Annotated in this window: 51 protein-coding genes (2 of these 51 cut by a window edge); 34 read left to right on the top strand and 17 right to left on the bottom strand. The window is 63.6% G+C overall.

Features of this window, described 5'->3' with window-relative positions:
• Positions 1-90 carry the 5' end (the start) of an HlyD family efflux transporter periplasmic adaptor subunit gene (locus tag ACNJX9_RS10950; RefSeq protein ID WP_439408755.1) on the bottom strand. The gene continues 1,191 nt to the left of window position 1, outside the view, so only the first 90 of its 1,281 coding nucleotides appear in the window; its start codon is at positions 88-90; the stop codon falls past the left edge of the window.
• 256 nt (positions 91-346) lie between these two features.
• On the opposite strand from ACNJX9_RS10950, the gene ACNJX9_RS10945 reads away from it, so the two are divergent.
• Complete coding sequence (locus ACNJX9_RS10945) at positions 347-502, top strand: hypothetical protein (protein ID WP_439408754.1); 156 nt, start codon at positions 347-349, stop codon at positions 500-502.
• A gap of 56 nt (positions 503-558) precedes the next feature.
• Here ACNJX9_RS10945 and ACNJX9_RS10940 read toward each other — a convergent pair whose 3' ends face one another.
• Together ACNJX9_RS10940 and ACNJX9_RS10935 are read right to left on the bottom strand one after the other, a co-directional pair.
• Complete coding sequence (locus ACNJX9_RS10940) at positions 559-1,485, bottom strand: 2-hydroxyacid dehydrogenase (RefSeq protein ID WP_057743131.1); 927 nt, start codon at positions 1,483-1,485, stop codon at positions 559-561.
• A 9-nt stretch (positions 1,486-1,494) separates the two neighbouring features.
• The gene (locus ACNJX9_RS10935; RefSeq protein WP_439408753.1) at positions 1,495-2,823 is read right to left on the bottom strand and encodes an NAD(P)/FAD-dependent oxidoreductase; all 1,329 of its coding nucleotides are present in this window, start codon (positions 2,821-2,823) and stop codon (positions 1,495-1,497) included.
• A gap of 240 nt (positions 2,824-3,063) precedes the next feature.
• On the opposite strand from ACNJX9_RS10935, the gene ACNJX9_RS10930 reads away from it, so the two are divergent.
• Positions 3,064-4,911: an ATP-binding protein gene (locus ACNJX9_RS10930; RefSeq protein WP_439408752.1), complete on the top strand. Its 1,848-nt coding sequence runs from the start codon at positions 3,064-3,066 to the stop codon at positions 4,909-4,911.
• A gap of 6 nt (positions 4,912-4,917) precedes the next feature.
• Here the strand turns inward: ACNJX9_RS10930 and ACNJX9_RS10925 are convergent, their stop codons facing one another.
• The gene (locus ACNJX9_RS10925) at positions 4,918-5,943 is read right to left on the bottom strand and encodes an AraC family transcriptional regulator (RefSeq protein WP_439408751.1); all 1,026 of its coding nucleotides are present in this window, start codon (positions 5,941-5,943) and stop codon (positions 4,918-4,920) included.
• 187 nt (positions 5,944-6,130) lie between these two features.
• Between ACNJX9_RS10925 and ACNJX9_RS10920 the strand changes: the two genes are divergently transcribed.
• Together ACNJX9_RS10920 and ACNJX9_RS10915 are read left to right on the top strand one after the other, a co-directional pair.
• Entirely contained in the window at positions 6,131-6,580 is a 450-nt protein-coding gene (locus ACNJX9_RS10920; RefSeq protein ID WP_439408750.1) for a cupin domain-containing protein, read from the top strand.
• A 106-nt stretch (positions 6,581-6,686) separates the two neighbouring features.
• The gene (locus ACNJX9_RS10915; RefSeq protein WP_439408749.1) at positions 6,687-8,180 is read left to right on the top strand and encodes a flavin-containing monooxygenase; all 1,494 of its coding nucleotides are present in this window, start codon (positions 6,687-6,689) and stop codon (positions 8,178-8,180) included.
• Here the strand turns inward: ACNJX9_RS10915 and ACNJX9_RS10910 are convergent.
• The gene (locus ACNJX9_RS10910; RefSeq protein ID WP_245316737.1) at positions 8,177-9,724 is read right to left on the bottom strand and encodes a TadE/TadG family type IV pilus assembly protein; all 1,548 of its coding nucleotides are present in this window, start codon (positions 9,722-9,724) and stop codon (positions 8,177-8,179) included. The two genes, ACNJX9_RS10915 and ACNJX9_RS10910, sit on opposite strands and share 4 nt — an antisense overlap.
• Before the next feature lie 310 nt (positions 9,725-10,034).
• Between ACNJX9_RS10910 and ACNJX9_RS10905 the strand changes: the two genes are divergently transcribed.
• From ACNJX9_RS10905 to ACNJX9_RS10875, 7 genes are all read left to right on the top strand, one after another.
• A complete protein-coding gene (locus ACNJX9_RS10905) occupies positions 10,035-11,099 on the top strand; it encodes a hypothetical protein (RefSeq protein ID WP_439408748.1) in 1,065 nt (354 codons plus the stop codon).
• 47 nt (positions 11,100-11,146) lie between these two features.
• Complete coding sequence (locus tag ACNJX9_RS10900; RefSeq protein WP_439408747.1) at positions 11,147-11,788, top strand: glutathione S-transferase family protein; 642 nt, start codon at positions 11,147-11,149, stop codon at positions 11,786-11,788.
• 167 nt (positions 11,789-11,955) lie between these two features.
• Entirely contained in the window at positions 11,956-13,140 is a 1,185-nt protein-coding gene (locus tag ACNJX9_RS10895) for an efflux RND transporter periplasmic adaptor subunit (RefSeq protein ID WP_439408746.1), read from the top strand.
• A 13-nt stretch (positions 13,141-13,153) separates the two neighbouring features.
• The gene (locus ACNJX9_RS10890; RefSeq protein ID WP_439408745.1) at positions 13,154-16,309 is read left to right on the top strand and encodes an efflux RND transporter permease subunit; all 3,156 of its coding nucleotides are present in this window, start codon (positions 13,154-13,156) and stop codon (positions 16,307-16,309) included.
• A gap of 281 nt (positions 16,310-16,590) precedes the next feature.
• Positions 16,591-18,012, top strand: coding sequence for an OpgC domain-containing protein (locus ACNJX9_RS10885; protein ID WP_439408744.1), 1,422 nt, complete (start codon positions 16,591-16,593; stop codon positions 18,010-18,012).
• Between the two features lie 34 nt (positions 18,013-18,046).
• A complete protein-coding gene (locus tag ACNJX9_RS10880) occupies positions 18,047-19,258 on the top strand; it encodes an OpgC domain-containing protein (protein ID WP_439408743.1) in 1,212 nt (403 codons plus the stop codon).
• 58 nt (positions 19,259-19,316) lie between these two features.
• On the top strand, positions 19,317-21,131 hold the full coding sequence (locus ACNJX9_RS10875; RefSeq protein ID WP_439408742.1) for a hypothetical protein: 1,815 nt from the start codon (positions 19,317-19,319) through the stop codon (positions 21,129-21,131).
• Positions 21,132-21,181: 50 nt separating this feature from the next.
• On the opposite strand, the gene ACNJX9_RS10870 is transcribed toward ACNJX9_RS10875, so the two are convergent.
• Positions 21,182-21,313, bottom strand: coding sequence for a hypothetical protein (locus ACNJX9_RS10870; protein ID WP_439408741.1), 132 nt, complete (start codon positions 21,311-21,313; stop codon positions 21,182-21,184).
• 236 nt (positions 21,314-21,549) lie between these two features.
• Positions 21,550-22,875, bottom strand: a complete 1,326-nt coding sequence (locus tag ACNJX9_RS10865) for a dicarboxylate/amino acid:cation symporter (protein ID WP_439408740.1) — start codon at positions 22,873-22,875, stop codon at positions 21,550-21,552.
• A gap of 208 nt (positions 22,876-23,083) precedes the next feature.
• Here ACNJX9_RS10865 and ACNJX9_RS10860 point away from each other — a divergent pair, with 208 nt between their 5' ends.
• Together ACNJX9_RS10860 and ACNJX9_RS10855 are read left to right on the top strand one after the other, a co-directional pair.
• Complete coding sequence (locus ACNJX9_RS10860; protein ID WP_439408739.1) at positions 23,084-23,968, top strand: LysR family transcriptional regulator; 885 nt, start codon at positions 23,084-23,086, stop codon at positions 23,966-23,968.
• 79 nt (positions 23,969-24,047) lie between these two features.
• Positions 24,048-24,761 (top strand): aspartate/glutamate racemase family protein, encoded by a 714-nt coding sequence (locus ACNJX9_RS10855; protein ID WP_439408738.1) that lies wholly within the window; start codon positions 24,048-24,050, stop codon positions 24,759-24,761.
• Between the two features lie 2 nt (positions 24,762-24,763).
• On the opposite strand, the gene ACNJX9_RS10850 is transcribed toward ACNJX9_RS10855, so the two are convergent.
• Entirely contained in the window at positions 24,764-25,936 is a 1,173-nt protein-coding gene (locus tag ACNJX9_RS10850; RefSeq protein ID WP_057743101.1) for an MFS transporter, read from the bottom strand.
• Positions 25,937-26,038: 102 nt separating this feature from the next.
• On the opposite strand from ACNJX9_RS10850, the gene ACNJX9_RS10845 reads away from it, so the two are divergent.
• Complete coding sequence (locus tag ACNJX9_RS10845) at positions 26,039-26,830, top strand: AraC family transcriptional regulator (RefSeq protein ID WP_430648606.1); 792 nt, start codon at positions 26,039-26,041, stop codon at positions 26,828-26,830.
• A 251-nt stretch (positions 26,831-27,081) separates the two neighbouring features.
• The gene (locus ACNJX9_RS10840) at positions 27,082-28,434 is read left to right on the top strand and encodes a malonyl-CoA decarboxylase (RefSeq protein ID WP_439408737.1); all 1,353 of its coding nucleotides are present in this window, start codon (positions 27,082-27,084) and stop codon (positions 28,432-28,434) included.
• A 214-nt stretch (positions 28,435-28,648) separates the two neighbouring features.
• On the opposite strand, the gene tarD is transcribed toward ACNJX9_RS10840, so the two are convergent.
• The 5 genes from tarD to ACNJX9_RS10815 all read right to left on the bottom strand — a co-directional run bounded on the left by tarD (position 28,649) and on the right by ACNJX9_RS10815 (position 32,589).
• On the bottom strand, positions 28,649-29,818 hold the full coding sequence (tarD, locus tag ACNJX9_RS10835; protein WP_439408736.1) for a D(-)-tartrate dehydratase: 1,170 nt from the start codon (positions 29,816-29,818) through the stop codon (positions 28,649-28,651).
• A 165-nt stretch (positions 29,819-29,983) separates the two neighbouring features.
• Positions 29,984-30,241: a DUF3297 family protein gene (locus ACNJX9_RS10830; protein ID WP_083513977.1), complete on the bottom strand. Its 258-nt coding sequence runs from the start codon at positions 30,239-30,241 to the stop codon at positions 29,984-29,986.
• Positions 30,238-30,714, bottom strand: coding sequence for a glutathione peroxidase (locus ACNJX9_RS10825; RefSeq protein WP_439408735.1), 477 nt, complete (start codon positions 30,712-30,714; stop codon positions 30,238-30,240). Before ACNJX9_RS10825 ends, ACNJX9_RS10830 begins: the two co-directional genes overlap by 4 nt.
• A gap of 2 nt (positions 30,715-30,716) precedes the next feature.
• Positions 30,717-32,117: an amidase family protein gene (locus tag ACNJX9_RS10820; RefSeq protein ID WP_439408734.1), complete on the bottom strand. Its 1,401-nt coding sequence runs from the start codon at positions 32,115-32,117 to the stop codon at positions 30,717-30,719.
• A 214-nt stretch (positions 32,118-32,331) separates the two neighbouring features.
• Positions 32,332-32,589: a DUF6894 family protein gene (locus ACNJX9_RS10815; protein ID WP_220005848.1), complete on the bottom strand. Its 258-nt coding sequence runs from the start codon at positions 32,587-32,589 to the stop codon at positions 32,332-32,334.
• A 250-nt stretch (positions 32,590-32,839) separates the two neighbouring features.
• Between ACNJX9_RS10815 and pqqA the strand changes: the two genes are divergently transcribed.
• From pqqA to ACNJX9_RS10765, 10 genes are all read left to right on the top strand, one after another.
• Positions 32,840-32,920, top strand: coding sequence for a pyrroloquinoline quinone precursor peptide PqqA (pqqA, locus tag ACNJX9_RS10810; protein ID WP_007595659.1), 81 nt, complete (start codon positions 32,840-32,842; stop codon positions 32,918-32,920).
• A gap of 134 nt (positions 32,921-33,054) precedes the next feature.
• A complete protein-coding gene (pqqB, locus tag ACNJX9_RS10805) occupies positions 33,055-33,984 on the top strand; it encodes a pyrroloquinoline quinone biosynthesis protein PqqB (protein ID WP_057743087.1) in 930 nt (309 codons plus the stop codon).
• On the top strand, positions 33,981-34,760 hold the full coding sequence (gene pqqC, locus ACNJX9_RS10800; protein WP_057743084.1) for a pyrroloquinoline-quinone synthase PqqC: 780 nt from the start codon (positions 33,981-33,983) through the stop codon (positions 34,758-34,760). Before pqqB ends, pqqC begins: the two co-directional genes overlap by 4 nt.
• A gap of 9 nt (positions 34,761-34,769) precedes the next feature.
• Positions 34,770-35,081 (top strand): pyrroloquinoline quinone biosynthesis peptide chaperone PqqD, encoded by a 312-nt coding sequence (gene pqqD / locus ACNJX9_RS10795; protein WP_057743082.1) that lies wholly within the window; start codon positions 34,770-34,772, stop codon positions 35,079-35,081.
• Entirely contained in the window at positions 35,078-36,271 is a 1,194-nt protein-coding gene (pqqE, locus tag ACNJX9_RS10790) for a pyrroloquinoline quinone biosynthesis protein PqqE (protein WP_439408733.1), read from the top strand. Before pqqD ends, pqqE begins: the two co-directional genes overlap by 4 nt.
• Positions 36,261-37,247, top strand: coding sequence for a prolyl aminopeptidase (pip, locus tag ACNJX9_RS10785; protein WP_439408732.1), 987 nt, complete (start codon positions 36,261-36,263; stop codon positions 37,245-37,247). The genes pqqE and pip overlap by 11 nt, the downstream gene beginning before the upstream one ends.
• Before the next feature lie 26 nt (positions 37,248-37,273).
• Complete coding sequence (locus ACNJX9_RS10780) at positions 37,274-37,951, top strand: hypothetical protein (protein WP_439408731.1); 678 nt, start codon at positions 37,274-37,276, stop codon at positions 37,949-37,951.
• Between the two features lie 349 nt (positions 37,952-38,300).
• Positions 38,301-40,100, top strand: coding sequence for an FAD-dependent oxidoreductase (locus ACNJX9_RS10775; protein WP_439408730.1), 1,800 nt, complete (start codon positions 38,301-38,303; stop codon positions 40,098-40,100).
• Positions 40,070-41,917 (top strand): 2-oxoacid:acceptor oxidoreductase subunit alpha, encoded by a 1,848-nt coding sequence (locus ACNJX9_RS10770; RefSeq protein WP_439408729.1) that lies wholly within the window; start codon positions 40,070-40,072, stop codon positions 41,915-41,917. Before ACNJX9_RS10775 ends, ACNJX9_RS10770 begins: the two co-directional genes overlap by 31 nt.
• Positions 41,918-42,104: 187 nt before the next feature.
• Positions 42,105-43,160, top strand: coding sequence for a 2-oxoacid:ferredoxin oxidoreductase subunit beta (locus ACNJX9_RS10765; RefSeq protein WP_439408728.1), 1,056 nt, complete (start codon positions 42,105-42,107; stop codon positions 43,158-43,160).
• Positions 43,161-43,184: 24 nt separating this feature from the next.
• Here the strand turns inward: ACNJX9_RS10765 and ACNJX9_RS10760 are convergent, their stop codons facing one another.
• A complete protein-coding gene (locus ACNJX9_RS10760; RefSeq protein ID WP_057743068.1) occupies positions 43,185-43,751 on the bottom strand; it encodes an STM3941 family protein in 567 nt (188 codons plus the stop codon).
• Positions 43,752-43,942: 191 nt separating this feature from the next.
• Here ACNJX9_RS10760 and ACNJX9_RS10755 point away from each other — a divergent pair, with 191 nt between their 5' ends.
• The 6 genes from ACNJX9_RS10755 to ACNJX9_RS10730 all read left to right on the top strand — a co-directional run bounded on the left by ACNJX9_RS10755 (position 43,943) and on the right by ACNJX9_RS10730 (position 46,623).
• Positions 43,943-44,563, top strand: a complete 621-nt coding sequence (locus ACNJX9_RS10755) for a hypothetical protein (protein ID WP_057743066.1) — start codon at positions 43,943-43,945, stop codon at positions 44,561-44,563.
• Between the two features lie 41 nt (positions 44,564-44,604).
• Positions 44,605-45,060, top strand: a complete 456-nt coding sequence (locus tag ACNJX9_RS10750) for a DsrE family protein (RefSeq protein ID WP_439408727.1) — start codon at positions 44,605-44,607, stop codon at positions 45,058-45,060.
• Positions 45,061-45,194: 134 nt separating this feature from the next.
• The gene (locus ACNJX9_RS10745; protein WP_439408726.1) at positions 45,195-45,518 is read left to right on the top strand and encodes an ArsR/SmtB family transcription factor; all 324 of its coding nucleotides are present in this window, start codon (positions 45,195-45,197) and stop codon (positions 45,516-45,518) included.
• Complete coding sequence (locus ACNJX9_RS10740; RefSeq protein WP_220005862.1) at positions 45,515-45,946, top strand: SRPBCC family protein; 432 nt, start codon at positions 45,515-45,517, stop codon at positions 45,944-45,946. The genes ACNJX9_RS10745 and ACNJX9_RS10740 overlap by 4 nt, the downstream gene beginning before the upstream one ends.
• Positions 45,947-45,991: 45 nt before the next feature.
• A complete protein-coding gene (locus ACNJX9_RS10735) occupies positions 45,992-46,204 on the top strand; it encodes a hypothetical protein (RefSeq protein WP_439408725.1) in 213 nt (70 codons plus the stop codon).
• A complete protein-coding gene (locus ACNJX9_RS10730) occupies positions 46,201-46,623 on the top strand; it encodes a DUF1801 domain-containing protein (protein WP_439408724.1) in 423 nt (140 codons plus the stop codon). Before ACNJX9_RS10735 ends, ACNJX9_RS10730 begins: the two co-directional genes overlap by 4 nt.
• 106 nt (positions 46,624-46,729) lie before the next feature.
• Here the strand turns inward: ACNJX9_RS10730 and ACNJX9_RS10725 are convergent, their stop codons facing one another.
• The 3 genes from ACNJX9_RS10725 to ACNJX9_RS10715 are packed head-to-tail and all read right to left on the bottom strand — an operon-like array spanning position 46,730 to position 51,505.
• Entirely contained in the window at positions 46,730-48,268 is a 1,539-nt protein-coding gene (locus ACNJX9_RS10725) for a SpoVR family protein (RefSeq protein WP_057743052.1), read from the bottom strand.
• Positions 48,265-49,542 (bottom strand): YeaH/YhbH family protein, encoded by a 1,278-nt coding sequence (locus ACNJX9_RS10720; protein WP_205668201.1) that lies wholly within the window; start codon positions 49,540-49,542, stop codon positions 48,265-48,267. The genes ACNJX9_RS10725 and ACNJX9_RS10720 overlap by 4 nt, the downstream gene beginning before the upstream one ends.
• A 19-nt stretch (positions 49,543-49,561) precedes the next feature.
• Positions 49,562-51,505: a PrkA family serine protein kinase gene (locus tag ACNJX9_RS10715; protein ID WP_057743046.1), complete on the bottom strand. Its 1,944-nt coding sequence runs from the start codon at positions 51,503-51,505 to the stop codon at positions 49,562-49,564.
• 893 nt (positions 51,506-52,398) lie between these two features.
• On the opposite strand from ACNJX9_RS10715, the gene ACNJX9_RS10710 reads away from it, so the two are divergent.
• The 3 genes in view from ACNJX9_RS10710 to zwf are tightly spaced (at most 29 nt apart) and all read left to right on the top strand, a layout consistent with a single transcriptional unit that may run on beyond the window.
• Positions 52,399-55,248: a bifunctional transaldolase/phosoglucose isomerase gene (locus ACNJX9_RS10710; protein ID WP_439408723.1), complete on the top strand. Its 2,850-nt coding sequence runs from the start codon at positions 52,399-52,401 to the stop codon at positions 55,246-55,248.
• Between the two features lie 13 nt (positions 55,249-55,261).
• Positions 55,262-56,260, top strand: coding sequence for a phosphogluconate dehydrogenase (NAD(+)-dependent, decarboxylating) (gene gnd, locus ACNJX9_RS10705; RefSeq protein ID WP_439408722.1), 999 nt, complete (start codon positions 55,262-55,264; stop codon positions 56,258-56,260).
• Positions 56,261-56,289: 29 nt separating this feature from the next.
• Positions 56,290-57,016, top strand: the 5' end (the start) of a protein-coding gene (gene zwf, locus ACNJX9_RS10700; RefSeq protein WP_439408721.1) for a glucose-6-phosphate dehydrogenase. Its footprint extends 785 nt past the window's final position; the window shows 727 of its 1,512 coding nt (coding positions 1-727); it begins with the start codon at positions 56,290-56,292; the stop codon falls past the right edge of the window.

Here is a 57,016-nt window from a genome sequence, read left to right as displayed (position 1 = left end):
GGCCCATCCGCTGAGAGCGATAATCCCAAGCGCCAGGGATCGGCGAACGATCCGGCTGCGAATGAAACGTTCGACATGCAAGCGAACCACGACTGGATCTCCAATGAGCTTTGGTCGCTCCGACTGCCGCTGCGAAGGCGACAATCGCCGCATGGCCTGGGCGTTGGCATGAAGCCGGCGCCTTGAGGCAAGGAGCAATCCGACAACATTTGCCGCTGGCCGAAATCAGAATTCGCCGAAGCAGCAGACTCGCCCTCGCAACCACGAGAAGCATATCTAGGTTTCACCACAATAGGTTAATACGTGTCAAAACCGGAGAACTACGGCACCCGAAGCGAAGAACAAGATGCCGACCTATTCCGGCTTGAAGTCGGCGCGGCGCTTGTACCGACCGAATGGCGGCCGTGCGAGGGCGATCATCCCTCGCGCCCGGCGACGCACGACCAAGGTCAACGACTTCGCCAAGAGCAAGCCGATCGAATGGTTCGAGCGTGCCGCTTGATATGGCACTCGAGATTCATCGAGATCCGCGCCGATGTTCGCATCACCACCGCACCCTCAGTAACCGCGACGACGATCGACCAAGCCCGGCAGGGCTTCGCCGCGACGGTGACGGGCGATGGTGTCGAGCACGTAGTCGACGGCCGTTTCCGGCTTCGTCGTGCTGGCGATGTGCGGCGTCAGCAGAATGCGCGGATGGCTCCAGAAGGGATGGCCCGCAGGCAGCGGCTCCGGCTCTGCGACATCGAGCACGGCGGCCGACAACGCCCCGCTGTCGAGCGCCGCGATGAGATCGGCCTCGACCAGATGGCCGCCCCGGCCGACATTGAGCAGGCGTGCACCACGCGGCAGACGCGCAAACAGATTTGCGTCGAGGATGCCGCGCGTCTCCGATGTCAGCGGCAGCAGGCAGACCAGAATGTCGGTCTGCCCGACGAAATCCGCCAAGGCGTCCGCGCCCGCATAACAGGTGACGCCGTCGATGCTGCGCGGTGAACGGTTCCAGCCGGCGAGCGGGAAGCCGAACGATTTGAGCCGGTCGAGCACGGCCTGACCAAGCAGACCGAGCCCCATCACACCGACACGCCGCTCGCTCGCGTAGATCGCGGGGAGCTCACGCCAGACCTGCTCGCGCTGCTGGCCGATAAACTGCACGAGGTCCCGGTGCAACGCGAGCACCGACATGCAGGCATATTCGACCATGCGGTCGGTGATGCCCGGCTCCATCATGCGAACCAGCGGCACATGCGGCGGCAGTTTTGTGAAGTCGAACTGGTCGACGCCGGCGCCAACCGAGAACACCAGCTCGAGATTCGGAAAGCTCCGTGCGATATCGTCCGGCGGCACCCAGGCCACGAGATAGCGCACATCGGCCGGATCGCCGATGTCGGGCCAGAGCCGGAACGGCACGTCGGGCGCGCGCTGCGCGAACAAGCGTGCCCACTCCGCGCCGCGCACCAGATTGGCCTTGTAGAGAACCGTCATGCCGCGCCTTTAGAACGGGCTGACCGGCGCGAGCCGCCGGCCGTCGATCATGCGCTTGTGGCTATAGGCGGCGGGATCAACCAGCGGCGTCGCACCTGTGACGAGGTCGGCGGCGAGCTTGCCGGCGGCGGGGCCGATGCCGAAGCCGTGGCCGGAGAAGCCGGTGGCGAGGAAGAAGCCCGGCAGCGCATCAACCGGCGAGATCACCGGGATCGTATCCGGCGTGCAGTCGATGGTGCCACCCCAGGCCTCAGCGATCTCGATGTCTTTCAGCTCGGGGTTCGCCTTGATCAGCGAGGCCAATGCCGCGCTAACCAGCGACATGTCAGGCGCGGGATCGCGCACGCGCTCGGTCTCGAACGGCGACGGCTTGTCAAAGCTCCAGCTGGTGCCGCGCATGATCTGGTCGAAGAACGACTTGCCGAATGACAGCTTCAGTCCGCCCTTGCGATGCTGATAGGTCGGCCAGAAAGTGCGCGCGTAGCGGAATAAATCGGGCGACAGCTCGACCGTGCCGCGGTTGCGCAGCGCCAGCGTGAAGCCGCCGTCGAGGCGGCGGCGGATGCAGTAAAGATCGGTGCCGAGCGCGCCCGAGGTGATCTCCGGCGCCGGCGTGGTCCGGCACGCCGTGGCATTGACGAGACCGATCGGAAGCTCGATGCCATGGCGGCGGCAGAACAGCGACGACCATGCGCCGCCCGACAGCAGCGCGGCCTGGGTGCGAATGGTGCCCTTCTCGGTGACGACGGCGCTGACGCGCCCGCCTGTCGTCTCCAGCCCGCGCGCGGCACAGCCTTGATGGATGGTGACGCCGTGCTTGCGCGCAGCCGTCGCAAGCGCCGGCACCGCCATCGATGGCTCGGCGCGTCCGTCGCTCGGCGTGTGCAGGCCGCCGACCCATGTGTCGGTATTTCCCGGCATGCGCTCGGCAACCTCGGCCGGCGTCAGCACGGTCGAGTGCACCTGCATCTCGCGCGCGACGGCGGCCCAGCGCTCCCAGCCGGCGAGCTCGTCCTTGTTCTTGGTCAGGAACAGCACGCCGGTGCGGCGGAAGCCGGCATCGACGCCGGCATCGTTCTGCATGTCTTCCCACAGCCGCAAAGCTTCGCGCGCGAGCGGAATCTCCTCGCGCGCACGGCCCTGCTGACGGCACCAGCCCCAATTGCGGCTCGATTGCTCGCCGCCGACATGGCCCTTCTCGACGAGGGCAACGGAGAGCCCCTTCTTCGCCAGATGATAGGCCGCAGAGACGCCGATGACGCCGCCGCCGATGACGACGACGTCAGCCTGCGCCGGCAGACGCTCGTCGCTGTTTATTCGGTTGAGCGGGGGGGACATGATGCACTCCTGGAAGTCAGTTCGAACGATCACACCTCAATACAGCTGTCAATCGCATTGCTTGTATGCACGCCCTTCGCGCCGGAGCCATTCGCCCCGGGGGGTTGAACCCAAAGGAAAGGCAGGAGGACGACACTACCTCAAATTGCCCCTCGACGCCGCCGCGCGGAGTCTGTAGCTCACATCAGGCGACAGCCGGGACCGGGTGGCCGGTGCGGTTGTCGTCTTTGGTGTGGGAGCATGAAACTCAGGCGGCTTCTGACATTTGCGATGGCCGCGCAGTCCGTCGTGACCGCCGCGGCTCTCGTTGTCTCCTATGCCGTGGCCGGCAACGGTTTCGGCGCTGCCCAGATCGTTGCCCTGCTCGCAAGCGGCGCAGTTGCGGTGCTGCTCGCCCGCATTTGCGCACGCAGCATTGCGACGTCACAGGACAAGGGCCTCGCCGCTCGACTGGCTGAGCAGGCGCGCACGGACAGCGCTCAGATGACGCAAGCCATCATCAGGACCGCGCTCGACGCCTTCATTCAGACCGACGACACCGGCATTGTCCTGGAGTGGAGCCTGCAGGCCGAGGCCCTGACCGGCTGGTCGCGGCTGGAAGCTCTGGGTGCCGACGTCGTCGACTTGCTCGTCGCCGAGCCGCTGCGCCCAGGTTTCAGGCAGCGCATGATGCGCATCCTGCCGGAACTCCGCGATACGCCGATCGGCATCCGCTTCGAGGCAAACATCCTGCACCGAACCGGCGACGACATCCTGATCGAGGCGTCGAGCACCGCGCTCCGCATCGGTGACCGCTCCGTCATCAACGTCTTCGTCAAGGACGTGACGCAAAAGCGCGCGGCGGAGGAGCAGCTGATCCAGTCCCAGAAGATGGAGGCGGTCGGCCAGCTCACCGGCGGCATCGCGCACGAGTTCAACAACATGCTCACGGTCATCACGGGCACGATCGAGATCCTGGCCGAGGCCGTGAAGGACAATCCGCCGCTCGCCTCCATCACCAAGCTGATCAGCGAGGCTGCCGACCGCGGCGCCGCGCTGACCTCGAGCCTGCTGTCGTTTGCGCGCAAGCAGGCGCTGCAGCCGGCCGAGATCGACGTCAACGATTTGCTCGAGGAGCTTTCAAAGCTGCTGCTGGCAACGTTCGACAAGAAGATCGAGATCGTGCGCAAGCTCGACGGCAATGTCTGGCTCGCCTACGCCGACCGCGGGCAGCTCAGCGCGGCGCTGCTCAATCTCGCCATCAACGCCCGGGACGCGATGCCGGAGGGCGGCCGCCTGACGCTGACGACGCGCAATGTGGTGTTCGGCGTGCGCGAGGCCGTTGCGGTCGGCGCCGGCTACGCCGGCGACTATGTCGAGATCGAGATCATCGATACCGGCACGGGCATCCCCCAAGCGCACGTCGAACGGATCTTCGATCCGTTCTTCTCGACCAAGGAGGTCGGCAAAGGCACCGGCCTCGGGCTCAGCATGGTGTTCGGCTTCGTCAAGCAGTCCGGCGGCGGCATCAAGGTCAAATCCGAAGAAGGCCGCGGCACGACCTTCACGGTCTATCTGCCGAAGGCAGCGACCAGCGCGTTGCGCCCCGCAAGCTATGATGCGCGCAAGATCGTGGGCGGCACCGAGACCATCCTCTGCGTCGAGGACGACCGCGACGTCCGCCGATACGTCACGGTCCAGCTCGAGAGCCTCGGCTACAAGGTCGTCCCCGCCGCCAACGCGACCGAAGCGCTTGCGATTGCGGCCAGCGGCACGCCGTTCGACCTGCTGTTCACCGACATCGTGATGGCCGGCGGCATCAACGGCCGCGAGCTTGCGGACCGGATGGTGGCCGCGCGTCCGTCGCTGCGGGTGCTGTTCACCTCGGGCTACGCTCACGATTCCCAGCACGCGCCGGGAAGCGCGACCACGGGCGCGCCGCTGCTGGCAAAACCCTACCGGAAGGCCGAACTCGCACGCATGCTGCGCCGCTCACTCGATACCGCCGTCGATGCCGCCGGCGATGCGATCCCGACGCCTTATTCGGTGCAGGCGGATGTCGAGGGGTTCTTACGCAAACAAGCGCGCGAGGATCGCGAGACGAGGTGATCGGCTTCAGCTCATGCGCCGTCGCAGCGTTGCCGACGGTGTCTCGCCGAATTTTTCGCGATAGGCTCCGGCCATGCGGCCGAGATGCGTGAAGCCAAGATCGAATGCGATGTCGGTGATCGAGACGTCGAGTGACGCCTTCGCGAGCCGGGCGTGGAGACTGGCAAGCCTGATATCGAGCAGCATCTCGGAGATCGACATCTCAAAGTGACGGCGGAAGCCGAGCTGAAGCGCACGGATGCCGATGCCGGACGCGCAGGCGAGCTGCGCGAGATCGAGCGGCTCATCGGCATTGTCAGCAAGATAGTCCCGCGCAGCGCGGAGCGCGCGCGGCAGGCGCTCGGCTTGACCCGAGAACGTGATGATCGCATCCGACAGGCCGTGCCGCTGGCCATTGAGCAGACGATCGAGCAGCACCTCGCGCCATCCGGCCATCGCCGTCGGTGAAAACCTGCCGCACGGTCCCAGCCGTTCGGCAAGCGTCATCAGCTCGGCAAGGCTGGCTTGCAGATGCCGGCTCGACGGCGCGCTGAGGTCGATCACGGGATCGAATTCGACCGCGCCCGCCGCCCTGCCCGACAGCGCCGCGGCACGCTGCTCCACCATGCGGCGATCGAGCAGCAAGATCGCTTGCGCACAGTCACGCCAAATCATCTGCGTTGCGATCGTGGGCGACAACAGCGAAGCAATTTTGCCAGGCGCGACGTCGAATCCGCTGGCACCTGCGTGAATATGGGCACTGCCTGTGAGCGGGACCTGGACCAGAAAGAAGCGTTCGAGGCAGCCCGGATCGATGCTGACGGTCCCGCCATAGCCGACATAGTTGATGGAAAAGCCGTCGAAGGCTGCGCAATTGTGCCGGGCCGAAAATCCGGACGCACGGGCCTGCGCCGGCTTGAGATCGTGCGGACAGAAAATATGACCGATCTGTTCGGCCGCTTCGTCGACATCATCGGTGGTGACACGAGCGAACGCCGCAAGCCGTTCGGCTGCGGGCGCCCTTGCGCTCATTTCCTGCACGGCTGCGGACATGATCGACCACGCTTCGCGTCGCGGAATTGCTTTAAGCCTATAATAGTTCCGGGGACGCGAAAAGGGCCGTGTCGCAAATTCGTCGTGCTGCAGGGCAATAGCCACGGCCGGATTCGTTTAGCGGATAGACAGCCGCTCGCATGTGGCTGAAGCTCCATCCTCGCCGGTATCCAACAGGAGGCGAGCCATGACTGCACTCGAAAAGGGCATTACTGCAAACGGCACGGGCTACGGCGGCAAGAGCTGGAACATCCTGGGGCAGGTCTACTTCCCCAAGGCCGTCACCGACTCCACCTTCGCGTTCGAGACCAACAGCGATCCCGGCCAGTTCGTGCCGGTGCATATCCATCCGACTCAGGACGAATTCATCCTGGTGCAGGAAGGCACGCTCGACCTCAAGCTCGACGGCGTCTGGGTCAAGGCCCATGCCGGCGACCTCGTGCGCATGCCCCGCGGCATTCCGCACGGCTATTTCAACAAGTCGGACAAGCCGTGCCGCGCGCTGTTCTGGGTCTCGCCGATGCAGAAGCTGGAAGCGCTGTTCAACCAGCTGCACAATCTGACCGACCCGGCCGAGGTCGTGCGCATCTCGGCGATGCACGAGGTCGACTTTCTGCCGCCCGAGGCCAACGACTAGGCGCCCGCCTCCTCGTTCACATTCACCTGCCTGCAGCCCCGCCGGCCGCACCTTGCGGCCGAACGTGGCCGCTCGCGCGCAAAACACAACGATTGCGAGCCATCCCATGGTCAGCCCCAAGCATGTCTGCGTGATCGGCGCCGGCGTCTCCGGCCTCGCCACAGCGAAAGCCTTCTCCGCCCGCGGCCACCACGTCACCATCGTCGAACGCAGCGCCGATCTCGGCGGCGTCTGGGAGCCGGCGCGCTCCTACCCCGAGGTGCAGACCCAAAGCCCCAAGGATCTCTACCGCTACACCGATCGCGCCATGCCCGAGACCTATCCGGAATGGCCGACCGGGCCGCAGGTCCATGCTTATCTTGCCGACTACGCCAAAAGCTTCGGTCTCGACCGCAGGCTGCGCCTCAATACGACGGTTTCGGGCATGGCGCGGCGCACCGACGGCAGACCGGGCTGGACGCTCGCCCTGTCGGGCAAGGATGGCGCGACCAGCAACGAGGATTTCGATTTCGTCGCTGTTTGCACCGGGCAGTTCAACGAGCCGCGGGAGCTGCATTGCCCGGGCGAGGACGGCTTTCTGGCAGAGGGCGGCCAGATCCTGCATTCGTCGAAATACGGCGATGCCACACTTGCGAAAGGCCGCCGCGTCGTCGTGCTCGGCGGATCGAAATCGGCGACCGACATTGCCGTCAACGCGGTGAAATCGGGAGCGCGCGAAGTCACCATCGTGATGCGCGAGCCGGTCTGGCGCATCCCCTATTTCATCGGCGGGCTCGTGAACTTCAAGCGCATCCTCTATATCCGCGCGCAGGAGGAGATGTTTCCGGGCTGGGGCCTCGGTGCGATGTCACGGCTCGCGTACCGTCTCGCTGCGCCCCTGATCTGGGCGAACTGGCGCGGCCTCGAGAGCCTGTTGAAAGCGCAGCTCAAGCTTGGCAAGTGCAAGATGGTGCCGAAACAGCGGATCGAGGATGGCGTCAACTGCTCGGTGCCGATCGCGACGCCCGGCTTCTACCCGATGGTCGCCGACGGCCGCATCAAGGCGGTGTTCGGCACGTTCGATCATTATGAACGCGACAGCATCGTGATGAGCGGCGGCGAGCGCATCGGTGCAGACGTCGCGGTTCTCGCGATCGGTTACAAGCTCGGCGTGCCCTTCCTTCCCGAGGCCTATCAGCAAAGGCTGGTCGATGCGGACGGGCAGTACCGGCTCTACCGCCTGATCGCCAACCCCGACCTGCCCGACCTCGGCTTCGTCGGCTTCAACTCGTCCTTCTGCACCGTGCTCTGCGCCGATCTCGCGGCCAACTGGCTGGTGCGCTATGCCGATGGACAGCTCGCGAACCAGCCGACGGAGCGACAGATGCGCGACAACATCGAGATGATGCTGCACTTCAAGCGGGTGGAGCGACCGGCCGCCGGCGTCTATGGCGGCCTGTGTGTCGCACCTTATCACTACCGGCATTTCGACGAGCTGATGGCCGACATCGGCGCAAAGGCCCACAAGCGCGGCGGGCTCAAAGGACATTTCCTGCCGCCCGACGCCGATGTCTATGCAAAATTCCTAACGTCAGCGCCAGCCTATCAGGCAGCGGATTAGTTGGTGATGCGGGCCTCCTGGACCGCATGATTGAACATCGCGTTCAGCGCCGCCGTGATGTCGGCAGGTGTGTTCGCGGTGTAGAAGAAGCCCGGAGAGGCACAGTTCTGCAGGCTGGCCGGAATGTTCGGGATGTTCCAGTTGGCGTAATCGTCCTCGTCGCCGGCGAAGGACGCGTTGACCGGATTGATCTTCTGATAGGGGATATACAGCACGGAGATGATGATGCCGCGGTTCTTCAGCGGCGTGCACGATGTGGCCGGGTTTATCGTGGTGGCATGGTTGCTGCCCGACCAGGACCCGTTGGGAACGCCCTTGACCTGCGGATCCTGCGCGCCATCGGTGACGAGGAAGACATAGGGCAGCGTGTTGTTCCACGCGCTGCCGTCGCCCACACTCGTGATCAGCGTGTTCACGCTCGACAATGCCGTGTCGATATGCGTGCCGCCCGAGCCGAGGCTCGCATTCATGTTGGTATCGAGCAGCGTCGCCAGATTGGCCGCGGCATAGTTGATCGTCGACGGATTGGTCGTCGAACCGTTGATGCTGCTGGTCAACGGGAAATACGAGTACAGATAGCGAATGAAAGGATAGAGGCCGATGCGGAACTGGTTCGTCACCCTCGCCGTATTGTTCGCCGTGACGAACAGCTGGTTCACCGCATAGCCGACGGCGTCAAGCCGCAGCTGGATGCAGGAATCGGTCCCGTCGGTCGGGCAGTTCGCCACCGTCGCGAGATTTGAGTAGAGCGAATTCGGCAGTCCGGAGACGATCGAGGACGGCAGCTGAACTCCCATGGGATTGGTGGCCTTGGGGCTGAGCAGGCCCCTGTACCCGCTCTGGCTGACGCGCGAGATCGCGTAGCCGAGGCAATAATTGTTGGTGGGATAGCCTTGCGTGCCGGAATCCGTGCAGGCGCTGTTCTGCGGCGAGAAATGGCAGGCCAACGTGCAGCCCGTCGGATATTGCCGGTAGTTGTCGGGATTGATCGACTGCATGCGCTGGGCTTCCGCGGTGGTCGAGGGAAGGCCCATCGAGCCCGAGACGTCCAGCGTCAGATAGAAGTCGAGATACAGCGGCAGCGTCGTGGACGACGACGAACTGCCGGTCACGGTCAGCTTGTGGTAGCCGAGAAGCTGCATGAAGGTGACGGGGACGTCTGCACTGAATTGCACGGACGCCGACAATCTCGATCCCGATTTGGTGACGGTGCTCGTCACACCCAGATTGGTGTAGCTGTTGGCGAACCCGGTAACGTTTCCGGTGAAGATGTTGTTAGCTTCCGTAACGCCGGCGGCAACCGATCCGTTCGACGTCATTGCCATCGCGGCGTTGTAGCCGGCCGAGTTGACCGAGATCGAGGCCACGCTCGCCGCATCCGCGGAACTTTGCAGCTTCGCCTTGATCCGCGTCGCCATGCTGTAGTCGATGGCACATCCGATCGACGCAATGAGCGGCACGAGCGCGATTGCAAAGATGGCGGCGACGTTCGCACGGGAGTCGCGCTGCCATCGCGACAGGAGCCGGCCAAGGCGCTGTACCATTCCAAAATCCGGCATTGCCAAGCCTTCTCGACGGTTCGCGGAAAAATGATTGACGAGAGTCAAAAGGGGCATGAGACGAAACACTCGCCGGGACCAGCGCTTGGTTAGCGAAGATGATAAACTTCGCGTAAAAGGCCTCGCCTAGCCCCCGGGACATTGCGGTACATTGTGCAGGTCGGGCGCTACCGAATCGTAAAGTTGTGCGGTGAAAAGTGGGCCCATCCCTCCTCCCGGCCACCCCTCGCCAACCCGCATCCTTGGGGCTTACGATCTCCACGGAAGCCGAATCGGCAGGCCCGGGAACCTCGCGATGCCAATACGATGTTATGCCGCCGTTGCGGCGCTGGCCCTGTTCCTCATAACGCCCGCTTCGGGACAAGGCGCACCGACGCCGGCGCAGTCGGAGGCATCAGCCGCTTACGAGCACGCGCTCGGTGAGTTCAAGTCGATCCTTGCCGAGCGGCGCCGCCAGATCGAGACCAAGCAGCCGCTGCCGAACCTGCCGGGCCAGGCGCTCTATCTCGCCCGCGTCGCTGTCATCAGCACCTACAAGGATCTGACCGATGCCATGCCGTCGCGGATCGGCCAGCCGAACAAGTTCGGGATCCCTCCGGCCTATTTCGACGCCGCGATCGAGCCGCTGGTCGACGAATATGCCGATATCTTCGAGATCATGGAGGCGCCGCCCGCGAGCGCTCAGAATTCGCCGACACCGTTCAAGGACGTCGTCGATCTTGGCACCGCGATTGCGCGCGCCAAAGGGCTTGCGCCTGCTGACGCCGAGGCCGCGGGCCGCATCAGCCTCGGACTCTTCTACGCCGAGACGAACGGCAAGCAGAACGTCCGCAACGCACGCTCGAATACCTATATGGGCAGCCTGCAGACCGGCCCCTCCGAGGACCGCAACGGCCAGCGCAAATGGGAGGCGATCAAGGGCACGATCGCGGCCATCGATCCAGCGTTGAACGCGCGCGACGACAAGGAAGAGGCGCGGTCCCGCGGCACCGACCGCCGTTTCAATCACTGGACCAACGTCCGCGACGGCCTCATGAACGCGCATGCGGAGCTGTTTGCCGAAATCCCCGGGATCGTGAAGACGCTGCCCGATCCGATCGAGCAGATGAAGCTGTTCGAGCTGATCCAGATCATCCCGACGCCGACGCGAGCCGCGCTGAGGTCCGGCGATCTGCTGAACACCAGGGTGTCCAATCCCACCATCATGAAGCACTTGCGCAACAACAGCATCTTCGCCTTCGGCAAGGTCGACCGGGCGCGAAGCTCGGCGACCTTCCGCGAGATTTTGGGCGCGATGTGGCTGTTCAAGCGGAAGTTCGACAAGGCGATGGTGAAATATGCGGAGATCAGACCGCGCTAGATCGTCTGCGAGTCAGTTTATCCAGTCCAATCCAGGAATGTTCAACCATGCTCACCGTCTATGGCGAAGGCCGCGGCTTCCGTGTTGTCTGGCTGCTTGAGGAACTCGGATTGGCTTATCGGCTGCGCCCGGTCGATCTGCTCGCAGCCGGGAAAGATCGAGATTTCCTTGCGGTCAACCCCGCCGGCTTCATTCCGGTGCTGCAGGACGGCGACACGATCATGGTCGAGTCGATCGCGATTCTCGAGTACCTGCTCGCCCGCCACGGCCCGAATTCGCTTGCCGTCGCCCCCGATGATCCTGCCTTCGCTCCCTATCTGCAATTTCTCCACTTGGGCGAGGCCGGGCTCGCCGGGCCGATGAATACAGTCCTTGTCGGTCGCCAGCTGGCGCCGGAAGCCGAGCGAGGCGCGCGGGTGACCCGCTGGGCAGCCGAGACCTTCGAGAGCCGGCTTGGGTTGGTCATCCGTCGCCTCGCGGATTGCCCCTATCTCGCCGGCGACCGATTCACTGCCGCCGATATCTCGGTGAGCTACGCCCTCCTGCTCGGCCTGCGAACCGGCAACTACGTCCCCGGTCCGACCGAGCGGGACTATCTCGAGCGCACGACGGCACGTCCCGCCTACGCCCGAGCGATGGAAAGCTGCCAGGCCACCAAGGCTTGGGCGGCGAGATCACCGGGACTATAGGGCACTTCATCGGAGAGAGCGTTCGTTCTCCACCTTGTCGCCGTCGGTCAGCGTTTTCGATCGTTGTGGGTGCCGCCACAGCGGACTACACCATGGCTATGGTGTTCCACGAACGGGCATTTGTTGGTAGCCTGCCGCACCGACAGACGATCATCAGGGGCCACCGAATGACTTGCGCGAATCCCGCTCGACTCACCGGACCGTGGAGACATCTCTGTCTGACGCTGACCGCGACAATGGCCGTGGTTGCGCTCGCCGGCTGCGAGGACAAGAACGCCTACGTGGCGCCGCCGCCCCCGAAGGTCGATGTCGCCACACCCATACAGCGCCCGGTCACGCGCTATGTCGAAGCTACCGGCAACACCGCGCCGATCAAGAGCGTCGATCTCGTCGCGCGCGTGCAGGGTTTTCTGCAAACGATCGACTACACCGACGGCACCTTCGTCAAGCAGGGCACCCAGCTGTTCACGATCGAGCCCGAGACCTACAAGCTGAAGCTCGAGCAGGCGCAGGCCGCCGAGGCCGGCGCGCAGGCCTCGCTCAGGCAGGCGGAAGCTGATTTCAAACGACAGGCGGAGCTGGTGCAGCGGCAGGCGGTCTCGCAGTCGACGCTGGACACGTCGACATCGACCCGCGACAACGCCCAGGCCAATCTCCAGCAGGCCCAGGCCAACACCAGGATCGCGGAGCTCAACTACAGCTACACCAAAGTGAGCGCGCCGTTCGACGGCATCGTCAGCGCGCATTTGGTCTCGGTCGGCGAGCTGGTCGGCGCCTCCTCCCCGACGCAGCTTGCGACCATTGTTGCCATGGATCCGATCTGGGTCAACTTCACCGTCAACGAGCAGGACGTGCTGCGCATCCGGGCCGAGGCGCAACGCCGCGGACTGACGGTGGCCGAGCTCAGACAGTTGCCGGTCCAGGTGGGCCTCCAAACCGAGACCGGCTATCCGCATGAAGGCCACCTCGACTACGTCTCGCCAACCCTCAATACATCAACCGGCACGCTCGCCGTGCGCGGCGTCATCCCCAACGACAAGCGGGTGCTGCTCCCGGGCTATTTCGTCCGGGTCCGCGTGCCCTTCGACCAGGACAAGGACGCCCTGCTCGTTCCTGATACGGCGCTCGGCAGCGACCAGGGCGGGCGCTATCTGCTGGTGGCCAACAAGGACAACGTCGTCGAACAGCGCAAGGTGCAGATCGGCCCAACCGACAATGGCCTGCGCGTGATCGAGAGCGGCCTGCAGCCTGACGACCGCGTGGTCATTTCGGGCCTGCTGCGCGTGATCCCGGGCCAGAAGATCGATCCGCAGCTGACCAAGATCGAGCAGCCGCAGGCGTCTGCCAAGTGAGGGGCCGCCAGCCATGATCTCAAAGTTCTTCATCGAGCGGCCGGTCCTCTCGAACGTCATTGCGCTGCTGATGATCCTGATCGGCGGCGTGGCGCTGTTCAACCTCGCGATCGCGCAATATCCCGACGTGGTGCCGCCGACGGTGCAGGTGACGACGCGCTATCCCGGCGCCAGCGCCAAGACCGTGATCGACACCGTCGCGCTGCCGATCGAGCAGCAGGTCAATGGCGTCGAGGACATGCTCTACATGCAGTCCTACAGCGGCTCCGACGGCACCTACACCCTGACGGTGACCTTCAAGATCGGAACGGATCTGAATTTCGCGCAGGTGCTGGTGCAGAACCGCGTTTCCAGCGCGCTATCGCAGCTGCCGCAATCGGTGCAGAACCAGGGCGTTACCGTTCAGAAGAAATCGACCTCGATCCTCTTGTTCGTGACGCTGACCTCGCCGGACTCGCGGTTCGACAGTCTTTTCCTGAGCAACTACGCCACCATCAATATCCGCGACGAGCTGTCCCGCCTGCCCGGCGTCGGCAACGTCACGGTGTTCGGCGCCGGCCAGTATTCGATGCGCATCTGGCTCGATCCGAACAAGCTGCAGGCGCGTGCACTGGTGCCGCAGGACGTCATCCAGGCGATCCAGCAGCAGAGCCAGCAGGTCTCGGCCGGACAGGTCGGCGCGCCGCCGACGCCGCCGGGACAGGCGTTCCAGTACACGCTCAATGTCAACGGCCGGCTCGAAGACACCAGCCAGTTCGAGAACATCATCGTCAAGACCGGGACCAGCGGCGACGTCACGCGCGTGCGCGACGTCGGCTGGGTCGAGCTCGGCGCGCAGACCTACAGCCAGATCTTCTCCCTCAACAAGCAGCCCGCGACCGGCATCGGCGTGTTCCAGTCGCCCGGCGCCAACGCGCTTCAGGTCGAGCAGGCCGTCGAGAAGAAGATGGTCGAGCTCGCCAAGCGCTTTCCGGAAGGCATCAAGTACGACACGCCGTTCGACACCACGAAATTCGTCAACGCCTCGGTGCACGAGGTCTACATGACCCTGATCGAGGCCGGCCTGCTCGTGCTGGTCGTGATCCTGGTGTTCCTGCAGGACTGGCGCGCGATGCTGGTGCCGGCGACCACGGTGCCTGTCACCATCATCGGCGCCTTCGCCGCGATGGCGGCGCTCGGCTTCACCATCAACATGTCGACGCTGTTTGCGATCGTGCTCGCGATCGGCATCGTCGTCGACGACGCCATCGTCGTGGTGGAAGGCGCTGCGCACAATATCGAGCAGGGCATGAACGGGCACGACGCCGCGATCAGGGCGATGGACCAGCTGTTCGCGCCGATCGTCGGCATCACCCTGGTGCTGATCTCGGTGTTCCTGCCCGCCTCGTTCCTCGCCGGCCTCACCGGCCGCATCTATTCGCAATTCGCGCTGGTGATCGCGGCGACCGCGCTGCTGTCCGCCATCAACGCGGCAACCCTGAAGCCGACGCAATGCGCGCTATGGCTGCGGCCGGCGGTGCCGCCGGAGCAGCGCAATTTCTTCTACCGCGGCTTCAACGCCGTCTATGACAGGGTCGAGCGGGGCTACACGCGGCTGATCACGTTTCTGGTGAAGCACGCGAGCGCTTCGGTCGCATGTGCGCTCCTCGTGATCGGGCTCAGCGGCTACGGCCTGTCACGGGTGCCGACCGGCTTCCTGCCGATCGAGGACCAGGGCTATTTGATCGCGGCCGTGCAGCTGCCCGACGGCGCCTCGCTGGAGCGAACCCAGAAGGTGCTCGACCGCGCCGCCGACATCATCAAGGACACGCCCGGCGTCCAGCAGGTCATCACCATCGCCGGCATCTCCGCGCTCGACAACAGCGCGAGCCTTGCCAATGCCGGCGTTGCCTACATCATCCTGAAGGACTGGTCCGCGCGCGGCAAAGGCGAGGATCTGCGCTCGCTGGTCTACGGCCTCAACGACCGGGTCTCGACCATCATGGAGGCGCGCACGCTGGTGCTGCCGCCGCCGCCGATCCAGGGCATCGGCAATGCGGCCGGCTTCTCGATGCAGGTCGAGCTGCGCGACGGCAACAGCGATTTCGCCAAGCTGCAGGCCATCACGGGCGCCATGGTCTCCAACGCCCAGAGCCAGAGCGCGCTGCAGCGCGTCTCGTCCTCGTTCCGCTCGGCGGTGCCGCAATTCAATGTCGAGATCGACCGCGTCAAGACCCAGACGCTGCACGTGACGACCGACGCCGTGTTCTCCGCGCTGTCGACCTATCTCGGCTCGTCCTATGTCAACCAGTTCAACAAGTTCGGCCGCGTGTTCCAGGTCTACACGCAGGCCGATCCCGCATTCCGCGTCACCGAGCGCGACATCGCCAACATGCAGGTGCGCAACCAGAACGGCGACATGATCCCGATCGGCACGATCGCCACCATCACGCCTGTGACCGGACCGTCGCTGATCAGCCTCTACAATCTCTACCCGTCCTCCACCATCGTCGGCCTGCCGGCCCAGGGCTATTCGTCCGGCCAGGCGCTGCAGCTGATGGAGGAGATCGCCGACAAGACGCTGCCGCCGGGTACCGGTTTCGAATGGACCGCGATGTCCTACCAGGAGAAGGCGGTCTCCAACCAGATCTACTGGGTGTTCGGCCTCGCCATGCTGCTGGTCTATCTCGTGCTCGCCGGCCAGTATGAGAGCTGGTACGCGCCGATCTCGGTGATCCTCGCGGTGCCGCTGTCGCTGCTCGGGCCGATGCTGGTGCTGAGGGGGGTCGGCATCGACAACAACCTCTATTGCCAGATCGGCCTGATCCTCCTGATCGCGCTGTCGGCCAAGAACGCGATCCTGATCGTCGAGGTCGGGCTCGAGCTGCACGGGCGCGACGGCAAGCCGATCATCGAATCCGCGATCGAGGCGGCGCGCGCCCGCTTCCGCCCGATCCTGATGACCTCGTTCGCCTTCATCCTCGGCGTGGTGCCGCTGGTGCTCGCGACCGGCGCCGGCGCCAGCGCGCGCAAGTCGATCGGCATCACCGTGTTCTCGGGCATGCTGGCCTCGACCTGCCTCGCGGTGCTGTTCGTGCCGGCCTTCTTCGTGGTGGTGCAACGGTTCGAGAACTGGCTGGAGCAGCGCAAGGCGCCGAAGGCAAAGCCGGTCGCGGAGGCGAAATCTTAAAACAACCCCATGCACAGTAGACATGGGGTTGAAAAGGCTCGAGTTATTCGATTTTACCGAAAATTGCTTGCGCCGTCGGGCAAAACACCGGCATAATGGCATCATCGGATGTGCGCTCGCATCAGCGCAAAATTGCTACGCAATTTTGTCGCGAACTCTCTCGCAGTGACGGAGAGTCCTTCTCGGTCACTTCCAATGCCGACCGGCTAACGAAGCCATAGGGCCAAGGCATTGGATCGGTCACCCCGTACCGATTATGCAGCCCTCACGCACGGCATTCGTTGTGTGAGGTATGCACATGCAGGCATCGCATTTTCGATGTTCTTGTTCCGGAGCGGAGGTTAAACTCCTGGGAACAGGGAGGGGGACCAATGGGGCGTTCGCCGATTCTGGGTATCCATAGAGCGCGGGCCGGGAGTGGGGTGACTGGTCGCCCTCAGTACCGCCGATTGATCTGGCTCGCCGCCTGGTTCGCCAGAAGTTACCCCAAATCAAAACGGCATCGTGTTGCGCCGGCGTCTTCGCCGCCCCTCGCAACACCCAGCTTTGCCGTCGCCAAAGGCGAGCGAGAACTGCGGCTCGACTTCTTCCGCGGCCTGGCCCTCTGGCTCATTTATATCGATCACGTTTCACCCGACGTCCTGACCTGGGTCACGATACGCAACTACGGGTTCAGCGACGCAGCCGAAGTGTTCATCTTCATCTCCGGCTTCACTGCAGCTCTGGTCTACGGTCGCGCAACCTTCGAGGCTGGCTTCGTGATCGGGACAGCGCGCGTGCTGCGGCGGGTCTGGCAAATCTATACCGCGCATCTTCTGCTCTTCCTGGTGCTGATGGCCGAAATCGCTTTCGTCACGACGGTTTCCGAGAAGCCGGCGTTCTACATCCAGGAGATGGAGGTCGGAGAATTCTTCAAGCAACCCGGTTCCGAAATGATCCAGGCGCTGCTGTTGCGATTCCGTCCCCTGAACATGGATGTCCTGCCGCTCTATGTCGTTCTGATGGCTTTTCTGCCGTTGGTGCTGCTGCTCGCCAGGTTGCACAGGGATCTGCCGCTCGCCCTGTCCGCCGGACTCTATGTGCTCATGCTTCGATACGACCTGCATTTGTCGACCTATCCGGACGGCTTCTGGTCGTTCAATCCTTATGCATGGCAGCTGCTGTTCGTGTTCGGTGCCTGGTGCGCGCTTGGAGGAGGCAAGCGACTGTCGCCGATCCTCAATTCCCGATCCGTGTTGTGGCTGGCCGTTGCCTATCTCTGCGCGGCCTTCTTTGTGACCATGACGTGGTATTTTCCGTCACTGGAGCGGGCGATCCCCGGCTGGGTGGCGCGGCTGATCTATCCGATCAACAAGACCGATCTCGACATCCTGAGGTTTGCGCATTTCCTGGCGCTGGCTGCCGTCGCGCTCCGCTTCGTGCCGGGCGACTGGGCGGGGTTACGATCGGCCTGGGCGCGCCCGCTCATTCTTTGCGGACAATATTCTCTTCAGATTTTTGCGCTCGGCGTCGCCCTGTCATTCGCAGGCTACGCGCTGCTCACCGAGCTTGATGCGGGTGTCATGCTGCATGTGGTGGTCGGCGCCGGCGGCATCCTGATCCTGTACGGCATGGCAAGGGTATTCACCTGGTACAAATGGGCGATGTCCGGGCGCGAGCGCGCCAAGACGGATACTTCCAAGCTGATTACGCAAGATGCTTGAAAACAATTCACTCTTATTCAAGGGACCGACGGACATGGGAACAGAGAGCAAGGATCGGTTTATCGTAGAGCGGGATTTGAGGCTCGACCTTTTGCGCGGCCTGGGGCTCTGGATGATCTTTCTCGACCACATTCCGGACGACGTCGTGGCCTGGCTCACGCTGCGCAATTACGGCTTCAGCGACGCAGCCGAGTTCTTCGTTTTCATCTCCGGTTATCTCCTCGGATTCATCTACGTGCCCATCGTGGCTGCGGGCCAGTTTCTTCCGGCGTTGAAGCGATTGTGGCTGCGCGCCTGGCAGATGTACGTTGCCCACCTCCTGCTGTTCCTTGCCTTCACGGCACAGATCGCCCGCGCAGCGAGGAAGTGGGACAACCCCATGTACAAGGACGAGTTCAACGTCGCCAACTTCCTCGCGCATCCCGACGAGTTGATCGGCAAGGCGCTCACGCTGCAATACAAACCCGTCGATCTGGACGTCCTGCCGCTTTACATCTCCCTGGTGCTGGTTTCGCCGTTCGTGGTGTGGTGCCTGGTGCGACGCCCTAATCTGACCTTGGCAGGTTCGATCCTGCTGTACCTGCTCGCTCGCTATTTCGACTGGAACCTGCCGTCCTATCCGAAAGGGGCGACATGGTACTTCAATCCGTTCGCCTGGCAATTGATGTTCTTTTTCGGTGCCTGGTGCGGATGCGGCGCGGTCGCCCAAATCAGCAAAATCATTCAGTCGCGCATCGTCTTCGCGGTCGCGATCGGCTGGATCGCCTTCGCGCTGGTGATCGTGATGTCCTGGCACAGCGCCTTTCTGGAGTCGTTGATCCCGAAATGGATGATCAAGCTGATCTATCCGATCGACAAGACCGACCTCGACATGCTCCGGTTCACGCACTTCCTCGCGCTGGCTGTCATCGTCTCGCGTTATCTCAACAAGGATTGGGAAGGACTGAAGTCGATATGGCTGCGACCGCTGGTGTTGTGCGGCCGGCATTCGCTGCCGCTGTTCTGCCTCGGCGTCTTCCTGTCGTTCGGAGTGCATTGGATGCTGGTGCAGTGGAAGCACCAGGTGATCGAGCAGATTCTGCTCAGCATCGGTGGAATGGTCATCATGACCGCTGCCGCCTGGCTTCTGGATCGTGCACAGCGGGTGCCAAATCTCTTCGTGGACGCCGGCAGCGACGAGCGCCTGGACACGACAGTCCAAGCGGCGGCCACGCCCGTGGCTCGCACTCAGCCGAGCGCCGCGTGAGCTCTTTCGGGGAGGAGAGAGGCATGCATAGGGGCCATAAGCTCTAGGACCACCGGTCATGAGGGACGAAGCGGGAGACAGCGCACCAATTGCCGGCTCCGAGAAGCGGCCTCGGCTCGCTTTGCAAGCGAGCGGGCCGAACGTGAGATCCGACAATGCACTTTGGAGAGTTGAAGAAAGGGCGGCGAGCCGGGTTTCCATTCATCATGCAGCAAAGCATGATGTCGAGGGCACTCCGCGCAGCATCATCCCTTCGAAGGCTTTCGATTTCCTGGCTCTGGCGTTTCTCGCAGTCCTGGCATTCCTCGTGTTCTCCACAGCGAAGGATTACGCGATCTCAAATGACGAGGGCGTCCAGCATCGCTACGGCGAATTGATCATTGCCTACTATCAGAGCGGACTGCGGGTCCGCGATCTCTTCAGCTTCGACAACCTGTATCTCTACGGGGGTCTGTTCGACGTCATAGCCATCGCGCTCGGCCGGGTCATCCCCATCGACATCTACGAATTGCGGCACATCCTCTGTGCCGTTACGGGCCTTGCCGGCATCGCTGCCAGTGGCGCCGCCGCGCGATTGATCGCCGGACCGCGCGCGGGCCTGATTGCGATGGTCGCGCTTGCACTCTGCGGCGCCTGGTACGGCGCCATGTTCAACCATACCAAGGACATTCCATTTGCGGCGGCCATGGCCGGAGCGACGCTGTTCCTTCTCCGCCTGGCGCGCCAACTTCCGGCGCCCCGCGCCCTCGATGTCGTGGTCTTCGGCTGTCTTGCCGGGGCAGCGCTCGGGCAGCGCAGCTATGGTTTGCTGCTGTTCGTCTATCTCGGAGCTGCAATCCTGATCTATCTGCCCTGGCCGGAAAGCCGCGGGGCGCGCCTGGCCGTTGCGGCCAACTCCCTGTTGGCGACATGTCCCGCGGTCGCAGTCGCCTATCTGCTGATGATCCTGGCCTGGCCGTGGGCGGCCCTGTCGCCCCTCAATCCCATCCGTGGCCTGTTTGCCTTCTCGGAATTTCAGTATGCAATCCGCACCCTTTTTGACGGGCGCGTGTACGAGATGGCCAACGTACCGCGCGCCTATGTTCCCTTCTACCTCTTGATCCGCTTGCCGCTGATGACACAGGCGGGCGTCGCGCTGGCGATGGTTTCGCTGCTTTGGCCTCCCCTCAGGCGAGGCTTGGTCCGGTGCCGCGACCTCGCATTGCTCTCGACCATGGTTCTGCTTCCCCTGGGATGCCAAGCCCTCATTCATGGCCCTGCGTTCAGCGGCATGCGCCATTTTCTCTTTGTGCTTCCTCCTCTGGCCATGCTGGCCGGCGTGGGGTTGAACGACGTTCTCAATACGATGGCCGTGCGCAGCCGCCGCCTGGCCTCGGCGGCACTTGCGACGATGTGCGCGGCTTTCCTGTCCGAAGGGATCATGCTGGCAAGGCTTCATCCTTACGAGAATCTATCCTACAACGCCGTGGTCGGAGGACTTCCGGGAGCCTTCCGCCGCTATGACCTGGACTACTGGTTCAATAGCATGCCGGAAGCGATCCGCATCCTCGAGGCATTCGTCCGCGAAACGGCACCGCTCGACAATATCAAATCGCCGGCGGTCTATTCGGTCGCGGTATGTGGGCAACGTCCGGCGTTCGATCACACCGTCACGCTTCCGCAATTGCGTTGGGACTTCCGGTCCGAATGGGACGAATCGGAGTTCTTCATCGCTCCGACGCACATGAACTGCGATCGCGACCTTGATGGCGCCATCATCGGCCGCGTGGAAAGGTTGGGTGTTCCCATTGCCTATGTGAAAGACAGGCGGGCCATTGTGAAGCAACCGGCGACAAACGTCTCAATTGCCGCTCGCCCGCCGGATTCCCGCTGAGAGCGAGATCGCGCCAGGATTTGGAAAGCCGTCGTCTTCTGATCAAGCGTTCAGCGCCCGCGTCCTCTCGGCCTCCATCTATCGCGCAGCTGGACCAGGGACTCGCCAACGAGCACCATCATCGCGAGCACGCTGCCGAGCGTGAGCATGCCCAATCGCCACGCGATCTTGATCTTCTTCATGCGAAACCCTTGTCGTTGCAATCATGGCCGAACCTTGCGATCGAAAGCTTGACGAGGACTTTCACTGACGGCGCCGAACGCGGCGCCTTCTGCAAATTGTTATGCGAAATTTGCATCGGCCAGTCGTGTCTTGCATCGAAGCCCGGCAAACGCGTCCGGCAAAGACAAAGGCCCCGGCTACCGCCGGGGCCTTTGAATCAAGCGCAGCATGTTTTCGAATGGGCCGGACCGGCCTCCTATCCGCCCGCCGCACCAGCTACGGCAACCGCCGGCGTTGCGGTCTCGACGGATGGCTCTTCGATCAGACCACGCTCGTCTTCCCACGTCGCCACGGCCGCCGTCGCAATGCCGTTGCCGATGACATTGGTCATGGTCCGGCCCATGTCCAGGAACTGGTCGATGCCCATGACGAGAAGCATGCCGCCCACCGGCAGGTTGAACATCGGCAGCGTCGCGGCGACGACCACGAGCCCCGCGCGCGGCACGCCGGCGATGCCCTTGCTGGTGACCATCATCACCAAGAGCATGACGAGCTGTTGCGTGAAGCTGAGCTCGATGCCGTAGGCCTGGGCGATGAACAGGGCCGCAAAGGCCTGGTACATCATCGAGCCGTCGAGGTTGAACGAATAGCCCAGCGGCAGCACGAAGCCCGAGATGCGCTCGCTGACGCCGAACTTGGTCAATTGCTCGATCATCTTGGGGTACGCGGCCTCGCTGCTCGCGGTCGAGAAGGCCAGCAGCATCGGCTGACGCAAGAGGCCGATGAGATGAAGCACCGGCCGGCCGAGCGCCACGAGGCCAACGAGAACGAGGACGCTCCAGAGCACGGCAAGGCTGAAATAGAAGGTCGCGATGAACTTGCCGTAGGTCACGAGCACGCCAAGGCCCTGCGTGGTGATGACGGCTGCAATGGCCGCGAACACGCCAAGCGGGGCGAACTTCATCACGAAGTTCGTGATCTGCAGCATGACGTGGACCAGCTCGTCGATCGAGGCAGCGATAGTCCTGGCGTGGCTCGTCCTCAGCCTGCTGAGGGCGAGCCCGAAGAACACGGCGAAGACCAGGATCTGCAGGATTTCGTTGGTCGACATCGCCTGGGCGATGCTGGTCGGAAAGACGTGGGTGATGAAGTCCTTCAGATTGAATCCGGCCGTCTGCAAGGTGTTGGCGGCATCGGCATTGGGAAGCGGCAGCTGCAGACCACGGCCCGGGGCGAACAGGTTCGCGAAGATCATGCCGAGGCCGAGCGAGACGAGCGAGGCCGAGACGAACCAGCCCATGGACCTGGCGGCAATGCGGCCGACCGCCCCGCCTTCGGAGCCGAGGCTGGTAATCCCTGACACGATGGTGCCGAAGACGAGCGGCGCGATGATCATCTTGATCATGCGCAGGAACACGTCAGTTGCGATCGAGAAATATCCGGCGATGGTCTTCGCCATCTCCGGCGTCGGCGCCAGCTCATGACAGGCGTAGCCGGCCAGGATGCCGAGCAGCAGGCTGACCACGAGAGCATTGGTCAGGCGGTTGGATCGCGCGGATGAATTGTCGGCATTCACTGTCATCTGCCTGTGACCTCCCTTGAGCGCTTGGTCCGCATGTTCTTCGCGACAGTGAACCTCGCGCTGAGCTTCCCGCCACGGGGCGCATGCATGCGCCTGCGGACGGCGGGCCGTCCAATGTTATGCCGGCAAGCTCTATTCCGATTTTGCATAGATTTCCCGCCAGGATCAGGGCATCTTCGCAAGGCGAGCCTCGCCCGGAGCAGACCCGATGGAATTGAAATGGCTGGAGGATTTTCTCAGCCTGGCGCGAACGCGCAGCTTCTCGCGCGCGGCCGATGAGCGGCACGTGACGCAATCCGCGTTCAGCCGCAGGATCCAGGCGCTGGAGCTTTGGCTCGGCGTGTCCCTCGTCGACCGCAGCAGCTACCCGACGACGCTGACCGCCGAGGGTCGTGAGTTCCTGGAGACCGCGGAAGAAACCGTTCGCATGCTCCATGCGGGTCGTCTCGCGCTTCAGGCGAGCAAGCGGCCGAGCACGCAAGTGGTCTCCATCGCCGCTCTGCACACCCTGTCGCTGCACTTCTTTCCGCGCTGGTTCCGGACCATCGAGAAAGAGGTCGGGCCGATCGGCAGCCGCTTGCTGCCCGATGATTTTCACAGCTGCCTGCAGGCGCTGGTCGAAGGCAGCTACGACTTCCTGCTCACCTTCCATCATGGCAATGTGCCGATCCTGCTGGAGCCGGAGCTCTACCCGCATATCGTCGTCGGCATGGACAGTTTCGTCGCCGTCCGCAGTACGGCGCTCGCTGGAGACGATACCGCTTCGCTGCCCCTGCTCAGCTACGCCGCGAACTCGTTCCTGGGACGGGTCGCCACCTTCGCCCAGGCCCAGGCCGGCTCGCCGCCGGCGCATGTCAGTCACACCAACGAGAATGCCATGGCCGAGGGGCTGAAATTCATGGCGCTGGAGGGCTACGGCTTGGCGTGGCTGCCGCGCAGCCTGGTGACCCGGGAGATCGATGAGGGCACCCTCGCCATCGTGGGGCCGGAGATCCCGCTGGAGGTTCGGCTCTATCGCAGCGCACGCCGGACCCGGCCCATCGTGGAGAAGGTCTGGAACGCGGCGCAGGCGGCCGCCCCCAAAACTATGTAGAAGCCGCATATGCCGTTCTGAACAGGCATTGGATTTGCCTGAAGCGGCCGTGCATCGTGGCTCCAACAAGGAGAGTTCGATGCTTGGCATTCTGGGCGGCATGGGGCCGATGGCGACCGTGGATTTCATGGGCAAGATCGTCAGGAACACCCCCGCGTCCTGCGATCAGGACCACATCCAGATGGTGGTGTGTTCGGCGACCGACGTGCCCGACCGCACCGCCGCCATCCTCGGGCACGGCGCCGATCCCTTTCCCGCCATGCTGAATGCCTTGCGCCGGCTCGAGCTGTCAGGCGCGACCCGCATCGCCATCCCCTGCAATACGGCGCATCATTGGTACGGCGCGCTGCAGGCCGAGACGTCGGTGCCGATCATCCACATCGTCGATGCCGTCACTGAGGCGCTGGCGCAGCGGCGGACAAGCCCGACCCTCGGCGTGCTTGCGACCGACGGCACGGTGCACGCCGGGATCTACCAGCAGCGTCTTGCCGAACGCGGCTATGCCTGCGTGGTGCCCGCCGCGACGGCGCAAGCCGAGGTGATGCGCGCGATCCGTCTCGTCAAGGCAGGACTTAACGAGGAAGCGGCCGGCATCCTCGGCCGGGAAGCAGAGGCGCTCGCGGCCAGAGGCTGTTCGCACATCGCGATGGCCTGCACGGAGATTCCGCTGGCGCTGGCGGCTCTCGACAGCGATGTCGGCGCGGCGCTGCTCGATCCCACCGACCTGCTGGCGCAGGCCTGCGTCAGATCATTCCTGGCCGCGCCGCAGGAGATGGTGCGGCAAGTGGCGTAGCCTCACGTCGCCGCGGGCGTGCGGATCTCGCGCGGCAGGATGATCGCCGCGGCGATCGCGAGCAGGCAGAGGCCTGCAAACGCGTGCAGCATGGTGACGAAGCCGCCCTGCTCGTAGAGCCAGGCGACGAGGCCGACTGACGCGCCCGCCGCGGTGAAGCCGATGAAGTAGCGCACCGCATAGGCGCGCGAGCGCCATTCCTCGCTGGTGTATTTTCCGACCATGGCGTCGTTCACCGTGACCTGGCCGAAGGCCCCCATGACGATGCCGATCGAGACCACAATCAGCGGCAAATTGCTCAGGCTCGCGGCCAGATACAGGAACGGCGCCAGCATGAAGGACAGCGGCAAGGCCACCGTCTTGAGCGAATAGCGATCGAGCAACCGGCCGATCGTGTACTGCGTCATCGCGCCGAACACGTAGACGCAGGCGGCAATGATTCCGAGCAGCGCCGGACTTTTTGTCAGGTCCGCGAGCCGCTCCGCGAACAGCTTCGGCAGCGCGACGGTGACGGCATTGAAGGTGGTGGAGATCGCGATCACGACGATCAGCAGCGACAGCACCACGCGCCACATGTCCTGCTTGGCCACGCGCGCCTGGGCTGCGGCCTGCTTCGATCCCTTGCGATCCTCATGCACCACCAGCATCGCGAAGGCGATGCCGATCAGGATGGTGACGATACCGGGGATGATGAAGGCAGCACGCCAGCCGAGATATTGGCCGATCACGCCTGTTACCAGCGCGGAGGAGGCGACGCCGAGATTGCCCCAGACGCCGTTGATGCCCATCTCGCGACCGAGCCTGTCGGCATAGGACACGATCATCGCGGTGCCGACAGGATGATAGATCGAGGCGAAGATGCCGATCGCGAGCAGCGCGGCGCCGAGCTGCGCGGGCGTCTGCACCAAGCCGACCGAGATCATGGAGGCGCCGATGCCGACGAAGAAGATCAGCATCATGTGGCGGCGGCTCCAGCGGTCCCCGAGCCAGCCGGTCAAGAGCGAGCCGGCGCCGAAGGCGATGAAACCCGGCGTCGCGTAAGGCAGCAGTTCCGAATAGGCCATGCCGAGCGCCGGCCCCATGATGATCACCGCGGCGGCGAAAATCAGCATCGAATAATGATCGATGAAATGGCCGGCATTGACGAAACTGATGACCCTGACGGGGCTGTTCATGTCCCGAATCCTCTCCTGCTCCGAAATGAGTTATATGTCTTGACCATGACGGGGTGCTGCCAATGACTGTCTTGGAAAGGCCAAATTTTGGAAACGCCAATCTTGGAAACGCCAATCCTGCGGGAGGTCCGGAGCAACCATCGCTCGCCCGCGGGCGTGCACCTGGTTGCGCGCGACTATCCCAGGGGGATGCGGATCGATCTGCACATGCACCGCGAAGCGCAGCTGATCTACGCGGTGAAGGGCACGATGCAGGTGAATACGCCCGGCGGACGCTGGCTGGTGCCTCCGGACCGCGCGGTCTGGGTGCCGGCCGGGCTCGAGCACGCCATCGACCTGCTCGCCGACACCGAGATGCGCACGCTGTATTTCGACCTCGCCTGGCTCAAGCGCGAACAGCGCTATGAAGGATTGACGCGGGAATTCGTGGTGCGGGTGTCGCCGCTGCTCAACCAGGCGATCCTGGCGCTGTTCGACGTCCGCAACACCGAAGAGCGAACGGAGCTCCTGGTGCGCCTCGTGATGCTGGAATTGCACCAGGCCGAGGATTCCGCGACCTTCGTGCCGCTGCCACAGGAAGTGCGCTGCCGCCGCGCGGCGATGATCGTGCTCGACGATCCCACTGCCCTGCACGACATCGACACGCTGGCGCGCGAGGTCGGCACCTCCGCGCGCACGCTGTCGCGGCTGTTCTCGGCGGAGACGCAGCTCAGCTTCAAGAGCTGGTGCCAGCGCGCGAGGATCGCGGCGGCGATCCAGAGACTGTCGACGGATGCGAATGTGTCCATAAAGCAGCTCGCGACCCAGCTCGGCTACGCCAGCGTGCCGGCGTTCTCGGCGGCGTTCCGCCAGGTGACGGGACGGACGCCGACGGAGTTTGCGGGGAAGGTGTGAGCCTCGCTCCCCGTCATTGCGAGGAGCCCTTGCGACGAAGCAATCCAGGCTGCCGCCGAGGAAAGATTCCGGATTGCTTCGCTGCGCTCGCAATGACGGTGTTGAGGCAGTTGCCCCTCGCCCGGGATAGCGGCATTCTCGGAACGCACGGCCCGACCAAAGATGCCGCATTCCCCTGCTTGATTGTGATCGGCTTCCGCCTAAATCCCGTGTAAGCTTGCGCATCGCACAAACCCGGATTCGAAAGCCTGATGGCCAATGCCTTCTTCTCCGACCTGCTCGCCACAATTTCCGAGCGCGGCCGAACGCTGCTGCGCCGGAGGGATTCCGCTGATACCAAGCAGGACGCCGACGGGCTGATCGCGCTTTGCAACGCGCTGCTGTCGGGCCGGGGCGAAGCCTCCGGCACCGCGATGGCGCGTGAGGTGCTCGACATCTACCAGGGGTTGGATGCGGCGGGACGACGCGCCTTCTTCGAGGGGTTGGTGCGCGATTTCGGACCGGACCGGGAGCGCCTGAGCAAGGCGATCGAAAAGTGGCGCACCCGACCTGATGACGAGGACGCCAGCGCGCTGCATTTCGCCTCGGAGCCGCGACGGCAGGAGCTGATCCGCCGGCTCAACCGCGCGCCGGGCGGCACCGGCGATCTCGTCGCCATGCGGGCCGACCTGCTCGGCATGATGAACGGACACACCGACCTCGCCGCGCTCGACCGCGACGTCTCGCATCTGCTCTCTTCTTGGTTCAACAGGGGGTTTCTCGTGCTGCGCCGGATTGACTGGTCGACCCCGGCCAACATCCTCGAAAAGATCATCCGCTATGAAGCCGTGCACGAGATCTCTGACTGGGACGATCTGCGCCGCCGCATCGATCCGGTCGACCGCCGCTGCTACGCCTTCTTTCATCCCGCGATGGTCGACGAGCCCCTGATCTTCGTCGAGGTGGCCCTGACCGAGACGATTCCCGGCGCGATCGCGCCGCTGCTGGCGGTCGATCGCCAGCATCTGGGAATCGAAAAGGCGCGCACGGCCGTGTTCTATTCGATCTCCAACACCCAGCGCGGGCTTGGCGGCATCTCCTTCGGCAGCTTCCTGATCAAGCAGGTGGTCGAGGAACTGCGCCGCGAGCTGCCAAAGCTCGACACTTTCGTGACGCTGTCGCCGGTGCCGGGCTTCATGTCATGGATCAAGCAGGACAAGTATCTGCCGCTGCCGGACGAGGACCGCGAGATCCTCAAGCGCCTCGACGATCTCAAATGGTATGAGAATCCGGAGACGACCACGCAGCTGCGCGCCGTGATCGAGCCGCTTGCCGCCTACTACTTCCTGAAGGCACGCACGCCGAAGGGCCGCCTGATCGATTCCGTCGCCCGCTTCCACCTCGGCAACGGCGCGCGGCTCGAGCGCATCAACTGGCTCGGGGACCTCTCGCCCAAGGGCCTGCGCGAATCCGCCGGCGTGATGGTCAACTATCTCTACCGTCTCGACGACATCGAGAAGAACCACGAAGCCTATGCCAATGACGGCGAGGTGGTGGCATCGAGCGCGGTGAAGAAGCTGCTGAAGGGCGAAGGGCGACGGCTGCTGGACATGCGGCTGTCGTAGGGGCGCGTTCTCTCCGCCGTCATTGCGAGCGTAGCGAAGCAATCCGGACCATCTCCGCGGAAAGACGCTGGATTGCTTCGCTCGCCATTGCGAGCGCAGCGAAGCAATCCAGAATCTTCCTCGAGACTCTGGATTGCTTCGTCGCAAGTGCTCCTCGCAATGACGTGTGGAGAGAGCTGCGCTCGCAATGACGGAGGGTGTGGACGCAGACGGCCTACTCCGCCAGCGCCTTCATCTCCTTGTAGAGATCGGACTTGGCTTCGAAACCGATGCCCGGAAGGTCGGGCATGGTGATGTGGCCGTTCTCGACGCTGATACCATCCGGGAAGCCGCCATAGGGCTGGAACAGGTCGGGATAGCTTTCGTTGCCGCCGAGACCGAGGCCGGCGGCGATGTTGAGCGACATCTGGTGGCCGCCATGCGGGATGCAGCGGCTGGGTGACCAGCCGTGGGTCTTCAACACGTCCAGCGTGCGCTGGTATTCGCACAGGCCATAGGACAGCGCGCAGTCGAATTGCAGCCAGTCGCGGTCGGGGCGCATGCCGCCATAGCGGATGAGGTTGCGGGCGTCCTGGTGGCTGAAGAGATTCTCGCCTGTCGCCATCGCACCCGGGTAGAATTCGGCGAGTGCGGCCTGCAGCGCGTAGTCGAGCGGATCGCCGGCTTCCTCGTACCAGAACAGCGGATAATCCCGCAGCATCTTGGCGTAGGCGATGCCGGTCTCGAGATTGAAGCGGCCGTTGGCGTCGACGGCGAGCTGGGCGTCCTTGCCGATCTCCTTCAGCACCGCCTCGATGCGGGTGCGGTCTTCCTCAATCGGCGCACCGCCGATCTTCATCTTCACGACGTTGTAGCCGCGGTCGAGATAGCCGCGCATCTCACCGCGCAGCATCGAGAGATCCTTGCCGGGATAGTAATAGCCGCCGGCGGCGTAAACGAACACGCGCGGATCGGCGGTGACGCCATGACGTTCGGCGAGCAGGCGGAACAGCGGCTTGCACGCGATCTTCGCCACCGCGTCCCACACCGCCATGTCGATGGTGCCGACCGCGACCGAGCGCTCGCCATGGCCGCCCGGTTTCTCATTGGTCATCATCGCGCCCCAGACCTTGTCGGGGTCGAGATTGTCGCCGGCCGCATCGAGCAGCGACTTCGGATCGGCTTCGAGAATGCGCGAGGCAAAACGCTCGCGGATCAGCCCGCCCTGCCCGTAACGGCCGTTGGAGTTGAAGCCGTAGCCGACGACGCGCCTGCCGTCGCGCACGACATCGGTGACGACGGCGACCAGGCTCGTCGTCATCTTCGTGAAGTCGATATAGGCGTTGCGGATCGGGGAGGAGATCGGCTTGGTGATCTCGCGGACGTCGACGATGCGGACGGACATGGGGGGCCTTCGGTGGCTATTGTCGTCATTGCGAGGAGCGAAGCGACGAAGCAATCCAGACTGCCTGTGCGGAAAGATTCTGGATTGCTTCGCTGCGCTCGCAATGACGAGGGGAGAGAGCGCTCCTCGCAATGACGAGGAGAGAGCGCAGTGCGCGCCTAGCGCTTACTTCTTATCCCGGAAATACGGCTCGACCGGGCCATGCACCTTGATGGTCAGCGGGTTGCCGTAGCGGTCCTTGGCGTTGCCGGCGGTGACGCGGACCCAGCCTTCGCTGATGCAGTATTCCTCGACATTGGTCTTCTCGATGCCCTTGAAGCGGATGCCGACGTCGCGCTGGAGGATCTCGGCGTTGTAATAGGGGCTGTTGGGGTCGACCGACAGTCGATCGGGAAATTCATCGCTCATGGGTGTCTCGCTCATAACAGGGTTTCGATTTGCTGCCGCAGCCCTTCCGGCCGTGCGGTCGGCGCATAGCGCGCGGTCACCTTGCCGGCACGGTCCACCAGGAATTTGGTGAAATTCCATTTGATGGAGGAACCGAGCAGACCGGATTGCTGCCGTTTCAGGTACTCGTACAGGGGATGCGCGTTGGCGCCGTTGACGTCGATCTTCTCGAACAGCGGAAAGGTGACGTCGTAATGGGTCGAACAGAATTCCTGGATCTCGGATCCCTGCCCGGGCTCCTGCGCGCCGAACTGGTTGCAGGGAAAGCCCAGCACCGAGAAGCCGCGCGGCGACAGATCGCGATGCAGATCCTCCAGGCCGCGATATTGCGGCGTGAAGCCGCATTTGCTCGCGGTGTTGACGATCAAGAGCACCTGCCCTTCGAAGCGTTTCATCGGCACCTCTTCGCCCGCGAGCGAATTGGCCTTGAACTCGTAGATCGCAGCCATCGCTAGCCCACGGGATCGATCGGCGAGGCCGGCACGCCGCCGGCCTCGATCGCTTCACCGGCGAGCAGACAGAGATCCTCACGGTAGCGGCCGGAGACGATGTGCACGCCGACCGGCGTCTTGCCGACGAGGCCGGTGGAGACCACGAGGCCCGGCAGGCCCATGAAGGGAATCGCGATCTGCGGCAGCTGCGCCTCCCAGACCCGCTTGAAGGATTCGTCGTCCTTGCGGTCGAGATGATCCGGGAACGGCAATTCGCCCGAGACCGGCGTCAGCAGCACCGCATATTTTTCGAAGAACAGCATCCATTCGCGCGTCAGCGTGGCTCTTCGGGTCAGCGTCTTGGCGTAAGTCGCCTGGTCCATCGGCGTGACCCTGGCGCGGACGCCGCGCAGGCAGGCCAGCGCGCCGGGATCGCCCTCGCGTTCGGCCATCTCGAGCTGTGCCTCGAAAGCATCGCCGAGCCAGAGTTTGATTTGCCACTCGACCGCTTCGCGCATCGGCGGCGTGTTCTCGATCACATCGACGGTCCAGCCGGCGCGCTCGAGGCGCTTGCCGGCGTCGGTCACGGCGGCCTTGACCTCAGGCGTGGTGGCAAGACCATCCGGATTGAGGCAGAGCGCGGCGCGCTTCTCGCGCGCCGGGCCTTGCAATGGCACGGGCACGTACCAGGGATCGCGCACGTCGCGCGCCGACATCGCCGCGAGGGAAATCCTGAGGTCATTCACAGTGCGCGCCAAGGGGCCCGAGACGGCCATGATCTGCGGACCGATCGGTCGCTCCGGCAGCGCCGGGTTGAAGGCGGGGATGCGGCCCAAGGTCGGGCGCAGGCCGTGGACGCCGCAGGCATAGGCGGGATAGCGGATCGAGCCGGCGATGTCGGTGCCGTGGGCGACGGCGCCGATGCCGGCCGCCACCGCCGAGCCGGCACCGCCGGACGAGCCGCCCGGGGTCAGCGCGGCATCGCGCGGGTTCTTGGTGTCGCCATGGACGAGATTGGTGGTGAACCAGCGATAGGAGAAGGCCGGGCAATTGGTGCGCCCGAGGAGAACCGCCCCGGCTTTGCGGAAATTGGCGACGACAGGATTGTCCTCGCGCGCGATCAGGTCGCGCTGGAGTTTCAAGCCGTTGGTGGTGGCAAAGCCTTCCTGGTCGACATTGGCCTTGATGGTGACGGGCACCCCCGCCAGCAAGCCGGGATCCTCGCCCCTGGCGATGGCGGCATCGACGGCGTCGGCCTGCTTGAGCACGTCCTCGGGCCGGTGGTCGATCACGGCGTTGAGCCTGGGATTGACAGCATCCAGGCGGTCGAGGCCGGCCTTGGCGGCCTCCCGAGCAGACACCTTCCTGGATTTGACGAGGGCAGCGAGGTCGGCGGCCGACAGGCGCCATAGATCTTGCATGACATGCTCCGTGTGACCGGCGTCTTTTAGCGCCGGGATCGCGGCAAAGCCATGCGGATTTCGCGGGGAGGAAAGGCGGTTTGGGCCGGGGTAGTGCCTCATCCTCCGTCATTGCGAGGAGCTCTTGCGACGAAGCAATCCAGACTGCCCCCGCAGAGGGATTCTGGATTGCTTCGCTTCGCTGGCAATGACGGGGAGAGAGCGGTTCGCCTCGCTAATGCCTGGTCGCGGACTCGTCCGGGATGTCCAGCAATGCCTCGGTGAAGGGAAACTCCAGCACGATCTCGCCGTCGTCGTCGGTCACCTCGATGACCGCCTCGAGCAAGGCCGGCTGGGCGCCTTCGGATTTCACCACCTCCAGGATCATCTGGCGGGCGACCTCCCAGGCGCGATCGGGATTGCGCAGATCCTCGCCATCGGGGTCCACGATCAGTTCATCGCCGATACGGGTGTTGAAGAAATATTTTGGCATCACGAGATCCAGCTAAAGCGGCCTGTACCGGATTGAAAGCTGCACTGCACTCACAACTGCTTTATCAGGACAGGGTTCACGACCGAATGCGCCAGACGCAAGGCCGTATCACCAGAAAGTACTGTTCCCCCCGTATGTCTCGCGGCGCAATATGGCTCTGCTCGGGAAAATTTCACTGGCGAACTTTTCCGCCCGCAGTAATTTAACCCCGGGCGGAGACGTCCCAAAATCGCGAAAATGGAGAGCCGAAATGGCCTGGAAAGCCCCCAAGATCGTCGAAGTGCCCTGCGGCATGGAAATCAACATGTATGTGAGCGCCACCCGCAAATAAGCGGTCGGCAGTCAAGCGTTCTGCGCAGGTGGGTCTCTCGGTCACGATCGGTTTCCGGCTGATGGAAACCGTGTCGTGCAAGTCTTTTTGATCCTGAGGATCCACCTGGCGGCGTTGCCTCCAGGAGACGGATCATGCTTCGCGTCGTCGTCCTGGGCGCCGGGGCTGGCGGCGGAGTCCCGCAATGGAATTGCGGGTGTGAGGGCTGCCGGGCGGCCCGTGAAAACGGCCACGAGCTTTGTCGAACCCAAGCCTCGGTCGCCTTCAGCGGCGACGACGAGCATTGGTTCCTGATCAATGCCTCCCCTGATCTGCGCCAGCAATTGAATGCCACGCCGCGGCTGCATCCCAAGGCGGGCGCGCTGCGCCATACGCCTGTCGCCGGCGTGATCCTGACCAACAGCGAAGTCGATGCCGTGGCCGGCCTGCTCTCGATGCGCGAGGGTTCGCCCTTCACGGTCTATGCGCATGAGAAGGTGCTGGCGATCCTGGCCAGCAACAGCATCTTCAACGTGCTGAACGAGAAGAACGTCAAGCGCCAGCCGATCGGAATCGGTGAGCCGTTCGAACCGCGATTGCCTGATGGTGCGCGCTCAGGGCTCGAGGTGCTGCCCTTCGCGGTGCCGGGCAAATCGGCCTGGTATCTCGAGGGCAAGGTACATCCAGGTGGCGAGAGCGGCGATGGCGATACGCTGGGCCTGAAGATATCAGACAAATCATCAGGCAAGTGCTTCTATTTCATCGCCGCCTGCGCCGAGGTCACCGATGCGCTCAAGGCCGAGATCGACGGCGCCGCGCTGGTGTTCTTCGACGGCACGGTCTGGCAGGATGACGAAATGATCAGGTGCGGCCTCGGCCACAAGACCGGCAAGAGCATGGGCCATGTCGCGATGTCCGGCGAGAACGGCGCCATTGCGCGGCTGGCCGATCTCTCGATCGGCAGAAAGATATTTCTACATATCAACAACTCGAACCCGGCACTGCTGCCTGCCTCGCCTGAACGCAAGACGGCCGAGGGCGCGGGCTGGCAAATACCCGCCGACGGAACGGAGATCGTGCTGTGAATGCTGCATCCATGACGGGAATGACCGCGCTCTCGATCGGCAAGGACATCAAGCTCACGAGCGCCGAGGAGCTCGAGGCGACGCTGCGCCATATCGGCGCGACGCGCTATCACAGCCTGCATCCGTTCCATAAGCTGCTGCATGGCGGCAAGCTGAACAAGGGCCAGGTGCAGGCCTGGGCGCTGAATCGCTACTATTACCAGAGCACGATCCCGATCAAGGACGCGGTGGTGATCTCGCGCTTCCGGGACCGCGCCACGCGGCTGGAATGGCGTCACCGCATCGAGGACCATGACGGCGATGTCGGCTCCGAGGGCGGCATCGAGCGCTGGCTGAAGCTGACCGAAGGCCTCGGCCTCGACACGGCCTATGTGGAATCAACTGAAGGCATCTTGCCGGCAACGCGCTTCGCGGTCGAGGCTTACGTGCATTTCTGTCGCGAGAAGAGCCCGCTGGAGGCGATCGCCTCCTCGCTCACCGAGCTGTTCGCGCCGAGCATCCACGAAGAACGCATCGCCGGCATGTTGCAGCATTATGATTTCGTCAATCCTGACATCATGAGCTACTTCAAGCGCCGGCTGACGCAGGCGCCGCGCGATGCCAATTTCGCGCTCGATTATGTGAGGACGCATGCGCGGACCCCGGAAGAGCGGGCTTCGGTCTGCAATGCGCTGATCTTCAAGACCAACGTGCTGTGGGTGCAACTCGACGCGCTCTATCATGCCTATGTCGAGGGCAACATTCCGCCGGGCGCATTCGTGCCCAAAGCGAGCTGAGGACAACAGATGGCCGGGCCGCGGAACATCAGCATCAGCGAGGCAAGCCGCCCCGTGCTGCCGCGGCATGCCAAGCTGAGATATGACGAGACGCGAAAGGTCTGGGTGATCCTGGCGCCGGAACGCGTGCTGGCGCCGGACGAAATTGCCGTCGAGGTCTTGCAGCTCTGCAATGGCGAGCGCAATGTCGGCGAGGTCGCCGATCAATTGGCGGCGAAATACGCCGCGCCGCGCGAGGCGATCCTGGCCGATGTCATCGCCATGCTGCAGGATCTCGCCGACAAGGGCTTTTTGGCCGAAGCCCGGGAGAAGACGCCATGAGCGACGTGCCCCTGGTCATCCCGCCCGACGCCAGCGACAGCCTCGCGGTGCTGGAGAAGAGCCGCTCGACGGCGGAGACCTTCGGCATTCCGCTCGCCGTGCTGCTCGAGATCACCCATCGCTGCCCGCTGCAATGCCCGTACTGTTCCAATCCGATCGAGCTGGATCGCTCAGCCAAGGAGCTGACCACCGACGAGTGGAAAAAGGTTCTGAGCGAGCTCGCCGAGATCGGCGTGCTGCAGGTGCATTTCTCCGGCGGCGAGCCGACCGCGCGGAAAGACCTGGTCGAGCTGGTCAAGCATGCCAGCGATGTCGGGCTGTACACCAACCTCATCACCTCGGCCGTGCTGCTGACGCGCGAGAAGCTCGGCGAGCTGGCCGATGCCGGGCTCTGCCATGTGCAGATCTCGTTCCAGGGCATCGAGGAAGGCCTCGCCGACCGCGTCGCCGGCTACAAGGGCGGCCATCGCAAGAAGCTCGAGGTCGCCAAATGGACGCGGGAGCTGGATTTGCCGCTCACCGTGAACGCGGTGATGCACCGGCAGAACCTGCACCAGCTTCCCGAGATCATCCAGATGTCCATCGATCTCGACGCCGACCGGCTCGAGGTCGCCAATGTGCAATATTACGGCTGGGCGCTGAAGAACCGCGCCGCCTTGATGCCGACGGTGGCGCAACTCGACGAGTGCACCCGCACCGTCGAGGACGCGCGCGAACGGCTGAAGGGCCGGCTGACGATCGACTACGTCGTCCCTGATTATTACGCGCTGCGGCCGAAGAAATGCATGGGTGGCTGGGGCCGACAGTTCTTCAACATCTCGCCCGCCGGCAAGGTGCTGCCCTGCCATGCCGCCGAGAGCATCACCGGGCTCGATTTCCTGTCCGTGCGCTCCAACCATTCGATCGCCTGGATCTGGCAGAACTCCGAGGCCTTCAACCGCTATCGCGGCACCGGCTGGATGAAGGAACCGTGCAAGTCCTGCGAATTCCGCGAGATCGATTTCGGCGGCTGCCGCTGCCAGGCCTTCGCGCTGACGGGCGATGCCGCCAACACCGATCCGGCCTGCGCGCTGTCGCCGCTGCACGAGACCATCTTCAAGCAGGCGGAAGCCGAGGCCGAGGGCGAAACCAACCGCTTCCTCTACCGCAATTTCGCCGGCGGCACCCTGGAATCCGAGAATGGCGCCTGACGCCGACGCTGCCGCATCCGCCAGGCGCGCTGATCCCTTTGCGCCGCTGACATCGGACATGCTCGATGTCGGCGACGGCCATGAGCTCTATGTCGAAAGCATCGGCCGCACCGATGGCATTGCCGCGATCTATCTGCATGGCGGCCCGGGCTCCGGCTGCCAGCCCGATCACCGCCGGCTGTTCGATCCGGAGCGCATGCATGCCGTGCTGTTCGACCAGCGCGGCTGTGGCCGCAGCCGGCCGAAGGCATCGCGCGAGCATAACACCACGGCGCATTTGATTGCGGACATGGAGAAGATCCGCGAGAAATTCGGCATCACACGCTGGATCGTCGTGGGCGGCTCCTGGGGCGCGACGCTGGCCCTGGCTTACACAGAGGCTCATCCCGAGCGCGTCTGCGGTATTGCGCTGCGCGCGACGTTCCTCGGCACGCAAAGCGAAGTCGAGACCGCCTTCACCTCGCGCCTCGCACAATTCTATCCGGCGCTGCACGAGGATTTCTTGAGCGTACTGCCGCCGGAGGAGCGCGCGCAACCGGTGCAGGCCTATTATCGCCGCATCCTCGATCCTGATCCGGCCGTGCATGGTCCCGCCGCGCGCGCCTGGCACGACACCGAGCGCGCGTTGTCCGAGCACAAGGCGGCAAAGACGCGCATCGACCTTGCATCACTGAACGTCTGGCGCACGCTGCCGGCGACGCCGTTCATGGAGGCGCATTACTTCGTCAACAACTCCTTCATGAGCGACAACCAGTTGCTGCTGAATGCGGACAAACTCGGCGGCATTCCCGGCATTATCGTGCAAGGCCGCTACGACCTGTTGTGTCCTCCTGAGACATCCGCGCGGCTCGCGAAACTGTGGCCGGGTTCCGAGGTCAGGATCGTGGAAGAGGCCGGACATTCCCTCTATGATGCCGGCGTGCGCGATGCGGTGATGAAGTCGATCGCCGACCTTGCGTCGAAGACCGTGCGCTGACGCGCGAAAGTAAGGACAACAAGAAAATGCCGCTCGCCGGGACAGGCATGCTGCTGACGTCGATGGATATCGACGCGGCTGACGAGGCCGATTTCAACCGCTGGTACGATCGCGAACATCTGCAAGAGCGCGTCGCGATCGAGGGATTTCTCGAAGCGCGCCGCTATGTCGCGCACGCGGCCTCTCCGAAATATCTCTCGCTGTATTCGACCACGACGCTCGACGTGCTCGACAGTCCTGCCTACCGCGCCCGGCTTGCCAACCAGACCGAATGGTCGCGGCGGACCATGGCGCAATTCAAGAACATGCTGCGCGTGGTCGCCCGCATCACCATCAGCAAGGGCACCGGCCGCGGCGCCGCGCTTGGCCTGGTGCGGCTGCGGCCCACGCCTGACAATGCCGGCGCATGGCGTGATGCACTGCGAGAAAAGCTGGCGCCGGGGGATCGTGACGGCATCATCTCGATGCATCTGCTCGAAAGCGAGCCGGAATTGTCCGGCGCAACGGCGGACATTCCCGCGGTGCGCAACGAAGGCGCGCGCGACTGGTTCGTGCTGATCGACGGCACCCATGTCTCCGCCGTCTCCGCCGTCATCGCCGAACGCTTCACCGGCCCTGCGGCCGCGCCCTTCCCGCTCCCGGTCTCCGTCGGCACCTACTGCCTGATGTGGGACCTTGCCAAGAGCGATATTGCGGGCAGCTGAGGTGCCGAGATTGCTGCGCTGCCACCAACCCCGTCATTGCGAGGGCAGCGAAGCAATCCAGGGTCTTTCCGCGGTGGCAGTCTGGATTGCTTCGCTGCGCTCGTAATGACGACGGATGGAGCAGAGTGCGATGCTGCACCGCACGCATCTCGCGCGCGCGGCGCTAATGCTGTGTGCGCTTAGCTCCCATGAAACGCAGTGATCGCACAAATTTGCCGTTGTACTCCGGAACGGTTCTAATAAGCTAACCCGATGACGTCATTCAGAAACGAGATCGCCGCGCGTTAAGCGTCGACAAGCTCAAAGAAGAGGCCGCCAGGTCTTTGAGCCTGCGCGGACGAGGGTAGGAATGAAACCGACCGATATCGCGGCCCCCGACTACTTTCACAAAGTGGTCGATTGTCAGTGGGCCTGTCCCGCGCACACCCCGGTTCCCGAATACATCCGATTGATTGCGCAAGGCCGCTACAGCGACGCCTACATGATCAATTGGAAATCGAACGTGTTTCCCGGAATTCTGGGGCGCACTTGCGATCGTCCATGCGAGCCGGCGTGCCGCCGCGGACGCGTCGAGGAAAATCCGGTCGCGATCTGCCGCTTGAAACGCGTCGCGGCCGACTTCAAGGACGACATCAGGCAGCGCCTGCCGCGGCCCGCAGCCAGAAACGGCAAGCGCGTTGCGCTGGTCGGCGGCGGTCCCGCCTCGCTGACGGTGGCGCGCGATCTCGCGCCGCTCGGTTATCATTGCACCGTGTTCGATGCCGACCCCGAAGCCGGCGGCATGATGCGGACGCAGATCCCGAAATTCCGCCTGCCCAATTCGGTCATCGATGAGGAGACCGGCTATATCCTGGGTCTCGGCGTCGAGTTCAGGGGCGGCCATCGCATCGAGAGCATGAAGGCGCTGCTTGCGGAGAAATATGACGCGATCTTCGTCGGCTCCGGCGCGCCGCGCGGACGCGAGCTCGACATTCCCGGCCGGAAAGAGGCCGCCGGCAACATCCATATCGGCATCGAGTGGCTGGCCAATGTGTCGTTCGGCCATGTCGACAAGATCGGCAAGCGCGTCATCGTGCTCGGCGGCGGCAACACCGCGATGGATTGCTGTCGCACCGCGCGCCGTCTCGGCGGCGAGAAGGTCACGGTGGTCGTGCGTTCCGGCTTCGAGGAGATGAAGGCCTCGCCCTGGGAGAAGGAAGACGCGATCCACGAGGATATCCCGATCCTCAACTACATGGTGCCGGTGGCCTTCAAGCATGTCGCCGGCAAGCTGATCGGCGTCACCTTCCAGCACGTCAAGGCCGAATACGACGCCAAGGGCCGCCGCAACCTGGTGCCTTCGGGCGATCCCGATCAGACCATTCCCTGCGACGACGTGCTGGTCGCGGTCGGCCAGGAGAACGCCTTCCCCTGGATCGAGCAGGATTGCGGCATCGCCTTCGACAAATGGCATATGCCCAAGGTCGACCCGAAGACCTTCGTCTCGACCAATCCGAAGGTGTTCTTCGGCGGCGACGCCGCCTTCGGACCGAAGAACATCATCTGGGCGGTGGCGCACGGCCACGACGCCGCGCTGTCGATCCACAAGATGCTGTCGGGCGAGGACATCACCGAGCGGCCGCTGCCGGAGGTGCAGATCTCCTCCCAGAAGATGGGCATCCACGAATGGAGCTATGACAACGACATCTCCATCGACAAGCGCTTCAAGGTGCCGCATCGCGACAAGGTGATCGCGCTGAAGGACGTCAAGACCGAGGTCGAGCTCGGCTACGACGTCAAGCTCGCGCTCGGCGAAGCGCATCGCTGCCTGAACTGCGACGTGCAGACGGTGTTCTCGACCTCGCTCTGCATCGAGTGCGATGCCTGTGCCGACATCTGCCCGATGGACTGCATCACCTTCACTGACAATGGCGAGGAGAGCGACCTGCGCACCCGCCTGAAGGCGCCCTCGCCGCATCCGGACCAGGACCTTTACGTCTCGTCCGATCTCAAGACCGGGCGCGTCATGGTCAAGGACGAGGACGTCTGCCTGCATTGCGGGCTGTGCGCCGAGCGGTGCCCCACCGGGGCCTGGGACATGCAGAAATATTTCATCGAGATGACTCACGCAGGTTCGACATGCCCGACAAAAAGCCGATCAGCAGCGTAAACGACTTCGTCGTCCGCTTCGCCAACGTCAACGGCTCGGGCTCGGCCAGCGCCAACGAGATGTTCGCGCGCGCGATCCTGCGCCATGGCGTGCCTGTGTCCCCGCGCAACATCTTCCCCTCCAACATCCAGGGCCTGCCGACCTGGTACGAGGTGCGGGTGACTGAAGCCGGCCATCTCGGCGCCCGCGGCGGCGTCGACATGATGGTGGCGATGAACCCGCAGACCTGGGACAAGGACGTCGCCGGCATCGAGCCCGGCGGCTATCTGTTCTACGATTCCACCAAGCCGATGCCGTCGACCAAATTTCGCGACGACATCACCGTGATCGGCGTCCCCTTAACTGCGATCACCAACTCGACCTATACCGATCCGCGCCAGCGCCAGTTGTTCAAGAACATCATCTATCTCGGCGCGCTCAGTGCGCTGCTGGAAATGGACCCGAAGCTGATCGAGCAGCTGATCGGCGAGCAGTACAAAGGCAAGGAGAAGCTGCTCTCCTCCAACGTCCATGCGCTGCACCTCGGCCGCGACTGGGCGCTGCAGAATTTGAAATGCCCGATCGGGCTCAGGGTGAAGAAATCCGACAAGGTCGGCGACCGCATCTTCATCGAGGGCAACAGCGCCGCCGCGCTCGGCGCCGTCTATGGCGGTGCCACGGTGTGCGCCTGGTATCCGATCACGCCGTCATCGTCGGTGGCGGAAGCCTTCACCGCGCATTGCAAGAAGTACCGGCACGATCCGGAGACCGGCAAGGCGAAATACGCCATCGTGCAGGGCGAGGACGAGCTCGCGTCCATCGGCATCGTCATCGGCGCCTCCTGGAACGGCGCCCGCGCCTTCACCGCGACCTCGGGGCCCGGCATCTCGCTGATGACCGAGTTCATCGGCCTCTCATATTTTGCCGAGATCCCGGCCGTGATCATGAACATCCAGCGCGCCGGCCCTTCCACGGGCATGCCGACCCGCACCCAACAATGCGACATCATCGCCTGCGCCTATGCCTCGCATGGCGACACCAAGCATGTCCTGCTGTTCCCGGAAGATCCGGCCGAAGCGTTCGAGTTCGCCGCGGCCGCGTTCGATCTCGCCGAGCGGCTGCAGACCACGATCTTCCTGATGCTCGACCTCGACATCGGCATGAACCACCGGCTCTGCCGTCCGCTGAAATGGGACGATGCGCGGCAATATGACCGCGGCAAGGTGATGACCGCGGACATGCTGGAAGAAGGCCGCGACTTCGGCCGCTATCTCGACGTCGACGGCGACGGCATTCCCTACCGCACCTATCCCGGCACGCATCCGACCAAGGGCTCCTATTTCACCCGCGGCACCTCGCGTGACCGTTACGCGCGCTATTCCGAGGAAGGCACCGTCTATGCCGACAACATGCAGCGCCTGGTCCGCAAATTCGAGACCGCGCAGGATCTGGTGCCGCGGCCGCTGCAGGCCAACGCGGAACGGCCGACCAAATATGGCGTGATCTATTTCGGCTCGACCTCGCCGGCAATGGACGAGGCGATCGGAATGCTGGAGGCGCGCGGGCACCAGCTCGATCGCCTGCGCATCCGCGCCTTCCCGTTCCACTCCAGCGTCGCAAGCTTCCTCGCCGAGCACGATTTCGTCTATGTCGTCGAGCAGAACCGCGACAGCCAGCTCCGTCAGCTCATCGTCAACGAGAACGGCATCGATCCCGTCCGCCTCGTGCCGATCGTGCATTATGACGGCACCCCGATCACCGCCCGCTTGATCGCAAAAGCCATTGGCGACCACCAGGATCACCTCAAGGTGACCCCGCTCCGCAAGGCCGTGTCATGATGGCAGAGCGGATCCACATCCGTCATTGCGAGCGCAGCGAAGCAATCCAGAGTCTCGCCGCGGAACAAGTCTGGATTGCTTCGTCGCAAGGGCTGCTCGCAATGACGATGTGGATGCAGCGGAGGACTATTCCATCGTTCTCTTCGCGAGAAGATACCGCGAGGAGAGGGAGCAAAGAGAAACAGTCATGACCTATATCGCAAAGCCGAAATTCCATCATCCGGGCCTGAAGAAGAACGAGCTCGGCTACACGCATCGCGATTACGAGGGCAAGATCTCGACGCTGTGCGCCGGCTGCGGCCATGATTCGATCACCGCCTCGATCATCGAGGCCTGCTACGAGCTGTCGATCGAACCGCACCGCGTCGCGAAGATCTCCGGCATCGGCTGCTCCTCCAAGACGCCGGATTACTTCCTCGGCAATTCGCACGGCTTCAACTCCGTGCACGGCCGCATGCCCTCAGTGCTGACAGGCGCCAACCTTGCCAATCGCGAGTTGATCTATCTCGGCGTCTCCGGCGACGGCGATTCCGCCTCGATCGGCTTCGGCCAGTTCGCGCATTCGATCCGGCGCGGCGTCAACATGACCTATATCGTCGAGAACAACGGCGTCTACGGCCTGACCAAGGGCCAATTCTCGGCCACCGCCGACCGCGGCTCGAAGTCGAAGAAGGGCGTCACCAACACCGACAACGCCATCGACCTCGTCGCGATCGCGCTGCAGCTTGGCGCCACCTTCGTGGCGCGCTCGTTCTCCGGCGACAAGGACCAACTGGTGCCGCTGATCGCCGCCGCAATCCGGCACAAGGGTTCGTCTTTCATCGACGTCATCAGCCCCTGCATCGCCTTCAACAATCACGCCGGCTCGACCAAGAGCTTTGATTATGTCCGCGAGCACAATGACGCCGTGAACCGGCTCGACGTGCTGGTCGGCCGCGATCCGATCGCGGTGGACTACGCGCCTGGTACCGTGCAGGTGGTGGAGCAGCATGACGGCAGCAAGATCGCGCTGCGCAAGATCGACGCCGATTACGATCCGCATGACCGGCTAGGGGCCCAGACCTTCCTTGCCAGGCACGCCGCCAAGGGCCAGATCGTCACCGGGCTGCTCTACGTCGATCCTGACGCGGAAGATCTGCACGCCCATCTCAACACGGTCGAGACGCCGCTCAACACGCTGGAGGCGGACACGCTGTGCCCGGGCTCGGCGGTGCTCGACAAGATCAACGCCAGCCTGCGCTGACGCGACCGGCCGAGCGATCGGTCGCTAGCTGACGGGCTCCGGCGTCGCACGGCGCAAATGAGCGAGCCGGCTGGCCGTCCAATATTGCCTGCAGGTCCGGGACAAGGTCTCGGCGTCCATGGTCAGGCCGCCGGCATTGATGATCACGCCGTCGGCGCCGAGCGCCTTGTTCATCAGCGTTACGATGTGCTTCAGCATGCCTCCGGCAAACTGCTCGGCAACGAGGCGATCAACCTTCAGTACCACGATCTTTTGGGTGCGAAGCTGCCAGACCAGGATGTCGCGCACCGATCGCCAGGCGATGGTGTCGTCGGCGATCCTGGTGTCGCGGATGCCGACGCGGGTGATGAAGATAACCGGCTCCCGGGCGGAGACCAGCCGCCAGATCGCCTGGCAGGTCGCAAAGCCGAACAGCGCAACGCCGGCGGAGCAGATCACGATCTGGAGCGAGCTGATCTCCTTGCCGTGCAGCCAGTTGAAGGCGACGGCGGCACAGAGCAACGTCAGCAGCAGGCCCGCGCCGAGCACCTTCAACGACCTGGCCAGGGAATAGCCGATCGCAAGATTGGGCAAGTTCTGACTTTCGGACATGTTCAACCGCCTCCAGCCATTTGCAACAGCCCGGGGTTTTTCTGCGCCCCCTCGCAAGGGTTAAGCCTGGAACCTTGCGCGAGGCTGCCGGCCGGGCGCGCGGTTGAACGCGCCGCGTGCGGCTTGCGACTAACCGCTGGTGGCCCGTCACCATCCCGATGCGGGCCCCAAACGGCTGACCCGGTGCAATCATGAAAATTGCCCTTATCGTTCCGCTTGCCTTCGTGGCCTTCATCGGCGTCGCCCGGGCCGAGGAGGCCGACGACTTCCGCGAGGCGAACAAGACCGAAGCCGAGACCTTCAACGCACGGATCTATGCGGGCACGCCAGGCAAGACAGCCTATGCCTGCTTCGTCCGCCGCTACGATGCCGAGCATCTGGCGCGACATCCGAAGCAGAAGGTCGCTTCCATGAAGCTGCTGGTCTCCGCGGAGACCGACAGCGAGGACAAAGAGCTCCACAACTCGTTCCGGCTCGGCTTCCGCTATCGCCACCGTAGCGGTGACTTCGATTCCAGCGGCTCGTGTCACCACACGGTGCTCACCAAGGAAGGCAACGAGGTCAGACTCGGCTGCGGCGTCGATTGCGAGGGCGGCGGCATCGGTATCGCGCTCTCGAAGGACGACAAATCAGCCATCGTACGGCTCGAGAGCGTCAGGGTCTGGCTGCACAACAAGCCCGACGACGAGGCCGAGCGGTCGCTGGTCGCCGGCAGCGATGACGGGATTTTCCGGCTCGACCGGGCTGACAACAGCGAATGCGCCGCGCTCGCGACCGACCGCAAGGAACTCGCCGCGCTCCGCCACAAGTGATATCGCTCCGGCAAGCACGGGCGTCATCAAAGGACATCGCCATGAACCGCCGGAACATTCTGTGGAGCACAATTTCGGCGCTGGGCGCGGCCTTTGCCGCCTCGCGCGCCAACGCTGCGACTGCGACTAAAGCTGCAAAGTCAGACAAGCTGAAGGTGGTGTATCACCTCAGCGACGCCGACAAGGTCAATTTCGTGCTCGGCAACATCCAGAACCACATCGACGGCGTCGGCGGCCCCGACCATGTCACCCTCGCGCTCGTCATCCACGGGCCGGCGCTGAAGGCGTTCCATCAGGCACAGGCCAATCCCGACGTCAGGGGGCGGATCAGCAATTTCGCCAAGGACGGCGTCGAGCTCGCCGCCTGCGGCAACACCATGAAGGCGCAGAACATCACGCTGACGGATCTGCTGCCGGGCTTCGTGAGCGCGGACAAGGGCGGCGTGGTTCGGCTCGCTGAACTGCAGTCGCAGGGGTATTTGTACTTGCGGCCGTGAGCACCGCTCCATCCGCCGTCGCAAGGACGGGAGAGAGGGCTGAGCGCACCAGCACCAGCTCCTGTGCCGGCCTTGACTTACCCATAACTGTAGGGTTATGAATCGATCCATAACTTCGGAGTTATGGATCTCCCATGTCCTCCACCCCTGACCTTCTGTTCCGGACGCTCGCCGACCCGACGCGGCGGGCGATCTTCGAACGGCTGTGCCGGGAGGGCGAGCAGACGGTCGGAGCACTGACGGAGCGATCGGGCGTTTCGCAGCCGGCGGTGTCAAAGCATCTCGGCGCGCTGAAGCTCGCCGGCCTGGTGCGCGACCGCCATGAGGGACGCCAGACCCACTATAGCGCGCAGCCCGGCGCGCTCGATCCGCTGATCGACTGGACCAGCCAGATGGCCGGCTTCTGGCAGAACCGGCTCGATGCACTTGACGATCTCCTGAAGAGGATGGACCAATGACTGAGGCTGCGACCGAAACACGTTCCGTGGTGATCGAGCGCGAATTCGCCTATCCGCCTGAGCGGCTGTGGCGCGCGCTGACGCAGCCGCATCTGATCGAGGAATGGCTGATGAAGAACGACTTCAAGCCCGAGGTCGGCCACCGTTTCAATCTGCGCGGCGAATGGGGCGGCGTGCTGGATTGCGAGGTGCTCGCCATCGAGCCACAACGCTCCCTCGCCTATACCTGGAATTTCACCAACGAGGACGCAGCCTACGACCTCAGAAGCGTGGTGACGTTCACGCTGACCCCGCAAGGATCGGGCACGCATCTGCGTGTCGAGCAGGCGGGCTTCCGCCCCAGCCAGAAGCAGGCCTATGGCGGCGCGCATGCCGGCTGGAAGCAGTTTTTCACCAAGCTCGACGAGCTGCTGGCACGGGCCGAATAGCGAGCCACAAACGCTGATCCCGAATATTCCCAGAGGAGACTTTAGATGAGCTCGAACATGTGGGTCCGGCAAATCCATCGCTGGCTGTCGATTGCCTTCACGCTGGCTGTGATCGCCAATATCGTTGCGCTGACCATGCAGATTCAGGCCACATGGATTGGCCTGATGGCTTTCGTGCCCTTGATTCCGTTGCTCGCGACCGGGCTCTATCTGTTCGCACTGCCCTATCTCGGCCGCGGCAGCGAGGCGAGGACATGACGAAGACCGTGACCGCGAAGAAAGAGACGGACGGGCCATCACCATCCAAGATGATCGACGGCCGGATCAAGGAGCTCGGCGACTGGCGCGGCGAGACGCTGAAGCGGATCCGTGCCCTGATCAAGGAGGCCGATCCTGATGTGGTCGAGGAATGGAAGTGGCGCGGCGTTCCCGTGTGGGAGCACGACGGCATCATCTGCACGGGGGAGACCTACAAGGCGGTGGTGAAGCTGACCTTTGCCAAGGGCGCGGCTCTGGACGACCCGGCCGGCCTGTTCAATTCCAGCCTCGACGGCAATGTGCGGCGCGCGATCGATATCAGCGAGGGCGCTGATATCAACGAGAAGGCGCTGAAGGCGCTGATCCGCGCGGCGGTGGCGCTGAATGCGGCGAAGAAGAAGCCGGGGAAGAAAGCCTGACCTGATCTCTTCAGAAGCCGCGGACTGGCTCTAACCTCTCCCGCAAGCGGGGGGAGGGAGCGCACCGCCTTCTGCGCGCGGGTCTCATATCACAGTGAAAAATGCCTCAGGCCACCGCGGCCGCAATTGGACGCGGGCTGACGACGTATTCGCGCAGCACCTTGTCGTTGGCATCGACCTCGATCAGCGCGACGTCGTAAGTCCAGAGATCGGCGAGGTGCTGCAGCACGCGCTTGGCGTCGGTCTCGTTCAGCTGCGAGCCCTTGATGACACGGTGATGCAGGATCAGCCGGCGGTCGCCGGAGAGATCGACGTCGACCACCTCGATATTGGCATCGATGAAGCCGACATCGTGCTGGCGCGCCAGCTCGCGGCGGACGCGGCGGAAGCCGCGCTCGTCGTGGATCGCGTCGACCCGGATGCCGGCGCGCTCCTCGGGATCGTCGTGCAAATGGAACATGCGGAAGTGCCGCATCAGCTTCGGGCTCAGGAACTGGCCAATGAAGCTTTCGTCGCGGTAATTGGCCCAGACGTCGCGCAGCACGCCCATCACGTCGTTCTTGCCGGCGATATCAGGGAACCATTCGCGGTCCTCGTCCGACGGACTGGTGACGATGCGCTCGATGTCCTGCATCATGGCGAAGCCGAGCGCGTATGGATTGAAGCCCGAGAAGCGTGGATCGTCGAATTCGGGCTGGAACACCACATTGGTGTGCGAGCCCAGAAACTCCAGAAAGTTGCCATCGGTGATGCGGCCCTGCTGATGCAGCTGGGTCATGATGCGATAATGGACGTAGGTCGCCGTCCCCTCGTTCATCACCTTGGTCTGGCTCTGCGGATAGAAATATTGCGCGATGTGGCGGACGATGCGCAACAATTCGCGCTGCCAGGGCGCGAGGCGCGGCGCGCTCTTCTCCAGGAAGTAGATCAGGTTTTCCTGCGGCAGGCCGAGCAGCTTGCGGCGGCGCTCGATCGAGAGCGCGGACCGGCTCTTGCTCTTGCCTGTCGGCACGGTGCGCCAGAGGTCGTTGAAGACCTCCTCCTCGTGCTGGCGGCGGCGCCCTGCCCGCTTCTCCTCGGCGCGCAAATCCAGCTTCTTCTTGCCCGGATACCGGTCGATGCCGTGCGACATCAGCGCATGCGCGGCGTCCAGCGTGCGCTCCACCTCGATGCGGCCGTAGCGCTCCTCGCACTGCATGACGTAATTCTTGGCGAAATCCAGATAGTCGAGAATCCCTTCCGCGTCGGTCCACTGCTTGAACAGGTAATTGTTCTTGAAGAAGTGGTTGTGGCCGAAGGCGGCGTGCGCGATCACCAGCGTCTGCATCGTCGCCGTGTTCTCCTCCATCAGGTAGGAGATGCAGGGCGAGGAGTTGATCACGATCTCATAGGCAAGACCCATCAGGCCCTTGCGATACGAGGCCTCGTGATAGGCGAAGTGCTTGCCGAACGACCAGTGCTTGTAGAACAGCGGCATGCCGACGGACGAATAGGCGTCCAGCATCTGCTCGGCGGTGATGACCTCGATCTGGTTCGGGTAGACGTCGAGCCCGAGATCCTTCAACGCAACTTCTTCGCAGGCATCGGTGATGCGCTGCAAGGTGTGGAAATCCCAATCGGCGCCTTCGAACAAGCGTTCCGTCATGGAGCGGCTTTCTCCTGGGCAGTTTCGCGGCGCTGGAACAGATCGTGGAACACCGGGAAGATCTCGCTGCGCTCGGAAACCTTGCGCATCGAGAGCGGCGCGCCAGAGTTGCGCAGGCGCTCATAGAGCGTCCAGAGCGAGGAGTCGGAGAGATCGAAGGCGCTGCCGCCTGATTCCCCGACCTCGAGATAGGCAAAGAACTGGCAGACCGGCAGGATCTTCTCGGTCAGCAGCAGGCCGGTCAGCTCGCCATCGGAATAGGAATTGTCGCCGTCGGAGGCTTGCGCGGCGTAGATGTTCCAGTCCGCCGGGCTGAAGCGCTCGCGCACGATCTCGTGCATCGCCTGCAGCGCGCTGGAGACCAGCGTGCCACCGGAGGCCGGGCCATAGAAGAAGGTCTGCTCGTCGACCTCCTCGGCGCGGTCGGTATGGCGGATGAAGACGATCTCGACATGCTTGTAGCGCCGCTTCAGGAACACGTAGAGCAGCATGTAGAAGCGTTTGGCCAGATCCTTCATGTGCTCGGACATCGAGCCCGACACGTCCATCAGGCAGAACATCACGGCCTGCGCCACCGGCCGCGGCACCTTCTCGTAGCGGCGATAGCGGATGTCGAGCGGATCGATGAAGGGAATGCGCTTGGTCTTCGCCTTCAGCTTTTCGAGCTGGGCGATGAGCTCGGCACGCTCGTCCTCGTCGGTACAGGCCTCGATCGCGGCTTCCAGCTCCTCGACCTCGTCCTTGCGCGGGCGCTTGAGCGCGATGCGGCGCGCGAGCGCCAGCTTCACGGTGCGGCTGACCGAGATATTGGCGGGCGAGCCCGAAGTGGTATAGCCGGCGCGCTGGATGCCTTCGCTCTCGGTCTGCGCGATCTTGCGCTTGGCGAGATCAGGCAGCTCGAGATCGTCGAGAAAGAGATCGACGAACTCGTCGCGGCTGAGCACGAAGCGGAACGCATCTTCGCTGTCGCCTTCACCGGGACCGGAATCCTTGGCGCTGCCCTGGCCCTGACGCTGGAGATAGTCGCCCTCGACGAACTTCTTGTTGCCGGGCAGCACCATGTCGCGCGTGCCGCCTTCACGGCGGAAACGCGGCTCGTGCATCCCGTCGAGCGGGATTGTGACCTCTCCACCCTCCAGGACGTCCTTGATGTCGCGTTCCTGAGAGGTCTTCTTGACGGCGCCCTGCACCAGGGATTTGGCCCGACGCAAGAACCGCTGGCGGTTCTCAAGACTCTTGCCGCCTGGATTCAGGCGCCTGTCAATGATGTGAATGGCCACTTTCTCATCCGCCTCAACCGGCTTGCTTCACGCGCATGTACCATTCGACCAGTCGGCGAACCTGACGCTCGGTGTAGCCGCGCTCCACCATGCGTGCCACGAACTCGCCGTGCTTCTTCTCCGTCTCGCCGTCCTTCTTCGAACCGAACGAGATGACCGGAAGCAGGTCTTCGACCTGGGAGAATATCCGCTTTTCGATCACATCGCGAATCTTCTCATAGGAGGTCCAGGTCGGATTCTTGCCGCCGTTCTGGGCCCGGGAGCGTAACGAGAATTTGACGACCTCGTTCCGGAAGTCCTTGGGATTGGCAATGCCCGCCGGCTTCTCGATTTTCGTCAATTCCTGGTTCAAAAGCTCGCGATCAAGCAGCTGGCCGGTGTCGGGGTCCTTGAAGTCCTGGTCCTCGATCCAGGCATCGGCGTAGTCGACATAGCGGTCGAACAGGTTCTGGCCGTAATCCGAGTAGGATTCCAGATACGCCTTCTGGATCTCGTTGCCGATGAATTCGGCATAGCGCGGCGCCAGCTCGGCCTTGATGAATTCGAGATAGCGCTTCTCGACTTCCTCGGGCAGCTGCTCCCTGCGGATCGACTGCTCCAGTGCGTACATCAGATGCACGGCGTCGGCGGCAACCTCCTGCGGATCGTGGTTGAAGGTCGCAGCCAGGATCTTGAAGGCGAAGCGGGTGGAGACGCCGTCCATGCCTTCGTCGACACCGGCGGCATCGCGATATTCCTGCACGCTGCGCGCCTTCGGATCGGATTCCTTCAGGCTCTCGCCGTCATAGACCCGCATCTTGGCGAACAGCGTCGAGTTCTCGTGCTTGCGCAGGCGCGACATCACCGAGAACCGCGCCAGCGTCTCCAAGGTCGAGGGTGCACACGGCGCAGCCGCCAGCTCGGAGCCCTGGATCAGCTTCTCGTAGATCTTCTGCTCCTCGGTGACCCGGAGGCAGTAGGGCACCTTGATGACGCAGATGCGGTCGATGAAGGCCTCGTTGTTCTTGTTCGACTTGAAGCTCGCCCACTCCGCCTCGTTGGAGTGCGCGAGGATGACGCCGGTGAACGGGATCGCGCCGATATTCTCGGTGCCGATGTAATTGCCTTCCTGCGTTGCCGTCAGCAACGGGTGCAGCATCTTGATCGGCGCCTTGAACATTTCGACGAATTCGAGCACGCCCTGGTTGGCGCGGTTGAGGCCGCCGGAATAGCTGTAGGCATCGGGATCGTTCTGCGCGTAGGTCTCGAGCTTGCGGATATCGACCTTGCCGACCAGCGAGGAGATGTCCTGGTTGTTCTCGTCGCCGGGCTCGGTCTTGGCGATCGCGATCTGGCGCAGCCGCGACGGCTGGATTTTTGCGACCCTGAACTGGGAAATGTCGCCGCCGAAGGCCTCGAGGCGCTTGTAGCACCACGGGCTCATCAGGCCGGTGAGACGCCGGCGCGGAATGCCGTACTTCTCTTCCAGCATCGGCCCGAGCTGATCGGGATCGAACAGGCTGAGCGGGCTCTCGAAAACAGGCGAAAGCTCATCTCCGGCCTTGAGCACGTAGATCGGATGCACCTCCATCAGCGACTTCAGCCGCTCGGCGAGCGAGGATTTGCCGCCGCCGACCGGGCCGAGCAGATAGAGGATCTGTTTACGCTCTTCGAGACCTTGCGCCGCATGACGGAAGAAGCCGACGATGCGCTCGATGGTCTCTTCCATGCCGTAGAAGCCGGCGAAGGCCGGATAGGTCCGGATGGTGCGGTTCAAAAAAATACGGCCAAGGCGTGGGTCCTTGGCCGTGTCAATCGTCTGGGGCTCACCGATCGCTGCAAGTAGTCGTTCGGCCGCATTCGCGTATTTCATGGGATCGCTTCGACACGATTCCAGATATTCCGCCATCGACATGTCGTGCTGGCTTCTCGCCTCGAACGACCGAGCGAAAGCGTTGAATAGAGAATCGTTGTACATGATCCCTCTCCGCGTGAGTTCCGCTACAAGCTGAAACGAAAGCAGTTACTAGACTGTTCCTCAGGCCGCTTCTCGAATCAGCGTGAGCACATGCCGATCATTGGACACCCGGGTGCCGACACGACGCAACGCACAAGGTAGGCACTCGCTGAATTACGAACAGGCACTTGCCTGTAATTTGTGCGAATCTTCCTATATCTTGGCGTATTTCCAGAAATTGTCACTGGCTGGCCACATCCGGGCGATACCGGGGCACCAATCCTCCGGCACTGCAACATGACGATTTCCGAGCGGCAAACTTATGACGCTTGCAGGACGATCGCGTGGGTGCCGCGGTCATCTTCCTGCTGCAATGCGGTGCCCCGGCTGCCCGCAGCGGCCTGCTTACTTGCAGCCATGACAGCCGCGACAAGCGCGCAGCATTCAAAATCGGTCGCCAGGCCCTCCTGACGGATAACGTCGTTCTGCGTGGCAGCTCGGATGCAGTCGCATCAGGTATTGACCGACGTCGGGATCACAGGATGCGCCGACGCAGCCGACCGACGCGATCGATCGCCGGTGACCGGCGACGCCGTCAGGACTTGCGCGCATGCCTTCTCCCAGCATGACCATTCGCGACCGAGCCGATCAGACAGGTCAAACAACCGCTGACCACACTCCGCGACGCGACAGATGTCCTCACGCAGCAAGACGTTGGTCGAACCATCCCAGATTTATATTACGCATAAGCACGACTGCCGCCTGGATCGCCATGATCGCGACGGAGTTAGACCGAGAGAATGACGCCAATACCCTTGATTGGTTCCCTCCCGGGAGCATGTGGGCTAAAGGATAGCGCGTCAGGACCGGCGCGGGAACCCCCTCCGCCCGCAGGCTTGGAGATAATAAGCATCATGAATCCCGTCAAAGAACTGGAAAAGCACGGACAAGCCGTCTGGCTGGACTTCCTCGCCCGCGGCTTCATCGCCAAGGGCGACCTGAAGCGGCTGATCGACACCGATGGCGTCAAGGGCGTCACCTCCAATCCCTCGATTTTCGAGAAGGCGATCGGCAGCTCGGACGAATACGACGCCCCGATCGGCAAGGCGCTGAAGCGCGGCGACCGGACCGTGGCCGATCTGTTCGAGGCGGTCGCGGTCGAGGACATCCAGGCCGCCGCCGACGTGCTGCGCCCGGTCTATGACCGCCTCAAGGGCGGCGACGGCTATGTCAGCCTCGAGGTCTCGCCTTATCTCGCGATGGACACGTCAGGCACGATCGCCGAAGCACGCCGGCTCTGGAAGGACGTTGGTCGCAAGAACCTGATGGTGAAAGTGCCGGCTACGGCCGAGGGCCTGCCGGCGATCGAGACGCTGATCGGCGAGGGCATCAGCATCAACATCACGCTGCTGTTCTCCAAGGCGGTCTATCTCCAGGTCGCCGAGGCCTACCTCGCAGGCCTCGAGAAATATGTTGCCGGCGGCGGCGACCCCTCGCATGTCGCCAGCGTCGCCAGCTTCTTCGTCAGCCGTATCGATACCATGGTCGACAAGCAGCTCGACGAGAAGATCGCGCGGGCCAACGACCCTAGCGAGAAGGAGCGGCTCGCCGCGCTGAAGGGCAAGGTCGCGATCGCCAATGCCAAGGTCGCCTATCAGGATTACAAGCGACTGTTCTCGGGCCCGCGCTGGGAGAAGCTCGCCGCCAAGGGCGCCAAGCCGCAGCGCATGCTGTGGGCCTCGACCGGGACCAAGAACAAGGATTACAGCGACGTCCTCTACGTCGAGGAGCTGATCGGCCCCGACACCATCAACACCGTGCCGCCGGCGACGCTGGATGCATTCCGCGACCACGGCAAGCTGCGCGACAGCCTGGAGGAGAATGTCGAGGAGGCCTACCGCGTGCTGGAGGAGCTGGAACGCTCCGGCGTCTCGCTCGATGCCATCACCGAGGAGCTGGTCAAGGACGGCGTCAAGCAGTTTGCCGACGCCGCCGACAAGCTCTACGGCGCGGTCGCCCACAAGCGCGCCACCGTGCTCGGGCCGGCAATCGACCGCCAGCTTCTCTCGCTCGGCGACGGCCTCGGCGAGGCCGTGGCCAAGAGCACCGAGGAATGGCGCGCATCGGCAAAAATCCGCAGGCTGTGGCAGCGCGACAAGTCGGTCTGGACCGGGACGGACGAGGACAAATGGCTCGGCTGGCTCGACAGCGCCGCCAAGGCCGACGTCGCCGATTATGAGGACTATGCCAGCCGCGTGAAGGGCCAGAAATTCTCCGACGCCGTCGTGCTCGGCATGGGCGGATCGAGCCTCGGCCCCGAGGTGCTGGCCGAGACCTTTGCCCGGAAGCCCGGCTTCCCGAAGCTGCACGTGCTCGATTCCACCGATCCGGCCGAGGTGCGGGCGATGGAGGCCAAGATCGACATCGCCAACACGGTGTTCATCGTCTCCAGCAAGTCCGGCGGCACCACCGAGCCGAACGCGATGAAGGACTATTTCCATGAGCGCGTCGCGCAGGCCCTCGGCCCCAAGGCCAAGACCGGCTTCCGCTTCATCGCAGTGACCGATCCCGGCTCCTCCCTGGAGAAGGCGGCCAAAAAGCTGAGCTATGCCCGCATCTTCCATGGCGAGCCCTCGATCGGCGGACGCTATTCGGTGCTGTCGCCGTTCGGCCTGGTGCCGGCGGCAACCGCCGGCATCGACGTCAGGACCTTCCTCAAGCATGCGCTTGCGATGGCCCGCTCCTGCGGCCCGGACGTGCCGCCAGCCGAGAACCCGGGCGTGCAGCTCGGTCTCGCCATGGGCCTTGCCGGCCTCGAAGGCCGCGACAAGGTGACGATATTCTCGTCGAAGAAGATCGCCGATTTCGGCGCCTGGGCCGAGCAGCTGATCGCGGAATCGACCGGCAAAGAGGGCAAGGGCCTGATCCCGATCGCCGGCGAGCCGATCCGCGAATCCGCGGTCTACGGCAATGACCGCTTCTTCATCGACATCCGCACCGAGGGCGAAACCGATGCCGCCCATGACTCGGCGCTCGCCGGAATCGAGGCGGCCGGTCATCCCGTGGTGCGCATCGTGATGAAGTCGATCGACCATCTCGGCCAGGAATTCTTCCGCTTCGAGATGGCAACGGCGGTGGCAGGCAGCATCCTCGGCATCAATCCGTTCGACCAGCCGGACGTGGAAGCGGCCAAGATCAAGACCCGCGAGCTGACGTCGGCCTTTGAGAAGACCGGCGCGCTGCCGGCCGAACAGCCTGTCGTCAGCACCAAACAGTTCGATCTCTACACCGACGACCACAACGCCGCTGCGCTCCGCACGATGGGCGCCAATGGCGACCTCACCTCCTGGCTCAGGGCCCATATCACCCGCTCGCGGCGCGGCGATTACTTTGCCCTGCTCGGCTACATCACGCGCGACAAGGCCAACATCGAGGCGCTGCAGCAGATGCGCACCGCCGTGCTCGAGAAGCGGCACCTGGCAACCGCCGCCGAATTCGGGCCGCGCTTCCTGCACTCCACGGGGCAGGCCTATAAGGGCGGACCGGACAGCGGCGTGTTCCTCCAGATCACCGCCGACGACGCCAAGGACCTCGCTGTGCCGGGCCAGAAGGCCAGCTTCGGCGTGATCAAGGCGGCGCAGGCGCGTGGCGATTTCGACGTGCTGACCGAGCGCGGCCGGCGCGCGCTCCGGGTGCACCTGAAGGGACCGCTCAAGAAAGGTCTCGCGGCGCTCAATGCCGCGCTCAACGACGCGCTGAATTAAGGGAATTTCTCACATGCAACTCGGCATGATCGGCCTCGGCCGGATGGGCGGCAACATCGTTCGCCGGCTGATGCGTCACGGCCATTCGACCGTGGTCTATGACAAGGACGCCAAGGCCGTCGCCGGCCTTGCCGCCGACGGCGCCGTGGGATCGGCGACGCTTGAAGAGTTCATCTCGAAACTGGAGCGGCCGCGCACGGCCTGGGTGATGCTGCCGGCGGGCCGCATCACCGAACAGACCATCGAGACGATCGCCGGCGTGATGCAGGACGGCGACGTCATCATCGACGGCGGCAACACCTTCTGGCAGGACGACGTCCGCCGCGGCAAGGCGCTGAAGGCGCGCGGCATCCACTATGTCGACGTCGGCACGTCGGGCGGCGTCTGGGGCCTCGACCGCGGCTATTGCATGATGATCGGCGGCGAGAAGCAGGTGGTGGACCGGCTCGATCCGATCTTCGCAGCGCTCGCGCCCGGTGTCGGCGACATTCCGCGCACGCCGGGGCGCGAGGGCCGTGATCCCCGCATCGAGCAGGGCTACATCCATGCCGGCCCTGTCGGCGCCGGCCATTTCGTCAAGATGATCCACAACGGCATCGAATATGGCCTGATGCAGGCCTATGCCGAAGGGTTCGACATCCTCAAGAACGCCAAAATCGACGCGCTGCCGGCCGATCATCGCTATGATTTCGACCTCGCCGACATCGCCGAGGTCTGGCGCCGCGGCAGCGTGATCCCGTCCTGGCTGCTCGACCTCACCTCGACGGCGCTCGCCGACAGCCCGCAGCTCGCAGAATATTCCGGCTTCGTGGAGGATTCCGGCGAAGGACGCTGGACCGTGAATGCGGCGATCGACGAGGCCGTGCCGGCCGAAGTGCTGACGGCTGCGCTCTACACCCGCTTCCGTTCCCGCAAGGACCACACCTTCGCCGAAAAAATTCTTTCCGCGATGCGCGCGGGTTTCGGCGGCCATAAGGAGCCGAAGCAACCGGCCGCTTCGAAGCCCGAATAAGAACTCCATCAAGCGAAGGCCAATCGTTCGTGACCAAAGACCCGCAACCAAAGCGCAAGCCGGAAAACTGCGCCTTCGTCATTTTCGGTGTCACCGGCGACCTCACCCATCGCCTGGTGATGCCGTCGCTCTACAACCTCGCGGCCGAGCACCTGCTGCCGGAAAAGTTCTGCGTCGTCGGCGTGGCCCGCAGGGGCCAGTCGGACGACGAGCTGCGCGACGGCCTGATGAAGGGCCTCAAGCAATTCGCAACGCGGCCCGTGGACGACGACATCGCGACGAGGCTCTTGGAATGCGTGACCTTCGTCGAGGCCGACCCGAAGGACCCGCCCTCCTTCGACCGCCTGCGCGAGCATCTGGATACGCTGGAATGCGCGCAGGATACCGGCGGCAACCGCCTGTTCTATCTCGCGACCCCGCCGGCCGCCTTCGCGCCGACGGCGCGCGAGCTCGGCCGCACCGGCATGATGAAGGAGAATGGCGCCTGGCGCCGCCTCGTGATCGAGAAGCCTTTTGGCACCGACCTCGCCTCGGCCAAGGCGCTGAATGCCGAGCTCCTGAAGATCATGGACGAGCACCAGATCTACCGGATCGATCATTATCTCGGCAAGGAGACGGTGCAGAACATCCTGGTGCTGCGCTTTGCCAACGGCATGTTCGAGCCGATCTGGAATCGCAACCACATCGATCACATCCAGATCACCGTCGAGGAGAAGCTCGGCGTCGGTCATCGCGGCGGCTTCTATGATGCCACCG

Source organism: Bradyrhizobium sp. BLXBL-03 (assembly GCF_051853015.1).
In the GTDB taxonomy this organism is placed as follows: Bacteria; Pseudomonadota; Alphaproteobacteria; order Rhizobiales; family Xanthobacteraceae; genus Bradyrhizobium; species Bradyrhizobium manausense.
Note: the sequence above shows the minus strand (reverse complement) of the source record. Positions and strands in the feature narration are given on the sequence as shown.

Bases quoted from the DNA above. Each gene is read 5' to 3' on its own strand.
- ACNJX9_RS10945 (WP_439408754.1), top strand. From the start codon at position 347: ATGCCGACCTATTCCGGCTTGAAGTCGGCGCGGCGCTTGTACCGACCG.
- pqqB (WP_057743087.1), top strand. From the start codon at position 33,055: ATGCTTCGCGTCGTCGTCCTGGGCGCCGGGGCTGGCGGCGGAGTCCCG.
- ACNJX9_RS10850 (WP_057743101.1), bottom strand. From the start codon at position 25,936: ATGAACAGCCCCGTCAGGGTCATCAGTTTCGTCAATGCCGGCCATTTC.
- ACNJX9_RS10755 (WP_057743066.1), top strand. From the start codon at position 43,943: ATGAAAATTGCCCTTATCGTTCCGCTTGCCTTCGTGGCCTTCATCGGC.
- ACNJX9_RS10855 (WP_439408738.1), top strand. From the start codon at position 24,048: ATGCTTGGCATTCTGGGCGGCATGGGGCCGATGGCGACCGTGGATTTC.
- ACNJX9_RS10740 (WP_220005862.1), top strand. From the start codon at position 45,515: ATGACTGAGGCTGCGACCGAAACACGTTCCGTGGTGATCGAGCGCGAA.
- ACNJX9_RS10710 (WP_439408723.1), top strand. From the start codon at position 52,399: ATGAATCCCGTCAAAGAACTGGAAAAGCACGGACAAGCCGTCTGGCTG.
- ACNJX9_RS10820 (WP_439408734.1), bottom strand. From the start codon at position 32,117: ATGCAAGATCTATGGCGCCTGTCGGCCGCCGACCTCGCTGCCCTCGTC.
- gnd (WP_439408722.1), top strand. From the start codon at position 55,262: ATGCAACTCGGCATGATCGGCCTCGGCCGGATGGGCGGCAACATCGTT.
- pqqA (WP_007595659.1), top strand. From the start codon at position 32,840: ATGGCCTGGAAAGCCCCCAAGATCGTCGAAGTGCCCTGCGGCATGGAA.
- ACNJX9_RS10825 (WP_439408735.1), bottom strand. From the start codon at position 30,714: ATGGCTGCGATCTACGAGTTCAAGGCCAATTCGCTCGCGGGCGAAGAG.
- ACNJX9_RS10745 (WP_439408726.1), top strand. From the start codon at position 45,195: ATGTCCTCCACCCCTGACCTTCTGTTCCGGACGCTCGCCGACCCGACG.
- ACNJX9_RS10780 (WP_439408731.1), top strand. From the start codon at position 37,274: ATGCCGCTCGCCGGGACAGGCATGCTGCTGACGTCGATGGATATCGAC.
- pip (WP_439408732.1), top strand. From the start codon at position 36,261: ATGGCGCCTGACGCCGACGCTGCCGCATCCGCCAGGCGCGCTGATCCC.
- pqqD (WP_057743082.1), top strand. From the start codon at position 34,770: ATGGCCGGGCCGCGGAACATCAGCATCAGCGAGGCAAGCCGCCCCGTG.
- ACNJX9_RS10715 (WP_057743046.1), bottom strand. From the start codon at position 51,505: ATGTACAACGATTCTCTATTCAACGCTTTCGCTCGGTCGTTCGAGGCG.
- ACNJX9_RS10725 (WP_057743052.1), bottom strand. From the start codon at position 48,268: ATGACGGAACGCTTGTTCGAAGGCGCCGATTGGGATTTCCACACCTTG.
- ACNJX9_RS10815 (WP_220005848.1), bottom strand. From the start codon at position 32,589: ATGCCAAAATATTTCTTCAACACCCGTATCGGCGATGAACTGATCGTG.
- ACNJX9_RS10860 (WP_439408739.1), top strand. From the start codon at position 23,084: ATGGAATTGAAATGGCTGGAGGATTTTCTCAGCCTGGCGCGAACGCGC.
- ACNJX9_RS10935 (WP_439408753.1), bottom strand. From the start codon at position 2,823: ATGTCCCCCCCGCTCAACCGAATAAACAGCGACGAGCGTCTGCCGGCG.
- ACNJX9_RS10865 (WP_439408740.1), bottom strand. From the start codon at position 22,875: ATGACAGTGAATGCCGACAATTCATCCGCGCGATCCAACCGCCTGACC.
- ACNJX9_RS10925 (WP_439408751.1), bottom strand. From the start codon at position 5,943: ATGTCCGCAGCCGTGCAGGAAATGAGCGCAAGGGCGCCCGCAGCCGAA.
- ACNJX9_RS10830 (WP_083513977.1), bottom strand. From the start codon at position 30,241: ATGAGCGAGACACCCATGAGCGATGAATTTCCCGATCGACTGTCGGTC.
- ACNJX9_RS10760 (WP_057743068.1), bottom strand. From the start codon at position 43,751: ATGTCCGAAAGTCAGAACTTGCCCAATCTTGCGATCGGCTATTCCCTG.
- ACNJX9_RS10905 (WP_439408748.1), top strand. From the start codon at position 10,035: ATGCCAATACGATGTTATGCCGCCGTTGCGGCGCTGGCCCTGTTCCTC.
- ACNJX9_RS10940 (WP_057743131.1), bottom strand. From the start codon at position 1,485: ATGACGGTTCTCTACAAGGCCAATCTGGTGCGCGGCGCGGAGTGGGCA.
- ACNJX9_RS10915 (WP_439408749.1), top strand. From the start codon at position 6,687: ATGGTCAGCCCCAAGCATGTCTGCGTGATCGGCGCCGGCGTCTCCGGC.
- ACNJX9_RS10735 (WP_439408725.1), top strand. From the start codon at position 45,992: ATGAGCTCGAACATGTGGGTCCGGCAAATCCATCGCTGGCTGTCGATT.
- ACNJX9_RS10765 (WP_439408728.1), top strand. From the start codon at position 42,105: ATGACCTATATCGCAAAGCCGAAATTCCATCATCCGGGCCTGAAGAAG.
- ACNJX9_RS10875 (WP_439408742.1), top strand. From the start codon at position 19,317: ATGAGGGACGAAGCGGGAGACAGCGCACCAATTGCCGGCTCCGAGAAG.
- ACNJX9_RS10900 (WP_439408747.1), top strand. From the start codon at position 11,147: ATGCTCACCGTCTATGGCGAAGGCCGCGGCTTCCGTGTTGTCTGGCTG.
- ACNJX9_RS10770 (WP_439408729.1), top strand. From the start codon at position 40,070: ATGCCCGACAAAAAGCCGATCAGCAGCGTAAACGACTTCGTCGTCCGC.
- ACNJX9_RS10870 (WP_439408741.1), bottom strand. From the start codon at position 21,313: ATGAAGAAGATCAAGATCGCGTGGCGATTGGGCATGCTCACGCTCGGC.
- ACNJX9_RS10930 (WP_439408752.1), top strand. From the start codon at position 3,064: ATGAAACTCAGGCGGCTTCTGACATTTGCGATGGCCGCGCAGTCCGTC.
- ACNJX9_RS10880 (WP_439408743.1), top strand. From the start codon at position 18,047: ATGGGAACAGAGAGCAAGGATCGGTTTATCGTAGAGCGGGATTTGAGG.
- ACNJX9_RS10920 (WP_439408750.1), top strand. From the start codon at position 6,131: ATGACTGCACTCGAAAAGGGCATTACTGCAAACGGCACGGGCTACGGC.
- ACNJX9_RS10895 (WP_439408746.1), top strand. From the start codon at position 11,956: ATGACTTGCGCGAATCCCGCTCGACTCACCGGACCGTGGAGACATCTC.
- pqqE (WP_439408733.1), top strand. From the start codon at position 35,078: ATGAGCGACGTGCCCCTGGTCATCCCGCCCGACGCCAGCGACAGCCTC.
- ACNJX9_RS10750 (WP_439408727.1), top strand. From the start codon at position 44,605: ATGAACCGCCGGAACATTCTGTGGAGCACAATTTCGGCGCTGGGCGCG.
- ACNJX9_RS10890 (WP_439408745.1), top strand. From the start codon at position 13,154: ATGATCTCAAAGTTCTTCATCGAGCGGCCGGTCCTCTCGAACGTCATT.
- ACNJX9_RS10775 (WP_439408730.1), top strand. From the start codon at position 38,301: ATGAAACCGACCGATATCGCGGCCCCCGACTACTTTCACAAAGTGGTC.
- tarD (WP_439408736.1), bottom strand. From the start codon at position 29,818: ATGTCCGTCCGCATCGTCGACGTCCGCGAGATCACCAAGCCGATCTCC.
- ACNJX9_RS10910 (WP_245316737.1), bottom strand. From the start codon at position 9,724: ATGGTACAGCGCCTTGGCCGGCTCCTGTCGCGATGGCAGCGCGACTCC.
- ACNJX9_RS10730 (WP_439408724.1), top strand. From the start codon at position 46,201: ATGACGAAGACCGTGACCGCGAAGAAAGAGACGGACGGGCCATCACCA.
- ACNJX9_RS10840 (WP_439408737.1), top strand. From the start codon at position 27,082: ATGGCCAATGCCTTCTTCTCCGACCTGCTCGCCACAATTTCCGAGCGC.